Genomic DNA, 57,671 nt, shown 5'->3' on the forward strand with positions numbered 1-57,671 from the left:
CCCTGAGGTCGCCCTTTTTTCGCCCGGCGATTGCTTCAGCGTTCGAACACTGCGATTGATTCGACGTGTGAGGTATGCGGAAACATGTTGATCACGCCGGCCGCCGTGAGCCGGTATCCGTGTACGTTCACCAGCACCGCCGCGTCCCGTGCAAGCGTCGCCGGATTGCAAGACACGTAGACAATACGCGCCGGCGCCATTTCGCCCAGTGCCTTCACCAGCTCGATCGCGCCATCTCGCGGCGGATCGATGAGTATCCGGTCGAAAGGCGCCAGTTCCTTCCAGTCTTCCGCTGTGATCTTGAACAGATCCAGATCAAGGAAACGACACTGGTCTTCCAGGCCATTGAGGACGGCGTTCCCATACGCCCGCTGCACCAGACGCGAGTTGCCTTCGACACCGAGTACCTGCGCGCCGCGCCGGGCAATCGCCAGCGAGAAATTTCCCAGGCCACAGAAAAAATCGGCGATGCGCTCTCCCGGTTGCGGATCGAGCAGGGTAATCGCCCGCCGCACCAGCACCCGATTGATCTCGTGATTGACCTGGGTAAAATCCGTCGCGTTGAAGGGAAAGGTGAGGTCGAAGTCCGGGATGCGATATTGCAGCGGTATCACTTCCTGCGGAAATAAGGGATAGACCGAATCCGGGCCTTTCGGCTGCAGCAACAGTTGCACACGATGCCGCGCGGCAAACTGCCTGAGTTTCTCGAGGTCGGAATCGTCCGGCGGTTCGATCACGCGAAGAACCAGCACGTCGACTGCGTCGCCGATGGCCAATTCGATCTGTGGCAACCGCTCGCGGATGGATAACGAGGCAATCAACTCGCGCAACGGCATCAACAGCGCAGAAGTGCGCGCCGGTACAACTTCACACGTCTGCATGTCGACGACAAAACTGCTGCGCCGCTCGCGAAAACCAACCAGCGTGCCCTTCTTGGCAACATGGCGGGCCGAGAACCGTGCCCGATAGCGGTACTGCCAGGTTGGGCCATGGATTGGCGAAAGGATGGTCTCGGGCGTCACCTTGCCGATCCGGGCGAGATTGTCCTCCAGCACGCGCTGCTTTGCCGCCACCTGAGCACGCGGCTCGAGGTGCTGCATGCTGCAACCGCCGCATACGCCGAAATAGCGGCAACGGGGCTGTATCCTCGATATGGATGCCCGAATGATCCGTTTCGCTTCCGCGAGTTCATAACTCGGTTTGCGCTGGAAAACGACATACTCGACCGTCTCTCCGGTCAATGCGCCCTCGATGAAAATGACTTTGCCGTCGAGATGCGCGACTCCTCGCCCTTCCTGATCGAGCGATTCGACCCGCACTGCGGGGCTGACGGGTCCCAATTTCACGCTACGACTGCCAGCCGGCGAGAAATTCGCGCCAGTGATCCTCGCCGGTTTTCGACAGCGTGGCACGCACCAGTTCACATTCGCGGCGGTACTGTGCTTCATCGAGCACGCCACGCACCAGCTGGAAGCGTTGGTAGAGCAGATAGGTATTGGCGACGTCGGTTTCGCAGTAATTCCGGATAGCCGCGATGCGTCCCTGCTGGAACGCCTCCCATACTTTGGACCCGTCCATGCCGAGCTTTCCGGGCAGGCCGAGCAGTTGCGCCATTTGGTCGAGCGGTGCATTGCCCCTGCCCTGATACATTGCCAGGACATCCATAAGATCGAGGTGGCGGCTGTGATAGCGGCTGATGTAGTTATTCCATTTGAAATCGCGATCGTCCTCACCCATGTCCCAAAAGCGCGCGGCATGCACGCCGTAGATCAGCGCGCGGTAGTTCAGAACCGGCAAGTCGAATCCGCTGCCGTTCCACGACACGAGCTGCGGGGTGTATTTCTCGACGCCGTCGAAGAAACGCTTTACCAGATCTCGCTCCGGCTCCGCGGCCTCGCCCAGTGACCAGACACGAAAGCTGTCGCGATCGCGCAACGCGCAGGAAATGGCGACGACGCGATGCAGATGCAGCGGCAGGAAATCGCTGCCCGTCGCCTCGCGCCGCCGATCGAAAGCAAGTTGCGCCACTTCGGCATCGCTGATCTGCGCTCCCTGAGCGTTGATTTTCCGCAAACCGGCGACGTCTGGAACGGTTTCGATATCGAATACGAGAATGGGTGTCATGAATACAAGGCCTGGAATCGACATCCGCGATGCCCGACACGGGCAGTCTTTTTCCACAAGATATCAACGCGTGAGAATACCGGAAATGGCGCCGCATCCTCCAACTTTAGTCGCGCTTGTCAGGCATCGCGCAGTGCGAAAACGTCGCGATCATGCGGCGCAACAAGCGATCGGATCGAACGTGGCCATGGGCAGGATGTCCGATGATAGACTTTACAAAAAACAAGCGACACGATGAGGAGAATTGCTTGTGAGATCGCTCGTCAGCCTGAGCCCGGCAGCACAACCTGCCCTGGTACATCCGGAATTCGTCAAGAGCGCCCGGCTGCTTGAATGGATCTCGGAAATCGCCGGGCTCACCCAACCGGCGAGCATCCACTGGTGCGACGGATCGCAGGCCGAATACGAGGATCTGTGCTCCTGCCTGGTCGCGGGCGGTACCTTCCGCAGGCTCAATCCCGCAATACGCCCCGGCAGCTATCTCGCTTTCTCCGATCCTTCGGACGTGGCCAGGGTGGAGGATCGCACGTTCATCTGCAGCGCCCACAAGCAGGATGCCGGCCCCACCAACAATTGGCTCGATCCCCAGGAAATGAAGCGCACGCTGTTGCCGCTATTCGACGGCAGCATGCGCGGTCGCACGATGTATGTCGTGCCGTTTTCCATGGGGCCGATCGGGTCCCCTCTTGCGCAGGCCGGAGTGCAGATAACAGACTCCGCTTATGTCGTGGTCAGCATGCGCATCATGACGCGCATGGGTCGCCAGGTTCTCGATGTGCTCGGCCAGGACGGGAGTTTCGTTCCCTGCCTGCATTCCGTCGGCATGCCACTGATGCCCGGACAGAATGATGTGCCGTGGCCGTGCAACAAGGACCACAAGTACATCGTGCATTTTCCAGAGGAAAATTCCATCTGGTCTTTCGGCAGCGGCTATGGTGGCAATGCCTTGCTGGGCAAGAAATGTCTTGCGCTGCGCATCGCATCGAGCATGGGCCGCCGCCAGGGCTGGCTCGCCGAGCACATGCTGATCCTGGGGGTCGAGTCTCCGCAAGGTGAAAAGAGCTACGTTGCCGCGGCTTTTCCCAGCGCGTGCGGCAAAACCAATTTCGCGATGATGATTCCGCCACCCGCGTTCACAGGCTGGAAGATTACAACGATCGGCGATGACATCGCCTGGATCAAGCCCGATGCAGAGGGCCGGCTGCGCGCAATCAATCCGGAATACGGCTTCTTCGGCGTTGCCCCCGGCACTTCGGAGAAATCCAATCCGAACGCGATGGCGACGTTGCGCGCCAACTGCATTTTCACCAATGTTGCCCTCACCCCGGACGGCGACGTCTGGTGGGAAGGCCTGACGGACCAGCCGCCCGCACAACTCACCGACTGGCAGGGCCGTTCATGGACGCCGGATTGCGGCCGTCCGGCCGCGCATCCGAATGCGCGCTTCACCGTTCCCGCGGCGCAATGCCCTTGCATCGATCCTGACTGGGAAAATTCGAAAGGGGTGCCCATTTCGGCGTTCGTTTTCGGCGGCCGGCGCAGCACGACCGTGCCACTGGTGATCCAGAGCTTCAACTGGGCCGACGGCATCTACATGGCCGCCACGCTGGGTTCCGAAACTACGGCCGCCGCAACTGCGAAGGTTGGCGAAGTGCGCCGCGATCCGATGGCAATGTTGCCGTTTTGCGGTTATCACATCGGCGATTACTTCGACCACTGGCTGACGATGGGACGCAGGATCAAGGTCCCGCCGCGGATCTTCTGCGTCAACTGGTTCCGCAAGGACGCGAACGGAAAGTTCCTGTGGCCCGGTTACGGCGAGAACATGCGCGTGCTGAAATGGATCGTGGATCGCTGCCAGGAAAGCGCGGGCGCGATGGAAAGCCCGCTCGGCTGGATGCCGCGACATGACGATCTGGAGTGGAACGGGCTCGGCCTCACGCCGGACCGCTTTGCGGAATTGATGACGCTCGACCGAGAGGCCTGGTTGCGCGAACTCGCCTTGCATCAGGAGCTCTTCGCGAAACTCGACAATCACTTGCCGGAAGAATTTCTACTGAAGCACGAGTCCCTGCTCGACAGCCTGCGACGGACTCCCGGGCGCTGGACGACACACTGACTGCGCCGGCGCATCCGGCAACTATTCGGTGGGGAATACTCCGGTGGAAAGGTAACGGTCGCCGCGATCACAGACGATCGTGACGATGGTGGCGTTTTCGACTTCTGCGGATATCTGCAAGGCCGCCCACAGCGCTCCGCCTGAGGAGATGCCGGCGAAGATGCCCTCTTCGCGGGCCAGCCGCCGTGTCATGTCCTCAGCATCCTTTTGCGCAATCTCCACCACCCGATCCACGCGCTTGCGATCGAAGATCCGCGGCAGATAAGCTTCGGGCCATTTGCGTATGCCCGGAATCTGAGAGCCTTCGGTAGGCTGGCAGCCCACTATCGCGATCACGGGATTCATTTCCTTGAAATACCGCGCGCATCCCATGATGGTACCGGTGGTCCCCATGCTGCTGACAAAATGCGTGATCCGCCCCTGGGTATCGCGCCAGATCTCCGGTGCCGTTCCCTCGTAATGCGATAGCGGATTGTCGGGATTGGAGAACTGGTCGAGGATCAGACCTTCGCCGCTTGCCTGCATCTGCTCGGCAACGTCGCGTGCTTTTTCCATTCCGCCGTCTTTCGGCGTCAGCACGAATTTCGCACCGAATGCCGCCATGCTCTGACGGCGCTCGATCGAAAGGTGCTCCGGCATGACCAGTATCATGCGGTAGCCACGCAGCGCAGCGACCATTGCCAGGGCAATGCCGGTATTGCCGCTCGTCGCTTCTATCAGCGTATCGCCGGGCTTGATCTGCCCGCGTTCCTCCGCCCTGCGGATCATCGAAAGCGCGGGTCTGTCCTTCACCGATCCGGCGGGGTTGTTGCCTTCGAGCTTCGCGAGGATGACGTTGCTGGTCTCGCGTGGAATACGCTTCAGGCGCACCAACGGCGTATTGCCGACGAAGTCATCGAGGGTTTGGGTGTTACCGAGATTGCGATCCATGCCGGAGAATAATACTCGCCCGTGCGCGGATGGAAAAGAAAGGGCGTGCTAGCGGTTCGCCAGCAGCCATCCGACATAACGCCCGACGCCGGCCTGCACGTCGGAGAACGGCGCGGAATACTTCGCGCCATGCAGCTCATCGAGATCGGCCTCCGTGAAGCTCTGATATCTGTCCTTGAGGCCGGGAGGGAACGGTCCGTATTCGATCAATCCCTGTGCCTTCAGCTCCGAAAGCGTCAAAGCATCCTTTCCTTCCGCCGCCCGCAAGGCATTGATCGTCGCGACCGCCACTTCGTTGAAGGTCTGCGAAGCGCCGGTACCGCAGTTGAAAATTCCGGACTTTGCGGGATTGTCGAGGAAGTAGAGATTGACCCTCACCACGTCGTCTACCGAGATGAAATCGCGGCGCTGCTCGCCAGCGGCGTAGCCGCCGCTACCTTCGAACAGTTTTACCTTTCCGGTTTCTCGAAACTGATCGAAACAATGCAGGGCAACCGACGCCATCCTCCCCTTGTGCGCTTCGCGCGGCCCATAGACGTTGAAATAACGTAGTCCGACCACCTGTGCGCTGTTATCCTCCCAGCGCCTGCGTACTATCTGATCGAACAGGAATTTAGAGTAACCGTAGACGTTGAGCGGCTTCTGATTTTCAGATCTCTCCCTGAATACCGGTCCGGCACCGTACACCGACGCGGAAGAAGCGTAGATCAGCGGCACCGATTCCGATTGGCAATACGCCAGCAGGTCCGACGAATAACGGAAATTATTATCCATCATGTAGCGGCCATCGGTCTGCATGGTGTCCGAGCAGGCGCCCTGATGCAGGATGGCGGCGATCTCCCCATCGAACGAGCCCGCGTCCAGTGCCGTGCGGAAGTGTTCCTTGTCGAGATAGTCTGCAATTTCGCAGTCCGCCAGATTGCGGAATTTTTCACCGCGGCTCAGGTTGTCGACCGCAAGGATGTTGGTCTCGCCGCGTGCATTCAGCGCCCTGACCAGATTGGATCCGATAAACCCGGCAGCGCCGGTGACGACGATTTGCATATTGGACTCAGGAAAAGAGTTCTTCTGGATGAACCACCGCTGTGCCGAGCTTACCGACGACAATCCCTGCCGCCTTGTTTGCGAGCCGAAGCGCCTCGGCAAAGGTGGCGCCGGCTGCCAGCATGACGCCCAGGATGGCGATCACCGTGTCCCCGGCACCGCTGACATCGTATACCTCCCGGGCCACCGCCGGAACGTGCAGGCGCTCGCCCTGACGGTACAAGGTCATGCCCTCCTCGCTGCGGGTAACCAGCAGCGCATCCACGCCGAGTTCAGCGCGCAGCTTCTGCGCGCGCTCGGTCAAGTCTTCCTCGCTCTTCCAGCGCCCGGCTACTTCACGAAATTCGGATCGATTCGGCGTGATCAGCGTGGCACCTTTGTAGCGTGCATAGTCGTCGCCCTTCGGGTCGACCAGAACGGGCTTGCCGGCGGCGCGGGTCAATTCGATCATGCGTTCGATGTGCTTGAGTCCGCCCTTGCCATAGTCAGACAAAATCACCAAATCGGCATCTTTCAATCTGGCCTCGAAGTCGGCGAGCTTGGACATCAGTACTTCGTGAGCAGGCTCGGTTTCGAAGTCGATGCGCAGCAATTGTTGCTGCCGGCCGATGACACGCAGCTTGATCGTAGTGGCCAGTGCCGGATCGCGATGCAACTGCGCGTCGATGCCTTCGGCCTTCAGCAGCTCCTGAATGCAAGCGGCCGCTTCGTCCTCGCCGACGACGGATAACAGGCTGACCCCGGCTCCTATTGCGGTGATGTTGCGCGCCACATTGGCGGCGCCACCAAGGCGCTCTTCGGTTCGCCCCACTCTTACCACCGGCACCGGAGCCTCGGGTGAAATGCGGCTGACGTCGCCGAACCAATAGCGGTCGAGCATGACATCGCCGACCACCAGCAGTCTCGTTTTTTTCACCACCTCGCGTCCGATCACTGCGGCCTGCCCACCGAAAAATATTCGATACCGGAATCGCGCATCGTTACCGGATCGTAAAGGTTGCGGCCGTCGAAGACCACCGGCGACTTCAGGCGCTTCTTCATGTCATCGAAATCGGGACTGCGAAATTCTTTCCATTCCGTGACGATGATCAGCGCATCCGCACCATCCAGCGCGCCAACCGTGGACGATGCGAAGCGTATACCCGGCTCCTTGGCAAAGATCTTCTTTGCTTCTTCCATCGCGACCGGATCATAGGCGGTGATACGGGCTCCCCGCGCCAGCAGACCGTTGATCACCACGCGGCTGGGTGCTTCTCGCATGTCGTCGGTATTGGGCTTGAACGAAAGGCCCCAAACCGCGAAATGTCGCCCATCCAGATGCTCACCGAAACGACCGCGCACCTTTTCCAGGAGACGCTGCTTCTGCGTACGGTTGGCCTTCTCCACGGAATCGACGATGGTCAGTTGCACCCCATACTCACCAGCAGTGTGCTGCAACGCCTGAATGTCCTTGGGGAAACAAGAGCCACCATAACCCACACCCGCGTAGAGGAAGTGATAACCGATACGCTGATCGGAGCCAATCCCATTGCGGACCGACTCGATATTGGCGCCGAGTTTTTCTGCCAGGTTGGCCAGCTCATTCATGAAAGAGATGCGCGTCGCGAGCATCGCGTTGGCGGCGTATTTTGTGAGCTCTGCCGACCGCGGATCCATTACCAGAAGGCGATCGTGGTTGCGCAGGATGGGGGCGTAGAGCTGACGCATGATTTGCGTAGCGCGCTCGTCGGAACTGCCCACGACAATGCGATCCGGCCGCATGAAGTCGCCGACCGCTGCGCCTTCTTTGAGGAATTCGGGATTCGACACTACGCTAAAGGGCAGATCGAGGCCGCGGTTGCGGAGTTCTTCCGCTATTGCCGCGCGTACCCGTTCGGCAGTACCGACCGGAACCGTGGATTTATTTACGATGACGCGATATTCGGTCATGCTGCGTCCGATGTTGCGGGCGGCAGCAATGACGTACCGCATGTCGGCGGAGCCGTCCTGGTCCGATGGCGTTCCCACTGCGATGAATTGAACTGCGCCATGGGCCACGCCTTCCTCTACATCGGTGGTGAATCTCAATCGTCCGGCTGCAGCATTGTGGCTGACCAGTTGCTGCAACCCGGGTTCATAGATGGGAATGCTGCCACCACGGAGCTGCGCAATTTTTTTCTCGTCGACGTCCAGGCAGACGACGTCGTTGCCAAGATCGGCAAAGCAGGCGCCTGACACCAAGCCGACATAGCCAGTGCCGATGATAGTAGTTTTCACTTCTGACCCTCCGGAACCGCGATCTCGCGGTTGATACGCGCCAGTACCGCCAACGGATCGGGGGCGCGGGTGACCGACCTGCCTATGACCAAATAACTTGCCCCGGCAGCGATCGCCATCTGCGGCGTCATGACGCGCTTCTGGTCGCCCGCGCCATCTTCACGTAAGCGTATGCCCGGCGTTATGCGCAGAAAACGGCTGCCGAGCCGGTCGCAAATCGCGGCAGCTTCATGAGCCGAGCACACCACACCGTCAAGGCCGCATTCTGCGGCCAGCTCGGCAAGCCTCATTGCCTCCACAAGCGGGCTCGCGTCGATGCCGACCTCACGCAGGTCGGCCTCTGCCATGCTGGTCAGAACCGTCACTGCGATGAGTTTCGGTCTGCGCGGCGCGGATTCGACAGCTTCTCGCGCGGCATTCATCATCCCCCGGCCACCGAGAGCATGCACATTGATCATCCACACGCCTAGTTGCGCAGCAGCCTTGCAGGCCTGCGCCACGGTATTCGGGATATCGTGAAACTTGAGATCGAGAAAGAGATCGAAACCGCGTTCCGCGATAGTCGCAATGAACGCCGGTCCCGCAGCGGTGAACAATTCCTTGCCGACTTTCAATTTGCAGACCGACGGTTGCAGGCGATCAACCAGCACCATCGCGGATTTCGCATCAGCGTAATCCAGGGCAACGATCACGCGGGAACTCATCCGGCAAATTCCCTTTCCTCGGTACGCCGTGGCGGATACGTCTCCCACCCGTTGCAGGCGGGACAATGCCAATAGAACTGACGCGCCTTGAAACCGCAGCTCTCGCAGCGGTAGAGGGCCAGGCTACGGGTATGCTGATGCACCAGGTTCTTGATCAGCTGGAGTTCGTGGCGACGCTCGGCTGGTGCTTCCAGCAGTTGCGCTTCGAGCAGCTTGTCCAGCCCGAGCAATGTCGGATTACGCGTCAGCTCATCGCGTACCAGCCTGTAAGCGTGGTCGGCGCCACGATGGTCCAGTTCACCCTGAAAAATCACGTTCAGCAGGTCGAGGGAAGGATAGTTGGCGAGATAACCGCGCAGCAATTGTAATCCCTCGTCTTCCCACCCGAGGCTGCGATGGGCAGCGAGCATTTTTTCCGCCACCAGCGCGATATAGGCCGGATTCTGGCTCTCCAGGCTTTTCCAGTATTCGATTGCCGCCTGCGGCCGTCCCTGCCCCATCTCGGTATCGCCGAGGAGGATATTTGCTCGCGCACATTTGCGATTGACGCTCAAGGCCTCGCTCAGATAGTCGCGCGCTTGGTCCCATCGTGAATGTGTGATTTCGACGGCCGCGAGCTCGCAGTAGAAATTGGCGATGTCCTTCGCACTCGACTGGCCGGAGACCGAGTCCATCTTGCGAGATGTTTCGATGGCTTTCTGCCAGTCCTTTTCCTGCTCGTAGATTTCAAGGAGGAACTTGAATCCTTGCTGTTCGTATTGGGTTCCCTGAAGCTTGGCGAAGAATTCCTCCGCGCGGTCCAGCAGCCCGGCTTTGAGATAGTCCTGCGCAAGCTCGTACAGCGCGGTCATTTTCTGCTCGGGCGCCAAGTCAGCCCGATCCAGCAGATTTTCGTGCATCCGGATCGCGCGTTCCACCTCGCCGCGGCGACGGAACAAGCTGCCGAGTGCAAAGTGCAGTTCGACGGTCTGCGGATCGACCTTCACGACCTCGATAAAGGCTTCGATGGCCTTGTCGGGCTGTTCGTTGAGGAGAAAATTGAGTCCCTTGAAATAAGACAGCGGCAGCGAACGGGATTCGGAAAGCAGCTGCTTGATGTCGACGCGCGCCGCAAGCCAGCCGAAGGCGAAGAACAGAGGAAACCCCAGAAGCCACCAGAATTCGAATTCCATGTTTCAGGCCAGATCCTAAATCAGTACGGGCAATATCAGCATCGAATCAGGGTGCATCTTCCGGCGGGCCCGGCTTGGCGCGCAATTCTTTGCGCAATTGCAGGATCGCGCGCCGCTGCCGGTAAATGTAGGCGAAACACCCCATAACGCCCGCTGCAACGCCAACGGTGAAGAAGACCAGCACCACCAGCGCCAGCGACGCCTCCCAGTGCGCACCAAGATAGAAACGTACGTTTACCGGATCCGAATTCTTGAGCGCGAAGCCGAACAACAGAACGAACAACAGGATGCGAAAAGCCCAGGATAGGTAGCGCATCGGCATCATCATCCGCCTTGGAGCATCGGGGTCGGAAAATCAGGCAAAAAAAGGCGGCACGATCTTGCGATATGCCGCCCATCCTGTTCGCTGCTGCAACACTGCCGCCTGCTGCCTACTGGCTCTTGAAGTCCACGCGTTCGCGCAGTTCCTTGCCCGCCTTGAAATGCGGCACGTATTTCGCCGGAACGTGCACCTTGTCGCCGGATTTGGGATTGCGTCCCACGCGAGGCGGCCGGTAGTTCAGGCCGAAGCTTCCAAAGCCGCGGATTTCGATTCGATGTCCCTGAGCCAGGCTCTTGGCCATGGCATCCAGGATCATTTTCACCGCAAGCTCGGCATCGCTCGCGACCAGCTGTGGAAAATGCGCAGCCAGCTTGGCTATCAGCTCCGACTTGGTCATGGCGCGTCCTATTGCGCAGAGTTCTTGTTATCCAGCTTGGCTTTGAGCAAAGCACCCAGATTGGTCGTGCCGGCATTCGACGCACCGTCGACGGCATGCTTCTGCATTGCCTCGGACTCGTCGGCCGCATCCTTGGCCTTGATCGAAAGGTTGATGTTGCGGTTCTTGCGGTCAACATTGATGATCATCGCATTCACCTTGTCGCCTTCCTTGAGGTGAGTGCGGATGTCCTCGACTCGGTCACGCGCCAGCTCGGAAGCGCGCAGATATCCCTCGATGTCGCTGTCGAGCTGGATCACGGCCCCCTTGGGGTCGATCGACTTCACCACGCCCTCGACCATGCTGCCCTTGTCGTGGCCGGCGACGAAGTTCGTAAACGGATCGCCTTCGAGTTGTTTAATGCCAAGCGAAATACGCTCACGCTCGACGTCTATGGATACCACCATCGCCTCGACCTCGTCACCCTTCTTGTAGTTGCGCACAGCTTCTTCACCGGGCACGCTCCATGACAGATCCGACAAATGCACCAGCCCGTCGATGCCGCCTTGCAGTCCGATGAAAATACCGAAATCAGTGATCGACTTGATCTGGCCGCGAACCTTGTCGCCCTTCTTGGAATTGGAAGCAAACTCATCCCAAGGATTGGGCTTGCACTGCTTCATGCCCAGGGAAATACGGCGGCGATCTTCGTCGATCTCGAGGATCATCACTTCCACCTCGTCGCCCAGCTGAACTACGCGAGAGGGATGGACGTTTTTGTTGGTCCAATCCATTTCGGATACGTGCACCAGACCCTCGATGCCCTGCTCGATCTCCACAAACGCACCGTAGTCGGTGAGGTTGGAGACCTTGCCGAACAGGCGGGTACCCGTCGGGTAGCGACGCGACAAGCCCACCCACGGGTCTTCGCCGAGCTGCTTGAGGCCCAGCGAGACGCGATTCTTTTCCTGGTCGAACTTGAGGATCTTGGCGGTGACTTCGTCACCGACATTGAGCACTTCCGAAGGATGCTTGACGCGGCGCCAAGCCAGATCGGTAATGTGCAACAGACCATCGATGCCGCCGAGGTCCACGAACGCACCGTAGTCGGTGATGTTCTTGACGATGCCTTTGACCACCGCGCCTTCCTGCAGGCTGGCGAGCAGTGCTTCGCGCTCGGCACCCTGGGTCTGTTCAAGTACCGCACGGCGCGAAACCACCACGTTGTTGCGCTTGCGGTCGAGCTTGATGACCTTGAAATCAAGCTGCTTGCCTTCGTAGGGGTTGGTGTCCTTGACCGGACGGATATCGACCAGAGAGCCGGGCAGGAAGGCACGAATGCCGTTGACCATCACCGTAAGGCCACCCTTGACCTTGCCATTGACCAGACCCTGTACCAGCGTGCCTTCTTCCATTGCTTTCTCGAGGTCGTGCCACGCCGCGAGTCGCTTGGCTTTTTCGCGCGACAGCCGGGTTTCGCCGTAGCCGTCCTCGAGTGCCTCGATAGCAACCGTGACGTAATCTCCGACCTTGACCTCGACCTCGCCACGATCGTTTTTGAATTCGTCCGCCGAGATGAAACTTTCCGACTTCAAGCCGGCATTGACCACGACGAAGTTCTGATCTATGCGGATCACTTCAGCCGTGATGACTTCACCCGCTCGCATTTCCTGCCGCGAAAGGCTTTCTTCAAACAGCGCGGCAAAACTATTTTCGTTGATGGCGGAAGCGGGGGTCTGGGATTCAGTTTTCATGAGCAAAAGGTTGGAACTCGCGGAAAAACCGTTTCATTTAACGGGTTGGTTTATCTACCCATCAGCAGCGGAAAAATTCCCTCCGTGCGGCAGATGAAGCTGCCGGGATGCGGGTAATTCATTCAGCGGGATGGGACCTTGCGCGACGCCGATTCAAACCACTGGAGTATCCGGGCAACGACCTCTTGTATAGAAAGCCCAGTGGTATCAATAATTTGTGCGTCAACGCTCTTTCGCAGAGGCGCCACGCTACGCTCGCTGTCGCGAGCATCGCGTTGGCGAATGTCTTGCAAAAGGGTGGACAGAGTAGCATCGAAACCTTTTTCTATCAACTGTTTATAGCGGCGGAGAGCACGCTCCTCGGCCGACGCGGTGAGGAATACTTTGAGCACGGCGTCCGGGAATACGACTGAAGCCATATCGCGCCCTTCCGCTACCAAACCAGGATCCCGGCGAAACGCCTGCTGACGGCGCATAAGTCCCTGACGCACCGACGGAAAAGCGGCAACCTCGGAAGCGGCGCGGGAAACCGCTTCAGCGCGAATCGCATCCGTCACGTCTTCCCCATTCAGCAGAATCTTGCCTTCGCTGAACTGCGCGGGAAGCGTGCGTGCGATTTCGCCAAGCGAATCTGCGTCTTTCACATCGACCCTGTCGCGCAACGCCGCCAGCGCGACTAACCGGTAAAGCGATCCGCTGTCGAGATAACGAAATCCGAGATGCTCAGCCACTCGCTGCGCTACCACGCCTTTTCCGGAAGCCGACGGACCGTCGATGGCGATGACGGGGGCCGAGGACTTCGACGTCACTTCGGCGAACCGCTCGAAGTAATCCGGAAAGGTTTTCGCCACACACCCGGGTTCGTTGATGCGTACTTTCACGCCACCGAGTGCGGCCAGCGAAAAGCACATCGCGATCCGATGATCGTCATAGGTATCGATGGCGGCACCGTGCGCAAGACGCGAGCAGGACGGCGGGGTTACCGTGAGGAAATCCGGGCCCTCTTCCACACGCGCGCCAAGCTTGCGCAATTCGGTGGCCATCGCCGCAATACGGTCGGTTTCCTTCACACGCCAGCTGCCGATATTACGCAGCCGGCTGGTACCATCGGCGAACAATGCGGCCACCGCCAGCGTCATGGCCGCATCGGGAATCGAGTTCAAGTCTAGGTCGAAGGCGCGCAGTCTCCCGGTTGCGGGTGCAGCGGAGTCGATCCAGTTTTCGTGCATCTCGATCCGTGCTCCCATCTGGGCCAGCGCATCGGCAAACCCAACGTCGCCCTGGATGCTGCCGCGCCCCACTCCTTCGACGCGGACCGGACCTCCGCCGATTGCACCCGCAGCAAGAAAATACGAAGCGCCCGATGCATCGCCTTCCACGTAGACATCGCCCGGACTGGTCAGACGACTGTCAGCCGGGATCAAGAACGACGACCAGCCGTTTCTTTCGATCGTCACGCCGAAACGCGCCATCAAATCGAGCGTGATGTCGATGTAGGGCTTGGAGACCAATTCACCCGTCACCTCGATGGTAATCTGTCTGTCTGCGAGCGGTAGCGCCATCAACAATGCGGTGAGGAACTGGCTGGAAACGTCGCCGCGTATCCGGACCTTCGAGCCACTCCGCGGCGTCCCTGGCCTGATTTCCAGTGGCGGATAGCCTTCGTTGCCCAGGTAATGAATGTCGGCCCCCAGGCTGCGCAATGCATCGACTAGATCACCGATCGGGCGTTCATGCATCCTCGGCACGCCGGACAGCTTGTAATGTCCACCGCACATCGCAAGCACGGCCGTCAAAGGACGCAATGCAGTGCCGGCATTACCGAGGAACAAATCGGCTTGCTTGGCCGGGAAGCTTCCGTTACAGCCCTCGACCGCTACCACATCCTGCCGGCTTCTGGTTATTTTTACGCCCAGGAGGCTCAATGCTTCCAGCATGCGGTCGACATCGTCCGACGCCAGAAGGTTGTGAATTTGCGTACGGCCATCCGCCAGCGCCGCGAGGAGCAGAGTCCGATTGGAAATGCTTTTTGAACCCGGCAGGCGCACGGTGCCGGCCGCGCGATCGAGCGGACCGAGATCAAGATGGTCGGGATAGGCAGACATGCCTCAGAAATCCCGCGGCTTCATGAATCCTGTCGCAGCCAGGCATTGCGCGCATTGCGGGCGGTTTCGAAGATCTGCCCGACCTGCTCGGCGTCCGCGTTGCGAATCAGCTCGGCCAGTTGCCCGAGTTGTTGTTGATAGCTCGCAATATCCGCCAGCAGCGCCTCGCGATTCGCCCAAGCAATGTCGCGCCACATCTCCGGGGAACTGCCGGCTATGCGGGTGAAGTCGCGGAACCCCCCCGCGGCGAAACTGAACAGTTCCTGCGCATCGGATCGCGTTGCAATCATGTGCACCAGCGTGTACGCAAGCATGTGCGGAAGATGGCTGACCGCCGAAAACACCTGGTCATGATGTACACACGACATGCGGCTGACGCGCGCGCCACAGGCTTTCCACATGGACTCGATCCGGTCAATGGCGCCGGCATCGTTTTCAGGCAGCGGGGTCAACACTACATTCCTGTCAACGAACAGTCCCGAATTGGCGGCATCCACGCCGGTCAGTTCGGCACCGGCGATGGGATGTGCGGGAATTACGTGCGATAAATGCGATGGCAGCAGTCGCCGGACGGCCGCGACGAAATTCCTCTTGGTGCTGCCGGCGTCGGTAACCAGCGTTTCCGCAGGGATTGATGCCGCCAGTTGTGCAAGCACGCGATCGTTTTGCTGGACCGGCACGGCAAGCAATACGATGTCCGCGCCTTTAACGGCAACGGCGACGCCTTCGATCGCTTCGTCGATGACCCGCAATTCGAGCGCGCGCTCGATATTGGCACGGCCTCGCCCCACGCCGACAATGCGCCGCACTTTGCCGGCACGCCTGAGTGCCGCCGAGACAGAGCCGCCGATCAAACCGACCCCGATGACGACCAGCCTGTCGCAGTGGAAGTCGCTCAAGAAAGCGGCGGACCAAAGAAGGCTGCGGCGGCCATACTCATTTGAGTACGATTTCGAGCGCCGACAGGAAGCGTGCATTCTCGGCCTCGGTGCCGATCGTTACGCGCAAATATTCGGGCATGCCATAGGCCGCAATCGGCCGCACGATCACCCCGTGCTTGAGCAGTCGCCGAAAAATTTCCGCGCCCGGTCCCACTTTGAAACTGACGAAATTGCCGTGGGAAGGAATCCAAGAAAGCCCGAGGCGCCGGAACCCCTCGGTGAGGGTACTCATCCCCTGACTGTTGAGTCGCGTGCTTTGCTCCACGAATTCATCGTCGAACAGCGCAGCAACGGCTGCTGCCTGGGCGATATGGCTGACATTGAAGGGCTGGCGCACCCGGTTCATCAGGTCGGCAACCTGCGGATGCATAAAACCATATCCGACGCGCAATCCGGCGAGTCCATAGGCCTTCGAAAAAGTCCGGGAGACCACCAGATTCGGAAACTCCTCAACCCATCGCACCGCGTCGCCACGTAGATCAGGATCGAGATATTCGTTGTATGCCTCGTCCAGTATCACCAGCACGTCAGCCGGAACCATTTCCAGGAAACTCCGGACCCTCTTCGGGGTGATCCAGGTGCCGGTCGGATTGTTCGGATTGGCAACAAAAACGATGCGTGTATCGCCGCGTATCGCCTTCCACATCGCATCCAGGTTGTGACCGAATTCGCGCGCCGGCACCACGATACCGGCGGCGCCAGTTGCCTGGGTCACCAGCGGGTAGACGGCAAATGCATGCTCCGAATAGACCGCTGAACTTCCCGGCGCAAGGAAAGCCCGGGCTGCCATCTCGAGCACATCGTTGGAACCATTGCCGATCACGATTCGATCCGGGGATAGTCCATATCGACGGGAAAGCGCCTCCTTCAGAGCAAAACCATTGCCATCCGGATAGCGTCCCGTTTCACCAATGGAGGCTCGCATCGCTTCAACCGCCTTCGGGCTGGCACCGCGCGGATTCTCGTTCGAGGCGAGCTTGATGATGCTCGATTCCTGCAGACCCAGTTCGCGCGCCAGTTCCGATATCGGCTTGCCCGGCTGATAGGGCGCAATGCCGCGAATATAACCCGGTGAGCGTTCGCAGACGTCGATGATATCCGGCGCTGGCGCAGCGGTATTCATTGCACGGCGACCGGATAGGAACCGAGGATTTTCAGAAATGCGGCAAGCTCGCGCATTCCTTCCAGAGCGCGCGCCACGTTCTCGTCGCCTTGATGACCTTCCATGTCGAGGAAGAAGACGTACTCCCACAGGCCCGTGCGGGACGGTCTGGATTCGAGTCGAGTCATGCTCACGCCATTCTTCGCCAAGGGGGTCAGCAATTCATGAATAGCACCGGGTACATTACGGGTGGACATGACGAGCGAGGTCTTGTCATCGCCCGAAGGCGGAACGTCCTGGGGGGAGACCACGACGAAGCGCGTTGTGTTGTTCGGCTCGTCTTCGATGTTGCCAGCCACAACCGGCAGGCCGTAATAGTCGGCGGCCGAGCGTCCCGCGATGGCCGCCGATTCCGCATCCTCTTGCGCCATCCTTGCCGCCTCGGCATTGCTCGCAACCGGGATGCGCTCCGCACGCGGACAATTCTGTGCGAGCCACCGGTTGCACTGTGCCAGGCTTTGCGCATGCGAAAAAATGCGTTTGAGGGCGGAAATATCGCTTCCCTTCGACAGTAGGTTCTGATGCACCGGCAACAGCACTTCGCCGCAAATTTTCAAGGGTGTGGAGAGCAGTAGGTCGAGCGTGCGGCCCACCGCGCCCTCGGTCGAATTTTCCACCGGCACCACGCCGTAGCCGATATTGCCCGACTCCACCGACCGGAAAACTTCGTCGATGGAGGTACACAGCAAGACCGGAGCCTGCCCACCAAAATGCTTGACCGCCGCTTCTTCGCTGAATGTCCCTTTCGGGCCAAGAGTCGCAACCGAGAAGGCGTCCTCCAGAGCGCGGCAGGCGGAGATGACCTCGGTAAACAAGTGCGTCACCGCCTTTTCGGGCAGCGGTCCTGGGTTGCGCTCAGCAAGCCGCCGTAACACCTGTGCCTCGCGCTCGGGTCGATAAACCGTACCGTCACCCTTGAGCTTGCCGATGGCATGCGCTGCCGATGCGCGCTCGCTTACCAGCTTGAGGATCTCGATGTCCAGGGCGTCGATGCGCTCGCGCAGTTGTTTGAGGTTGTCCGGCATGGGCTACGAAGCTGCAGGAAGATAATGGACCGCAAGGACGCCTGCAATCGCCGCGATCTTGTCTATCACCTGGCGTGGCACCGCACTATCCACGTCGACTAGCGTGTAGGCCATATCTTTCCTGGACTTGTTCAGCATGTTGTGGATGTTCAATCCGGCCTGTGCCACCGCTGTAGAGATCTGTCCGACCATGTTCGGCACATTGGCGTTGGCGATGCCAAGCCGGTAAGGCGATTCCCTCAGCATGACCACGTCCGGAAAATTCACCGCATTGCGGATGTTGCCGTTCTCCAGATAATCGCGCACCTGATCGACCACCATGATGGCGCAGTTTTCCTCGGCTTCCAGCGTGGAAGCCCCCAAATGCGGCGTGGCCACCACGGCGGGGTGGCCCTTGAAACGACTGCCGGGGAAATCGCAAACGTAAGCCTTGAGCTTTTTTGCGTTCAGCGCATCGACCACTGCGTTATTGTCCACAATGCCGTCCCGCGAAAAATTGAGCAGCACCGCCTTAGGTTTCATAAGGCCGATACGCTTGGCATCGATCAGATTGCGCGTGCCGTCAAGCAAGGGTACGTGCAGGGTCACGAAATCGCTTTTCCGGAGCACCTCCTCGATGCTGTGCGCCTTCCTGACCTGTGACGGCAGGCTCCATGCGGCATCCACCGTGATCTCCGGGTCATACCCGAATACTTCCATGCCGAGTTTGATCGCCGCATCGGCGACCAGACTGCCGATGTTGCCAAGACCGATGATTCCAAGCATGTGCTGCGGAAGCTCCATGCCGGCAAAATGTTTCTTGCCGTCCTCGACCTTCCTGTCTATCTCTTCGTCGCCGCCGGACAATCCATCGGTGAAGCGGATGGCGGGAACGAGATTGCGTGCGGCGATCAGCATGCCAGCAAGCACCAGTTCCTTGACCGCATTCGCATTCGCACCCGGCGCATTGAATACCGGGACGCCGCGCTTGCTCATTTCTGCCACCGGAATGTTGTTGGTACCCGCACCCGCCCTGCCGATGGCCCGCACTGACGCAGCGATAGCCATGGCATTCATGTCGTGGGAGCGCACCAGGATTGCATGAGGTGCATCGACCTGCGCACCGACCGAATAACGCTCCGACGGCAAGCGCTGAAGGCCAGTCGATGAAATGGCATTCAGCGTGAGAATGCGTACCGACTCAGCCATGACTTTTCTCGAATTCCCGCAGATATCCGACCAATGCCTTCACGCCCTCGATCGGCATCGCGTTGTAGATGGAGGCACGCATGCCTCCGACGGAACGATGGCCCTTGAGCTGCAGCATACCAAGCTGCTGGGTGCCTTTCAGAAACATCTCGTCGAGCGATTCGTCCCGGAGCTTGAACGGCACATTCATGCGCGAGCGATCACGCTTTTCGATGGGACTGACGAAAAAGCTGCTTTGGTCCAGGTAGTCGTACAGCAGCCCGGCTTTGGCGATATTGCGTTTCTCGATCTCTGAAAGACCACCCTGCTGCTTCAGCCAATCGAACACCAAACCCGCGATGTAAACAGCGTAAGTGGGCGGCGTATTGAGCATGGAATCGCTTTCGGCCTGCTGCTTGTAGTCGAAAGCCGACGGCGTGATCGGCAAAGCTTGCCCGATCAAGTCGTCGCGCACAATGACGATCGTCAGACCCGCCGGCCCGATATTCTTCTGCGCTCCGGCGTAAATCAAACCATACCTGGAGACATCGACAGGACGGGACAATATATGGGAGGACATATCGGCCACGAGCGGAATTTCGCCGGTGTCCGGAACCCAGTGATATTCCACACCGCCGATGGTCTCGTTGGAGCAGATGTGAACATAACCGGCATCCTTGCTCAGTCGCCATGTTTCGCGTGGCGGGACATAAGAAAAATTTCGATCCTCGCTGGAAGCCGCCACGTTCACATTGCAATACTTCTTCGCCTCCTTGATCGATTTCTTCGACCACTCGCCGGTGTTGACGTAGTCGGCAACACTGCGGCCACGCAGAAGGTTCATTGGCACGATTGCGTTCTCCGCGATCGCCCCGCCTTGCAGGAACAGCACTTTGTAGTTCTGCGGAATCGCTAGCAGTTCGCGCAGACCGGCTTCTGCCTGCGCATGAATCGCGATGAATTCCTTGCCGCGGTGGCTCATCTCCATGACCGACATGCCGGAACCGTGCCAATCCAGCATTTCGTCGCGCGCTTTTTCGAGAACCTGCTGCGGCAGAACTGCGGGCCCCGCACTGAAGTTGAATACTCTCCCCACTTTCACTGCTCCGCTTTCTTCAAATGATTGTCCGGATCGGGTGCGTCAATTCAGGACTGCTCGTCGTGCCCGTCTTGATGGGCCTGTCCTTGCTCAGCTTCGTTTCCGTCAGCTTCGGCAGGATCTTCTTCGGTACCCGCATCCAGACCTTCGCCGCCGTCTTCGCTGTCCACGATTTTCTGCAATCCGGCCAGCTTTTCATCCGGCCCGAGATTGATCAAGGTGACGCCTTGCGTGACACGGCTCATCTCCCGAATTTCCGCGACCCGGGTGCGAATCAGCACCCCTCCGGTTGTGATCAGCATGATCTCGTCTTTATCCTCTACCAGGGTAGCCGCTACGACGTTGCCGTTACGGGCGCTGGTCTGGATTGCGATCATGCCTTGCGTACCCCGACCGTGGCGGGTGTATTCGGTGATCGGAGTGCGCTTGCCGAAGCCGTTTTCCGTGGCGGTCAGGACTGAGATGGATTCGTTTTCGGCCACCAGCAGCGATATGACCTTCTGGCCGACCGGCAATCTCATCCCGCGCACCCCCCGCGAGACGCGCCCCATCGGACGCACGTCCTGCTCGTCGAAGCGAACGGCCTTGCCTTCATCCGAGAACAGCATGATGTCGTGCCGGCCCTCCGTCAGCGCGACACCAATCAGATAGTCGCCCTCGTCGAGATCCACGGCGATGATGCCGGACGGCCGCGGGCGGGAGAAATCGGATAGCGGCGTCTTCTTCACGGTACCGTTGGCCGTGGCCATGAAAACATACTTGTTCTCGTCGAACTCGCGCACCGGCAAGATCGCCGTGATCTTTTCTCCGTCTGTCAATGGCAGTAGATTGACAATCGGCTTGCCGCGGCTCGCTCGGCCGCCCTGCGGCACGTTATAGACCTTGATCCAGTACAACTGCCCGCGGCTGGAAAAACACAGCACGTAGTCGTGCGTATTGGCGATGAACAGATTGTCGATAAAATCGTCTTCCTTGGTCGCTGTCGCCTGTTTGCCGCGCCCCCCCCGCTTCTGGGCCCGGTAATCGGCGAGCGGCTGCGCCTTGACGTAACCGCTGTGGGACAGCGTGACCACGACGTCCTCCGGAGCGATCAGATCCTCCATGCTGAGGTCTTCGGCATTGGCTACGATCTCGCTGCGACGTTCGTCACCGAACTCGTCCCTGGTCTCGGTCAGCTCCTCGGCAATGATTTTGGTGATGCGCTCAGACCTCGCCAAGATGTCGAGCAGGTCGGCAATGGTGTCCATTACTTCCCGATATTCGTTGACGATCTTTTCCTGTTCCAGACCGGTGAGTCGCTGCAGTTGCATCTCGAGAATTCGCTGCGCCTGAACTTCGGACAGGCGGTATCCGTCCGCCTGCAGTCCATACTCCGGAGACATCCCCTCCGGCCGCACCTCCCCGACATCGGCGCGTGCCAACATAGACTCGACGAGTTGCGAATGCCAGGTCCGCGACATCAGTTCCCGTTTGGCCTCGACAGGAGCGGCGGCTGCCTTGATCAGCGCGATGATCTCGTCGACATTGGACAGCGCGACTGCGAGGCCTTCGAGCACATGGCCCCGATCGCGCGCCTTTCTGAGTTCAAAGACAGTCCGCCGGGTAACTACCTCGCGCCGATGGCGCAGGAACGCGTCGAGGATTTCCTTAAGATTGAGCAGCCGAGGCTGGTTTTCGACCAGCGCCACCATATTCATGCCGAAGGTGTCCTGCATCTGCGTTTCTTTGTATAGATTGTTCAGGATGACTTCAGGTACCTCGCCCCGCTTAAGTTCCAGCACTACACGCATGCCGGACTTGTCGGACTCGTCCCGAATTTCGGAAAGGCCATCGAGCCGCTTTTCACGAACCAACTCGCCGATCTTCATCAGCAGCGATGATTTGTTGACCTGGTAGGGCAGTTCGTCGATCACGATGGCCTGGCGGTTGCCCTTCTCCAGCTCTTCCACATGGGTACGGGCACGGATTACGATACGCCCGCGCCCAGTGCGGTAGCCCTCTCTGACCCCGGCAGTACCGTAGACGATTCCGCGCGTAGGAAAGTCCGGACCAGGAACGAGTTCGATCAGTTCGTCCAGGCTGATGTCGGGCCGATCGAGGATGGCCAAGCAGGCATTTACGATTTCGCTGAGATTGTGCGGCGGCACGTTTGTTGCCATGCCCACCGCGATTCCGGAAGAACCATTGATTAGTAGATTCGGAATCCGGGTCGGCAGGACGCTCGGCTCCTGCTCTTTGCCGTCATAGTTGGGAACGAAATCGACAGTCTCCTTGTCGATATCGGCAAGGAGCTCGGCCGCGATCTTTTCCAGCCGGCACTCGGTATAGCGGTAGGCGGCTGCGGAGTCGCCGTCGACGGAGCCGAAATTGCCCTGCCCGTCGATGAGGGTGTAACGCATGGAGAAATCCTGGGCCATACGGACCAAGGCTTCGTAGGTTGCTGAATCCCCATGCGGATGGTATTTTCCGAGGACATCGCCGACTACGCGTGCGCACTTGACGTAGGGCCGGTTCCAGACGTTGTTGGCCTCGTGCATGGCGAACAGGATGCGGCGATGTACCGGTTTCAGGCCGTCGCGCACATCGGGGAGCGCGCGACCCACGATCACGCTCATCGCGTAATCGAGGTAAGAGCGGCGCATCTCCTCTTCGAGGCTAATTGGAAGGGTTTCTTTGGCGAATTGATCCATCAGGGCAAGTCGGTTCCTTGTTGCAAATTGTCATGAAATTACGCCGCTTAATCTCGTACAATGGACCGACAAAGCAGGCGTTCGCTCGGCCGCAAGCGCTGAGCAGCACCGACCGGCATAAGCGGCGCATTTTATCATGCCGACTCTTCCCGAGACATTGTTCAGCAAGGAAATTCCAGCTTCGAAGCAGTCTATTTCACTGACGAACTGGGCCACCGGCGTCGAATTGGCTTCTTGACTTATCGATTAGGAACTGCGGTGTAATCCGCTTTTAACCCGCCGGCGAATGGGCAATAATCGCGTTATTCATGACCAGCACGATCAGGAGAAAAGGCGATGCAACCAAAGACCAATCGGCTGTTAATGTTGCTAGTAGGTGCGGTAATTTCCGGCTGCGCCAGTCAAACCGATCGCAGCAGTTCCGGCGGCGGCGCTCAAACTCAGACTGAGACCAAGGCAGCTACCGAGGCTCCCGCGTCGCAACCGGCACCCGCTCCCCAACCCGCTCCAGCTTACGAGCCGGAAAGAGAATCGGTTCAGTACGTTGATCGTCCCCTTGAAGAAAGTCGACCGCCGAAGCCGGCTGTGGTGGCAGCTGCTCCCAAGGACGAAACGACACCTGATTTCCCGGTGACGAAATACGAGCTGCCGGAAGAGCAGGCAACAGACGAAGAAGTCGAGGATCTCGGCGCGCAGGAAGACGAATCCGTATCGGCGGAGCAGGCAGCGGCACCGGAAGAGGAAACCTCGGTCGGCGAGACCACTGAATACGCTGATGCAGAGGACATGGCGGATTCCGGCGAGGTCGAGGATCTCGGCACCCAGGAAGACGAATCCGAATCGGCGGATCAGGAGGCGGCACTGGCGGAGGAAAGCTCGGTTGGCGAGACCACCGAGTACGCCGATTCCGACGACGACGAAGTCGAGGATATCGGCACGCTGGAAGACGAGTCCGAATCGGCGGACCAGGAGGCCAGTGCGGCAGCAGAAAGCTCGGTTGGCGAGACCACCGAGTACGCCGATTCCGATCAAGAGGAGGAAGTCGCGGATCTCGGCACGCAACCCGACGAATCCGGCACAGTTAGTTACTCCGAGGAGAAGCGTGCTTCGGCCGACAATGTAGTCGGCGAGCCGAAGATTTATCCTGACGAGCCGGCACCGAAAGCCGCGCCTACGGCGCCGAAAAAAACCGCACCTGTGGCACCGAAGTTGGTCACCGTCAATTTCGAAGCAGAGCCCCTGTTTAATTTCGACAAGTCGGCGGTTCGCGCAGACCAGCGCGCAAAGTTGGACGAATTGATTTCCGGCCTTGGCGGGACGCGTTACGATTCGATTGCGATAGTGGGCCATGCAGATCGCATCGGCAAGGCCGTTTACAATCAAAAGCTGTCAGAACGCCGGGCAGCAGCGGTAAAAGCTTACCTGGTGAAAAAAGGGGTACCGTCCGATAAGATCCAGACTGAGGGCCGCGGCAAGTCGGAATCAGTGACCGGGGACGCCTGTAACAAAACCCGCGGCAAGGCCCTGATCTCCTGCCTGCAGCCGGACCGCAGGGTAGACGTCAGCGTTAGCGCAACCAAGCAATCGAATTGATTTCGTATCCCGTCGCACGTTCATCAAAGCCCTGCAGATGCGGGGCTTTTTTTTGAGGTCACCATGCAGGATTCGAATTCCGGATTTGCCGCCGATCTCGTAGTCGAGGCTTCCTGGGTCATTCCGGTCGAACCCCACGGCACCGTGCTCGAGAATCACGCGGTCGCGATCACCGACGGAAATATCGTGGCATTGCTGCCGAGCGACGAAATGAGCGTGCGCTGTTCTTCCGGAAAGACGTGTCGATTGAATTCGCATGTACTGATTCCCGGGTTGATCAATTTCCACAGCCACGCGGCAATGACGCTGATGCGCGGGCTTGCAGATGATCTGAAGCTGATGGACTGGCTTTCGAATCACATATGGCCGGCAGAAAGCAAGCACGCGTCAGCACAGTTCGTCTATGACGGAACGCTGCTCGCATGCGCCGAAATGCTACGTGGTGGAGTTACCTGCTTCAATGACATGTACTTCTTCCCTGAGATGACCGCCCGGGCGGCCCTGGACGCGGGCATGCGTGCCGCGCTGGGCATCATTTTGATCGAATTCCCCAGCGCGTATGCTAGCGACGCCCAAGACTATCTGCGCAAGGGCCTGGCAATGCGCGACGAATTGAAAAAGGAGTCGTTGCTGAGCTTCTGCATGGCGCCGCACGCGCCCTATACGGTCAGCGACAAGAGCTTCGAGCAGATACTCACTCTTTCGGAGCAGTTGCAGATCCCGATCAATACCCATATTCACGAAACGCACGATGAGATCAGCGAGAGTCTGGTCAAATTCGGCGTACGGCCGCTCGCCAGACTGGAGAGGCTTGGGATACTGGGACCGAATTTCATTGCGGTGCATGCCGTGCATCTCGAACCTGAGGAAATCGCACTCCTCGCCCGGCTGGGCTGTTCGGTCGCGCATTGTCCATCGTCGAATCTGAAGCTCGCGAGCGGCATCGCGCCTGTGGACAGGATGCTGTCCGCCGGAATCAACATCGGCATCGGAACGGACGGCGCGGCCAGCAATAACCGTTTGGATGTTTTCTGCGAAATGCGATTGGCAGCCCTTTTGGCCAAGGCGACCAGTAACAATGCGGAAGTTCTTCCCGCCCATACGGCTTTGCGCATGGCAACGCTCAATGCCGCTCAGGCGCTGGGGCTCGAACGCAGCGTCGGATCGATACGACCGGGTAAATGCGCCGACTTGTGCGCTGTGAACTTGGATTCGATCGCATTGTCTCCCTGTTATGATCCGGCGTCGCATCTGGTCTACGCGGCGGGTCGCGAGGATGTAAGCGATGTATGGGTCGCGGGCAAGCAGCTGGTCCGCTCCGGCCGGCTGCTACACCTCGATGAGGGCGGCATCATGCGCAAGGCAAGAGAATGGCAAGCGCGCATTACAGGTTCAATATAGAAAAGAATATCTGTTGGATAAGATGATCAACGTAGATCCAGTCGAACTGCAAAAATTCAGCGAGCTGGCCCATCGCTGGTGGGATCCGCACAGTGAATTCAAGCCGCTGCACGATATCAATCCGCTGCGGCTGGGTTACATCGATCAAATAGCAGGACTGAAAGGCAAACGCGTCCTTGATGTCGGCTGCGGCGGAGGCATTCTTTCCGAGGCCATGTCAGCCGCGGGGGCCAGGGTGACGGGCATCGATGTCGGCGACAAACCGCTGAAGGTGGCGCAGATGCACCTGCTGGAAAGTGGACTTGAGGTCGAGTATCGCAATATAACAGTCGAGGAGTTGGCCGATAAGCGACTAGGGGAATTCGACGTCATCACCTGCATGGAAATGCTGGAGCATGTGCCTGATCCCGCCAGCGCAATAAATGCGTGCGCGCGGCTGGTGAATCCTGGGGGCAGATGTTTTTTTTCCACCATCAACCGCAATCCGAAGTCATATCTTTTCGCGATACTGGGTGCTGAATATGTACTAAATCTGCTGCCGCGGGGAACGCACGACTATGCGAGGTTCATCACTCCCGCGGAACTTGCAAGTTACTGCCGCCGTGCGGAACTTCAAACCGAGCATCTGATCGGGATGAGTTATAACCCTTTTACCAAGATCTATTCCCTGGTAGCGGACACATCCGTCAATTATATTCTGAGCGCGCGGGCGATTTGAGCAGTATTGCGCAACCGCGGACCCGGGCATTTTGCCTTCTGTCGCCCCGTATAATTCAAGGAGATTTCGATGAATACGAGAATCTTGCTGGCCACCGCAGCGGTTGCGTTGGGCATAAGTACGCAGGGCTGCTCTTTGAAACCTCAGTACCTTCGAATCGATCCGGAAGTAAAAGTAAAGGAAGCGCAGATTGGCAATAGCAAAGCGGTGGGTCTTCGAGTCTCCGATTCCCGCTTGGACAAGAAACTGGGAGAGGTCGGAGATCCCGATCGAAAAATGGTCGATGTAAGGGTGGAAGAAGATCCGAGCCCCGCGATCTACGAACGAGTAAAACAGGCGCTGACCAGACTGGGTTTCTCGGTACAGCCGTACAGCGAAACAATGGATCGCACGCTGGACATTAAGATTCGCAATCTCGAATTGCAATCGGTCAAGAAGCCGCTGACTTTTGATACGGAACTTCGAGCGGAGGTGGCTGCCCACGTGGTCAATTCAACCGAATATTACGACCGGCAATTCAATGTCAGGACACGCAAGGATGGCGCCGCTCCGCCATTCGAGAAGGACAGCACGCTGCTCGTCAATACCGCCGTGTCTCAAGCGCTGGAAGACTTGCTCGCAGACGAACAATTGCTCGCCATGCTGGCGCGATGAATTCGGCCTATCGACGATCGGGGGGTGCAGCAATGCGCAGCGTATTGTTTGACCTCGACGGCACACTTGCCGATACTGCGCCCGATCTCGGTTTTGCGCTGAATCAGCAGCGCCTGGCTCGCGGGATGCCCGAGCTCTCGATAGACAAGCTTAGGGCCTATGCCTCCTCTGGTGCCCGCGGCTTGTTGCAAGCAGGTTTCGGAATTCGTCCCGAAGATTCCGGCTATTTGGAATTGCGCGACGAATTCTTGAACCTTTATGAGAGAAATCTCTCACGTGGCAGCGCCCTATTCCCCGGGGTGCCTTCCCTGTTAGATGAGATCGAGGATCGCGGCATGACCTGGGGTATCGTTACCAACAAGGCCGAACGCCTTACTTTTCCACTATTGCGTGCGCTTCGTTTGTCGGATCGCACCGCGTGCGTCATTTGCGGTGACTCTACGCCTTTTGCAAAGCCTCACCCCACGCCGTTAATCGAAGCAATGTCCAGAATCGGGACCACCGCCGCTCAGTGCATCTATGTCGGAGACGATGAGCGTGACGTGCAAGCAGGTCATGCCGCAGGGATGAGCGTCGTCGTGGTACGCTACGGCTACTTGGGAAACAGCCGTCCGCCTGAAGAATGGGGTGCGGACGTATTCGTCGATTCCCCTGCGGAGCTTGGTCCGATCCTTTTCGAAGGTTTGAATCTCTGATCTGATAGAATCTTGCCTGCTTCAATTGATTTTTCAGGGAATAGCACCATCTTGTTCTTATTGGGGGGCGACCTGGTCTCGACGTGGGTTGCGAAGCAGTGTAGTGCATGCCAAGGCCCAGTTACCTTGTTAATACAGCTGGAAAACGTATAGTCGCAAACGACGAACGTTACGCTCTAGCCGCTTAATACCGGCTGGACTCCACACCGGCTCTCTCATGGGCCGGGCTGGGCAACCAGCAGTGGAGCCATATACGTGAGATCGTGCTGTAGCGGGTTACTTGCTGCGGTATTAAATCCAAGGTAACTCGCCACTTCCCAGCCTGTCGGCCGGCGTGGAAGCGGTTAGATCAAATGACCTGACTAAGCATGTAGTACTGCCTGTAGAGGGCTTGCGGACGCGGGTTCGATTCCCGCCGCCTCCACCAAAAAAAGCCGCCCTTGCGGTGGCTTTTTTTGTTTTTCACAACTAGCCGCCTTGTTCGATTTCGGGAACAACAAATTATTATTCGAATATCAACTCGGCGGCATCTGCGACTGCATATAGTTCTGGATGCCGACCTTCTGAATCAGGTCGATCTGGGTTTCCAGCCAGTCGATATGATCTTCCTCACTTTCGAGAATATCCTCAAATAGCTCACGGCTGATGTAGTCGGCCGTAGTTTCGCAATAAGCGATGGCCTCCCGCAACACGGGATGCCCTGCCATTTCCAGACGCAAATCGCATTTCAGGCATTCCTGCACATTCTCTCCGATCAGGATCTTGCCGATATCCTGTACGTTGGGAAGGCCTTCGAGAAAAAGAATGCGCTCGATCAACTTGTCGGCATGCTTCATCTCATCGATGGACTCTTTGAACTCGCGCTCGTCCAGCTTCTTCAGGCCCCAGTTCTTGAACATGCGGGCATGAAGGAAGTACTGGTTGATCGCGGTGAGTTCGTTGGTGAGTACCTTGTTCAGGTGTGCAATGACCTTCTTGTCGCCTTTCATGCGTGCTCCTTCGATTGCAAGATCGAAACAGCAGGGATTATAGAGTTCCGGGCGGGACTACGAAAACCAAAAATTCCGGAAGGGACAATGAGAGGAATTACGCGGCGTTCAAATGTTCGCGAAATTCGCCAGTGGAAAGCGTTTCGCGCACCACCTGTTGCGCACAATCGGCGCACTTGCCACAGCAACTTGCCACACCCAGGCACTGCCGAAGTTCACGCAAGGAACGCGCGCCATCGCCTACGGCTTCGCGAATCTGGCCTTCGGTAATTCCATTGCAGAGGCAAACGTACATGGCGCACCTGAGAGTAATTGGAAGAATGCTAAATCACAATGAGAATGATTGTCAATATTTCAAGTAAGTATCCCCCGGCAAAGCCGGGGGGGTCTCCCTTGTGGACTAGTCGGCTTGCGCTTGGAATTTGGGACAAGCCTTGCATTGCCCCGCCAAGCCGAGATAGCGCTGAACCAACTCGGCTAGGCAGTTCGCAGAGCGCCTACATGCAATCACCGGAATACCCTGAATTTGGGCCTGATTCCGATAACTTTTCATGGCGTTATGGTTGAGAAAGTCGGTAAAGAGGATAAGAAGATCTGTGTCACGTGGAAGCGCCGGCATGGAACGCTGGTGAGCGGATGACCGTCCGGTAACATGCCGCTGAATCCGGATTCCAAATCCAGCCAATGAGTCAGGAATATTGCCCAGTCGATCTGCCCCCACCAAGACTGCATTCATTTTTGGCTCGCTTGTTCAGGTAAAGTAGTACGAATGATAATGATTATTATTTAATATATCAAGTGATTTGAGCTTAATGGCCTTTGAACACTCGCCTACTGTCGCGATACGGTCAGCTGCAAACGACCATGCAAAAAAAGAAAGCCCCCGACTGAGGGCCTTCTTTTATTAGACCTTTCGGTACTATTTTCCAGGCAACATGCGCTGGAAAACCTTATCGCGATCGATCAACAGATGCTTGAATACCGCCAGCACGTGGATGATGACAAGAACAATCAGGAGTGCTGCGGTTACCCCGTGTATCCCTTGCAACAAGTCGTAGACAACCTTGTTCTGCGATCCCATCGGAGGAATCTTGAAGAGACCAAAGTAATTCACGCCGTATTTCGTAAATTGAGTGGCGGCAAATCCTGATAGCGGCATCAAAATGACACACATGTAAAGCAAGGCGTGACTGATCTTTGACGCCTGAACCTCCCAGCCCGGCATCGACGACGGAAGGGATGGCGGCGGATTTTTCGCACGCCACCATAGCCTTACTATTACCAAGAGAGCCGTTGTGACACCGATTGACTTGTGCAGGTTGAAGTAGAACGCACGATCGGGTGATCCCTTCGGAACACCCGTCATATAAAGACCCAACCCGAGCATCGCGAGAACCAGGATCGCCACAACCCAGTGGAAAACGATGGCTGTCGTCGTGTAGCGCGAAACGCCACTGCTATTTATATTCAAGACCCCTCCTCCAAAAACGACTGCCCGCAAATTGTCGAGTCATAATTACGTAACCGCTAGCGGATCACAACCCCCCAAGGCCGTTTGCCCACTGGGATGTCTTTAGATCTTCGTATTAGTGGTTGTATCGATCACCGAGACCGTTCCATCCTTACCGTTCGAAACGAACACACGCGATCCGTCAGGATGCACAGTGACCCCGTTGGAGAATTGGCCGCCCGGAATGACTGCCGAGACCACCTGTTTGGCAACGTCGATTGCGTAGATGGTGCTGACAAATTCGGACACGGCGTAGGCAGTTTTACTGTCCAGTGTAAATCCGATGCCGCGCGGCCGTTTTCCGACCTCGATCTGATTGACCTGTTTCCTCTGTGCTACATCGATCAGGTCGATCTGATGTGCTTCTTCCGCGCTTGAGAAAACCCATTTTCCGTCCGGACCGAACACGGCGTGTTCGGGATTCTCGCCGCGCACCTCGACCAGAAATTCCTTCTTGTTGGTTTCCGTGTTGATGAACGCAATCGAATTGCTGACTTCGACCGCAGCGACGATCCATTTTCCTTCGGGAGAGATGCCGACGCCTTCAGGAGATTCCCCTATAAAAATGCTTTCAACCGGTTCGAGTTTTTCCAGGTCGATGATTACGAGGGAATTGTGGGGCTGATCGCTGACATATAGTTTCTTCCCGTCCCCGGAAACAGCCAGGCCGCGCGGCTTGTCTCCTGCCTTGATTTCCTTTACGACCTGATCGGTACTGGTATCGATCACGGATATGGTTCCGCTTTCCTCGTTCGAGACATAAGCTAAAGGGTGCAGCCATCGTCGAAAGGACTAGCGCACCCAATACAGTGCTTGCGAGCGTCATACAGGCTTTTTTCATCTTGTTCTCTCTATAGGTCGAAATTGCAGCTAAAAACCCACGGCCACTGCCGTCGCCAGTTGGAACTACCAGGGTAGGGAAAGCTCGATCGCTCCGTCTATGGCGGATCGACGATGCCGCAAAGTATTTCTACGCGCGGCATTAGTGCGAGTACAACGAGCAACAACGTGGTCGTCAGAACTGATAGCGTACCGACACACCTGCGGTGTAGTTCGTCCCGGGCGCGGATTGGTAATATTGTCCATTTGATGCGTTTACGATTGCCGACCCCAGATACTGTTCGTCAAAAATATTGTCAACGCGGGCAAATTCCCGGATCGATTGAGTTCCCACCCGCCGAGTTTCTGCTCGAAGCCGAATCGCAAGTTGACCAATGCATAAGCGTCGGCCGATTCGTCATTCAAATCGTTGGTAAATACCTTGTCGATCCAGCGCGCTTCCACTGCCGTCGAGAATCCCAACGGGTTGTAAGACCAACCGAGTTCTCCGTATACGGAGTTGGCAGGTACACCAAGTATTTTGTTCCCCGCCGCAACATTGAGATTCGGCGCCACACAAGCAGCGCTGATTCCGCACGCCAGGAACGCATTCTCAAACTTGGCGCCGAAACAGGTGTAGGACAGCAGTCCGGTAAATCCGTTTCCGAACTTAGTATCGACTGCGAGTTCGAAGCCCTTTCGACTGGTGCTGTCGACGTTCTGGAAAACGGACCTCCCGGTACTGTTGATGAGAACGACGATCTCGTTCTTGGTGTCGGTCTTGAAAACCGCTGCGTTCAACCGGGTCTTGGATCTCAGGTAGGTCTTCGCGCCGATTTCATAATTGTTACTTTCGGCGTGCTTGAGCGCGAAATTGAAGCCGGTGCTCGTTGCCGAAACGGACTTGTGTGCCAGTTCCACAAGAGTTGGCGTCTCGAATCCCTTGCCAGCGTTGGCATAGCGGTTGAACACCGGAATGACCTTGAACACGATGTCGCTGACCGGTGTCGTATCGCTGAAATAGATGCTACCGCTGTCGTCGCCGAATGAAGTGATCCTCGCTCTTGAACTTTACGACGCTGTGACGTACGCCGCCGCTTACGCTCCAACGGTCAGTCACGTCCCACTGCGCCTGCAGGAATTAGTCGAAATCGAAGACGGTATTGTTTTCGTCGCGTCCCAGCGGGCCGATCTGGCCAGCGACATTCTAAAGCCCTTTCGGGTCTCGTTCATGGTGTCGTATTTGATTTTATCTTCTGTCACGAGAATGCCGATAGGCGCACTCAAAAATAAAAAGGGCTGCTCGAAAGCAGCCCTTTGGGTCGCGCTGTGCTATTCAGCGATTGAACACGTACATCGTGACTTCAAAGCCAAAGCGCATTTCGGTGTATTCGGGTTTGGTCCACATGGCAAAGCTCCTTATTAAGAGAGTTAATCCACTTCATCGGGCATCGAGGCCGTTCATCACGACCATGGAATGTATTCTGGGTCAACCCGCTCCCCATCCCCACAAGAAAACCCTGAAATCCGACTCATGATTTTCATTAGATTTTGCTAATCCCGAAAAATCTAATATATCATTTATAATCAAAGATCTACGAGACCAGCCCGGATGGCAATGATAGCCAGTTCAGCCGAATTCGACGCTCCGAGCTTTTGCTTGATGTTGTACAGGTGAGTGCCGATGGTACGCGGGCTGAGCGACATGACTTCGGCGATATCGGCGACCGATTGGCCCTTCGCCAGGGCGAGGAAGACCTTGAATTCCTTTTCGCTCAGCATATCGAGCGGATTGCGCTCGCCATTGAGTTGCTGCATGGCAAGTTGCTGCGCAATCTCCGGTTCCAGAAAAGTTTTGCCTTGATGCACCTGCCGGATTGCCTGCATCAAGGCCTCCGCCGCGCTACGCTTGGTGAGATAGCCGGCGGCACCGGCCTTCAGCACTCTGCGCGCGTGCATCGCATCCTCGTGGGCGGAAAGTACCAGAATGCGTGCTGCAGGCTCGCGCGCCAGAATACGGTCGATCGCTTCGAGGCCACCGATTCCAGGCATGGATATATCCATGACCACCACGTCCGGCCTGACTTCCGGATATTTGCGACAGGCATCTTCCCCGCTTTCCGACTCGGCGACTACCCTGATATCGGAAGAGCCCTCGAGAAGCAAGCGAAAGCCCATGCGTACCACGGCGTGATCGTCGACAAGCATCACGCTGATGTTCCCGATTGCCAATTTATTCTCCACTGTGGGCCCTTCCGCTATGCCGCCTCGGTATCGCGAGAGCCAAACGGCGGTGTCTTAACTGGTATGACGGCCGTTACCATCACGCCCTCTCCAGGGGTGCTGTCGATGCGGAATTCACCGTCAAGCGCTTGAACGCGTTCGCGCATCCCTATCAGACCGAAGCGCGTCGCTTCGCTTTCGGCGCGCTGTACAACTCCTTTTCCGTTGTCGCGCACTACTACCCGGACGACATCTCCACGCGGATGATCGCCGCATCGCGCCACGAGGATGTCCGAACGTGTCGCGACAGCATGGCGAATGACGTTGGTCAGGCATTCCTGAACGATACGATACACGGTGATGTTGATGGTTTCGCCCAACCCCTCGAGCGTGCCTTCGAGACGCAGATCACACGCAATGTCCGGGTGCCTTTCGCGCCATGCCGAGACGGTATCCCTCAGCGTTTCGCTCAATCCCAGGTGATCGAGCGCGGTAGGCCGGAGCTGGCGAATAATGCCGTGTACAACATCGTAGATGTGCGAGGCGACCGATACGATGGTTTGCGCATTTTCGTGAGTATCCGGCGCAGTTTCGCGGGCACGATTGGATATCGCAGTGCCTATGGTCTTGATGGCCGTCACGCATTGCCCGAGTTCGTCATGCAGTTCCCGCGCAATGCTGCGGCGCTCTTCCTCGAGACGACTTTGTATTGCACGCGTCAACTGGCGATTCTGTTCCAGTTCTCGTTCGGCCTGCTGCACCATCTTGTGCTCGGTGATATCGCGCATGCTGCAGATTTCGCCGATGACCTCATCGTTCAGGGGGTCGATCAGCGGCGCCGCAGAGAGCGCAACGTCGACTATCCGTCCATCTTTGGTCAGGCGTTGGGTTTCAATCATCTCGATCAGGGCACGTCGCTTCACGGTATCGAGATTTTCCTGAATTTCTCCATGTCGTTCCGGTGTGGTTAAAAGTGTGGCGGAGCGTCCGACGATCTCCTCCATCCGGAAGCCGAACATCCGTTCGGCCGCGGGGTTCCAGAAGGAAATCCGCCCCTCCAGATCGTGAATGATGATCGCATCGCTGGACTGCTTCGCCACCAGCGCCAGTCTTCTATTTTCGGCGAGACTCTCTTCGAGGTTTTGTGCCATACGGTTGAAGACGTGACCGATCGAATCGAATTCAGGCGAACCGAAGAACGGCAGGCGTGTTTCGAATCTTCCCTTTTCCATCAGCGACAATCCGCCGAGAATTTTTCCGACCGGTCGCAACGAGCGCCCCAGCAGCCAGAACACGACGACGTTGACCAGAACGAAGAATCCGAGCATAAGCCAGAAAAACTGTTTGAGGTCGTCCCATGCATCGAGCACGGCGCGGGACGGGTCCGGCGTTATTACCACGCTTCCATTCAGAAGATTCAACCGGAAATCGCTTAATTTGGGTTTGACAAGATCGGTAAACCACTGCGGTGCCCAGCGTCCGCGCTTGTAGACTGGCGGTGGTGAAGTATAGAGAAGGTTGTCATTGCCGTCGTAGAGCCTAATCTCGTTTGCCCTCACTCTGCCCACGCGCTGCAGGAAGGACAACAGAATCTGGTTGTGGGATGTGTCCTGAATGCTTGGACGCGTGTTCGCTATCACCGTTTCCAGCAACTGCGCGGTAACCCGGGTTCCCGCCTCCATTTCCTCTCGGATCGAGCGACGAGTTTCTTCGATCAGTAGATTCCCGGTCGCAATGGTAAACGCGACGATCACCAGAGTAATGACCAGGTTGATTCGAACACGCAAGCTCATATTGCGCATCGATTCAGGGCTGGATACGAGCACGCATGCGCCGGGTCGCAGCGCATAACGCCGCCGCAATTTCCGGCTGCAGCGCTGAATGGCCGCCGGTGGCGACTATGCGCAGTTCGGAGCCCTCAATGCCCTGCGCTACAGCGGCCGCAGCCACGGGGCGACAGACCATATCCAATCTCCCTTGCACGATGGTCACAGGCTTGGTTCCTATCCGCCAAAGATTATCGGGCAATTCATTCGGTTGCAGGAAGAAGTCGTTGGCAAGGAAATGCAGTTGAACCCTTACGCGCGCCAGGATTTCCTGCTGCGATGCCGCGCCTGCAGATGCGGATGGATTTGCGGGTTCCATGACTCTCGCTTCATAGTCGCACCAGCGTTTCGCCGCTGCCAGCGCGACTTCTTGCTCAGGACTATCTGTCTGGCGTCGATAGTGTTCGACGAGAGACCCAACTGCGTCGCGGGCAAACTCCACCCAGGCCTCAGGAACGAAGCCCCGGACGCCGGACAGAAACCAGTCCACCTCCGCACGACTGCCTAAGAATACGCCGCGCAATATCATTCCAGCGACTTGATCAGCATGCGACAGCGCATAAGCAAGACTCAGCGTGCTGCCCCATGAACCGCCGAACAACAACCAGCGCTCGACCTTCAGATGCCGCCGCAACCTATCCATGTCGGCTATCAGATGCGGCGTTGTGTTTTCGGAGAGTGAACCAAGCGGTGTGCTTTGGCCGCAACCGCGCTGATCGAACAGTATGATGCGATAGAAATCGGGATCGAAGAATCTGCGATGCGCGGGACGCGACTGGCTACCCGGACCGCCATGAACAAAAATCACCGGAATCCCGTGCGGATTTCCGCTTTCCTCGAAATAGACTCGATGACCGCCGCCGACATCGAGCAGATCGCGACGGTAAGGCTCGATCGGCGGGTAAAAAGCTTCACCGACGGCCTGATTCTGGTCTACGACCATGGCCAGGTTGTTAGAGAGATCAGGAGTCCAATCTGAACTTGATCGGCACGACGACCCAGACCGGGACCGGCTGTTCACCCCTCTTGACAGGCACGAATTTCCAGTTCTGCACCGCAGCCTGCGCGGCCTTGTCCAGTCTCGGAAAACCGGAACTTTGTTTGAGTTCGACAGTGACCGCATCGCCCGTTATGGTGACAAATACCCGCAACAGCACGGTGCCCTGCTCGCTCAGGTGGCGCGACATGTTTGGATACGACGGCTTGGGATTGCGCAGATAGATTGCCGCCAGCATTTGGGAGGTCATGGTGACCTCCTCTGGCTCATCCGCTGACTGTCGGGGCGCCACGGTAATCGGCTTTGGTTCGGGGACAGTAACGATCGCCGTCGCCGGCGGGCTGGGGGGCGCCTGCGGACTCGGCGGTACCGGCACTTCGGCAATGGCACGCGGCGGTGGCTCTGGTCGGGGCTCGATTTTCGGTTCGGGCTTGATCTCCACTCTGGGCTCGGCCTTGGGTTCCGGACGCAGTTCTGGCTTCGGCACCACAAACTCCGGCTTCGGTTCAGCACGCGGTGCCCGAATGATCTCTGCGAGAGGAACCGCGGGTGCCTCGGGTTGCGGTTGTCGCAACAGCGGTTCGGGCGTTGGCCCGGGTAGCGGTTGTCGCACTATCGGCTCGGGAATAGATTCAACCTTCGGCTCTACGGTTTTCGGTGGAACGACCGGCTTTTCCTGAATACGTGGAATCGGGGGTGCTGCCTCCGGGACGATCTCCACCTCCAATACCCGCGGCGTCTCAATCGGGATGGAGCGGAAACCGGGTACAAATGCGATCAAGGCCGCGTGGATCACCACCGAGACGGCAAACGCCACCTTGAAGGGGCGCTCGCGGTACCAGTCGGTCATTGGCGAGGGGAAATAAGTACCTCTGTCGAGAGCGGCGTCAGACATGTTCGAAGGGTAGAGAAGCCGTTGAGGTAAGTAAAGTTGAGCCGCCAAACTAATGAAAATCATGATGCCGAATTGGTGATTTTCGTAGGGGCCAGAAGCTCGGACTTTCCGGAGAATGGCATTGACTCACCGGACAATGTACCCGCTGCCAGTCTGGCAGCAGACTTGGTCTGGTGATTCGGCAGCTTCGGGAAACATCCCGCTGATTCTACAATTTAAACTTCTGGAGAAAACTATGTGGAGCAAGCCTGAGTACACCGAAATGCGTTTCGGCTTCGAAGTCACGATGTACATCGCCAACCGCTAAGTTAACAGCGTTGGGCTTGGCCAAAAGCCCCATCACGGGGCTTTTGTCTTTCTTGCGGGGCCTTTCAGCGAACCAATGGCGATGAGAATAAGGGTATTGGGCGCATCGGCAGGCGGCGGGTTTCCGCAGTGGAACTGCAATTGCCGCAACTGCGACGGCGTGCGCAAGGGCAATCTGCGTGCCACGCCGCGCACGCAATCTTCAATCGCGGTCAGCGCCGACAACATCAACTGGATCCTGTTCAACGCTTCTCCCGATCTGCTCGCGCAATACAAAGGTTTTGCTGAGCTGCAACCCGGCCGGGCGATTCGCGATACGGCAATCCGCTCCGTCGTACTGATGGACGCGCAAATAGACCACACCACCGGCCTGCTGATGCTGCGCGAAGGACGCCCACTGGAAATCTATTGCACGGACATGGCGCGCGAAGACCTCAGCACCGGCAATCCCCTGTTCAAGATTCTGGGGCACTATTGCGGCGTAAACTGGCACAAGGTCCCAACCGGACGCGGCAACAGCTTTCCGGTGATCGGCGCCGAGGAACTCACCTTTACTGCGGTACCGTTGAAGAGCAATGCGCCCCCTTATTCGCCGCACCGCGACAACCCGCATGAGGGCGACAATATCGGCATGCGCATCGCCGACCCGCGCTCTGGGAAAGTATTGTTCTATGCACCCGGACTCGGAGAGATCGAACCCCACCTCGAACCATTCCTCGAAGAAGCGGATGTCCTGATGGTGGATGGTACATTCTGGACGGACGACGAAATGATCAGACTTGGCCTCTCCAAAAAACACGCCCGCGACATCGGTCACCTGCCGCAATCGGGAGCCGGCGGCATGATCGAAGTGCTTAAGCCGTTGAAAGCGTCGCGCAAGATCCTCATCCACATCAACAACACCAACCCCATCCTCGACGAGGACTCGGACGAACGCAGGCAGCTCGCCAGCGCGGGCATCGAAGTCGCGTATGACGGCATGGACGTGAAGCTCTGAGCTGGAGAAGAACATGGGTGCCGCCGACAATCTGCCGTGGAACAAGCAGGAATTCGAAGCCGAACTGCGCGCCAAGGGCAAGCGCTATCACATCCATCACCCGTTCCACATCGCCATGAACAGCGGCAAGTGCACTCGGGAACAGGTGCAGGGCTGGGTTTATAACCGCTTCTACTATCAGATCAGCATCCCGATCAAGGACGCGGCCGTTCTCGCCAACATGCCCGATCGCGATCAGCGCCGAAAATGGATTCAGCGCATTATCGATCACGACGGCATAGAGGGGCAGGAAGGCGGCATCGAAGCCTGGTTGCGGCTCGCCGAGGCCTGCGGTCTCAGGCGCGAAGATGTCACCTCGCTCAAATACGTGCTGCCGGGGGTGCGTTTCGCCGTGGATGCCTATGTCAACTTCGCGCGACGCGCCCCGTGGCAGGAAGCAGCCTGCTCCTCGTTAACCGAATTGTTCGCGCCGGAAATCCACAAGAGGCGGCTGGAGAACTGGCCGCAACACTATCCGTGGATAGAGCCGGAAGGCTATGCCTACTTCCGCAAGCGCCTGTCGGAAGCCCGCCGCGATGTCGAACACGGTCTGCAGATCACGCTCGAGTATTTTAAAACGCGCGCGGAGCAGGAACGTGCACTGGGCATCCTGCAGTTCAAGCTCGACGTGCTGTGGAGCATGCTCGATGCAATGCAGATCAACTACGGCATCGGTGACACCCGGCATGTCTGAAACCGCGCCATTCACGGACGACACGGTATTCGAACTGCAGCGCCACTTCCGCTTTCAGTGGGAACCGGCACAACAGGGTTTCGTACTGCTTTACCCGGAGGGCATGGTGAAACTGCCCGGCAGCTCCGGCGAAATCATGAAGCGGATCGACGGCAAATTAACCGTGCGCGGTATCGTCGAAGATTTGCAAACCACATTTCCCGGTACGGACCTGCGAGGGGACGTCATCGGATTCCTGGAGCATGTACATGGAAAAGGCTGGATCCGTCCCAAGCAAGCCGGGTAATCCGCTGTGGTTGCTGGCTGAAGTCACGTACAAGTGCCCTTTGCACTGCGTGTTCTGCTACAACCCGGTGGACTACACGCGTTACGGCGAAGAGTTGTCAACCGGCGACTGGCTGCGGGTGTTGCGGCAGGGGCGCGAACTCGGCGCCACGCAGCTCGGGTTTTCGGGGGGCGAGCCGCTGGTACGCGACGATCTCGAAATCATGGTTTCCGAGGCGCGCAAGCTCGGCTATTACTCGAACCTGATCACCTCGGGGGTCGGCCTCAACGAGAAGCGCATTGCCGCTTTCAAGGAGGGCGGGCTCGATCACATCCAGCTTTCGTTCCAGGATTCGACCCGGGAAATGAACGATTTCCTGTCGAGCACCAAGACCTTCGATCTGAAGCAGAAAGTGGCGAAGCTGATCAAGCAGTACGACTACCCTATGGTGCTCAATTGCGTTCTGCACCGCCACAACATCGATCACGTGCAGCAGATACTGGAAATGGCCGAAGCCATGGATGCCGAGTACGTGGAGCTGGCCAACACCCAGTATTACGGCTGGGCGTACGTCAACCGGGATCAGCTGCTGCCGACGCGCGACCAACTCAAGCGCGCCGAGGAGGTGACCAACAAGTTCCGCGAACGTGTGGGCAACAAAATGCGGATCTTCTTCGTGGTCCCCGATTATTACGAAGAACGCCCGAAGGCATGCATGAACGGCTGGGGGGCGCTGTTCCTCACCATAACCGCCGACGGCCTGGCACTTCCCTGTCATGAGGCGCGCATGCTGCCGGGGCTCGCCTTTCCGAACGTGCGCGAACACGACCTAGACTGGATTTGGTACGACTCTCCCGGCTTCAATGCCTATCGCGGCGATTCCTGGATGAAGGAGCCCTGCCGTTCCTGTCCGGAAAAAGTGAAGGACTTCGGCGGCTGCCGCTGCCAGGCCTACATGCTGACCGGCGATGCGACCAACACCGATCCCGTATGCGGATTGTCGCCCCTGCATCATCTGGTCACCGACGTGGTCGACAAGGCCCAAACGCCTGCGCTGAAAGTCGACGTTAAACCAATCCTGTTCCGCGACGACAAGAATTCCCGCGCCTTGAGCAAGACGCCGGTCTAGTCCACACTCTCGCGCCATGAACCCGGCGCCACCTACCCTGTTGGCCGTAAATGCCAGCGGCCTCGTCAAGCGTTACGGCGATGTACTCGCCGTCAACGGCCTCGATCTCGAAATCCCGGCAGGGCAATTCTTCGGGCTGCTCGGGCCGAACGGCTCCGGCAAGACTTCCACGATCCACATGCTTGCCACACTTATTCGCCCAACCGGTGGCAACGCAACCGTATTCGGGAACGATGTTGTAAGCGATGCCGTGGCAACTCGTGCTTCGATCGGCCTCGTGTTCCAGGAATCAGCGCTCGACCGCACTTTGTCCATCGCGGAAAACCTGCGCTTCGCCGGTCTGCTCTACAACCTGCCTTCCAAGGTCATCGAAGAACGCGCCGCGGAACTCCTCGAACTGTTCGGGCTGGCGGACAAACGCAACCGGCCGGTCGGATCGCTGTCGGGCGGCATGCGCCGCGCGCTGGATATCGTGCGCGGTGTCATTCACCATCCGAAAATTCTCTTCCTCGACGAGCCGACCATCGGACTCGATCTGCCGAACCGCCGCAAGATATGGCGTTTCATCGAAAATCTGCGTGCACAGACCGGGATGACCGTCCTGCTCACCACCCACTACCTTGAGGAAGCCGACAGTTGCGACCGGGTCGCTTTCCTCAAAAGCGGCAAACTCGTGAGAAGCGGATCCCCGGCCCAGATGGTTGCAAGCCTCGGACGGTACATCGTCGAAATCGAAAGCCCCGATGTCGAAACGCTCGCGCAACGGCTCGCGCCGGCGTTCGGGACCTGCCTGCGCGATGGCGATGTCGCCTGTTTCCGTTACGCGGACGACGACGTCACACGCCTGGCCGGCCTGCAATCCGAACCCGGCATTCAGGTCCGCGCGTTGCGCTGGCGGCAGCCGAATCTCAACGACGTATTCCTGTGGGTCGCGGAAGGGAAGGCGTGATGGCGCACTGGCGGCCGGTCTATGCGGTGCTCGAGCGCGAGGTGGTGCGCATGTTCCGCCAGCGCACCCGGCTGGTATCCGCGATGGTGCGCCCATTGATCTGGCTGTTCGTGATCGGTGCGGGTTTCGGTACGGTACTGCAACAGTCCGGTGGCGTCAGCTACCAGCAATTCCTCGTGCCGGGGGTTTTGGGGATGACGATGCTGTTCGGTGCCATGCTCGCGGCGCTGACGATGATATACGATAAGGAATCCGGCGTGATGCGCATGCTGATCGTGGCGCCCTTCCCTCACTATTGGATCGTCGTCGCCAAGATGCTGGCGGCCGCGCTCGCCGCCATTCTGCAGGCATTGTTGCTGTTGATTTTGCTCGCCGCGCTGGGTTATCTGGATTCGCAAATCCGCTTCGGCCCGCTGGCGTTAGGACTGCTGGCGACCTCGGCAGCTTGTGCAGGCATCGGCATGCTGGTGGCTGCGTTCACGCGCACGCTGGATAATTTCGCGGCCATCATGAATTTCGTCATCTTCCCGGTGTTTTTCCTCTCCGGGTCCTTGTATCCGGTAAGCCACCTGCCCACTGCGCTCAAGATTGTGGCCCTGCTCAATCCCTACACCTACGGGGTGGACCTGCTCAAGCATGCCGTGCTCGGCGTGCTTCCTTCCGGAATGGGAGCGGATTTTGCGATATCGACCAACATCGCAGTGCTGGCCGGATTTACTGCAGCCGCATTGGTTGTTGCAAGCTGGCGATTCTCCCGCGAGAGTGCCTACGAGCCGATGATCCACATCCTCACCGGGAAACGCGACGGTTGAAACAAGAAACGCCGCCGGCGTGGCGATCAATGGTGATGTCCTTCCGGACCGTGCACGTGGCCATGATGGAGTTCTTCGCGAGTGGCGGCACGCACTTCGGTCACGGTGCCGGAAAACACCAGCGTCTGTCCGGCCAGCGGATGGTTGCCATCGACGACGACCATGTCATCCGCGATTTCCGTCACCGTGTAAAGGGTGTAATCGTTGGAGCCCTCGATCGCGCCTTCGAATTGCATGCCGACCGAAATGTTTTCCGGAAACAGATTTTTCGGCTCGGTGCGCACCATGTTCGCTTCGTATTCCCCGAAGGCGTCGTCCGGCTCAAGCGTCACCTTGCAGTTATCGCCGACACTTTTGCCCTGGAGCGCGCTTTCGACTAATGGAAAGATGCCGTCATACGCGCCATGGAGATAGGTGATGGGTGCCTTGGTTTTTTCGATCACCTTGCCACTGGCATCCGACAACTCATAGTTCAGAGACACAACCGTATCCTTGCCGATCTGCATGCTCACTTCAACTCCTTGACCAGGTTTAAAACATCTGACGCATGTCCGCGCGCACTGACTCGATAAAGAATATGCCGCACCGCGCCGTTCTTGTCGATGACGAAAGTCGAGCGTACGATGCAACGCTTCTTTACCTTCCCGTCCACTTCCTTTTCCTGTAGCACGCCATACTGCTCGCAGACCTCGCCTTCCGCATCCGCCAGCAGCTGCACTGCAAGGCCGTGCTTGTCACGGAAGGCGCCGTGGCTCATGCAATCGTCCATGCTCACGCCCAGCACTACAGTGTCGAGATCGAGAAATTCATCCTGGAGATCGCTGAAATCGATGGCTTCCAGCGTGCAGCCCGGCGTGTCATCTTTCGGATAAAAATACAGCACTACATTGTTGACGCCGCGATAGCCACTCAGACTCACTACATTCATATCGCCATCGGGCAGCTCGAAGGTGGGCGCGGATTGACCTACTTTCAGCATGAACAACTCCGATCACGTTCAGGGTGGATTCTAACCGATTTCAAAAGCGCGAATATCGCGCCTTCGCGCTGACTCGCGGCGATAAAATGACGAACGTGGACAAACAACTTCTCGGCGGCCTCTCCGCCACGACATTCCTGCGGCGCCACTGGCAAAAGCAACCGCTGCTCGTGCGCGGCGCGATTCCCGGTTTTAACGGCGTACTCGATTTCGGCGACATGGTCGAATTGGCCTGTCGCGACGATTGCGAATCGCGGCTGGTCGTAAGCCACGCCGACCGCTGGGTGGTCGAACATGGCCCCTTCGACCGCAAGAGGTTTTCCAGGCTGCCGCGGCGCAACTGGACGTTGCTGTTGCAGGGCCTCGATCAGAGGCTGCCTGCGGCCCGACAACTGTTGTCGCATTTCGACTTCATCCCGTATAGCCGGCTCGATGATCTGATGGTCAGTTACGCCCCGACAGGGGGCGGCGTGGGTGCGCACTTCGATTCCTACGACGTGTTCTTGTTGCAAGGTCCGGGCCAGCGGCGGTGGCAGGTGAGCCGTCCGCATGATCTGGCGCTGGTGGAAGATGCGCCGCTGAAAATCCTCAAGCGCTTTTCACCCGATGGACAATGCCTGTTGTCTGCGGGCGACATGCTCTATCTGCCGCCGGAGTTTGCCCACGACGGCGTTGCAGTGGATACCTGTCATACGTACTCGATCGGCTTCCGTGCACCTTCGCATCGCGAACTCATGTCCCAGTTCCTGATCTTCCTGGAAGAGAGGCTGGACGGCGTCGGTCGCTACAACGACCCGGATTTATCCGTGCAGACGCACCCGGCGCGGCTGGGCGCAGGCATGATCGGGAAAGTCGAGCGCATTCTGGGCGACATTAGCTGGACGCGACGCGACGTAGCTAATTTTCTTGGCAGCTATCTGACCGAACCCAAGCCGCACGTCCTGTTCGCGCCGCCGCGCAAACCGCTTTCGGCAATCGCCTTTTCACGCGCCTTGCGCCGTGATGGCGCGGAACTGGCTCTTGCATCCCTGATGCTCTACGGGAAGGCGAATCTTTTCATCAACGGCGAGCAATACAAAATGAACAAGGTTCTGGCAACGCCGATGCGCCGGCTTGCCGATGCGCGCCGGTTACCGGGGCACCGGATTCCATTGAAAGGCCCGGTCACCGATATGCTTTACCGCTGGTATCGCGCCGGTTATATTTGTTTGTCCAAATCAGGCCCCGCAGACTGACTCCGATGGCAGACGAGCCAAACCCGCAACACTCGCCGATCTTCGGCAATGCCGAATACGAAGCGGCAATCGACACGATCCTGCAGAAAGCCTCTGGCAGAATCCGCATTTTCGATCACACGCTGGGAAACGAGTACAACTCCTCCCGCCGCCTCGAACTGCTGAGGCACTTTCTGCTCGCAAGCCGGCGCAACAGCCTGCAGATCGTGCTGCACGATACCCGGACCATGGATCGCAACTGTCCGCGTATATTGCATCTGCTGCGCACTTACGGACACTTGATCAGCATTCACGAGACCCATCCGACGGCCAAGTCGGTCTACGATCCTTTCGTCATCGTCGATGACCGCTGCTTCGTGCATCGCTTCCACTTCGACGAGATGAGAGGGCTGCTCGCCCTGGAAGACCCGATCGGCACGCATACCTTCATCGAACGTTTCGCGGAAATATGGGAAGCCTCCTCGCCGGCTGTATCCGCCACGACGCTGGGCCTTTGAGCGCATGCTTTGATCCAAATGAATCGCACGCTTCTCGTTTCTGCCCTCCTCGCTGTCGCACTGACCGCTTGCGGCAAGAAAGAACAAGCACCTGCCCCGGCTGCAACAACTCCCGCACCCGCCGCCGATGCGGCCAAGCCGGCCGATGCCGCCGCTCCGGCCGCTGGCGCACCTGCAACAGGTGCTGCCTCGACCGCCGCTCCCGCTGTCTCCGCAAAACCGGAGCAGAAACCCGCGGACAAGAAACCCGAACAAAAGAATTAGTCCCGCAGCAAGCACAAAAAGCCGGTCTTCGACCGGCTTTTTTTATTTCCAGACTAGTATTGGCGATCAGACGATTTGCCGCCAGGCGAGCCCATCGTCCTGATCGGCGATCGCGATCCATTCCGGTTCGCAATTCATCACTGCCGCCAGCGCGGCGCGCGCCAGATCGGGACGATTGTTTTCCTGGCTGAGGTGCGCCGCAACCAGATGCTTGAGTCTGCCGTTTTCGAGGCGCCTCAGAAGCTCGGCGGCCGCGCCGTTGTCGAGGTGGCCGAAACGGCCTGCGATGCGCTCGCGCAATCTTTGCGGATAGCTGCTCATTCGCAGCATCTCGACATCGTGATTGCATTCCAGAACCAGCGCATCGCAACCGCTCAGCACGGCCTCGATATGCCGGGTGGAACAACCGACGTCGGTGAGTACGCCCAGCCGGCGCGCACCGTCGCCGAATACGTACTGGGCGGGTTCGCGCGCATCGTGCGGCACCGGAAAGGGTTGTACATGCAAGTCGCCGACAGTGAAGGCTTCGTAGTTATGAACCATCCTCACTTCGGCTACTTCAGCGAACAAAGCTTCGAAACCAGTGAGCGTTCCCGGCGTAAGCCATACCGGAATGCTGTGACGGCGAGCGAGACGGGCTACGCCGCCGATGTGATCATCGTGCTCATGGGTCACGATGATGCCGGAGATATCTGCGGGGGCAAGCCCGAGTCGACCGAGGCGGTTGACGGTATCGGCAAGGCCAAATCCGCAATCGAGCAGCAACCGGGTTGCGCCGGCCTCGACCACAAGCGAATTGCCCTGACTGCCACTGCCTAGAGAGGCAAACCGCATTCAGGATCCCGGCATGGTCGGCATCAATTCGATCGTTACTTCAGTTCCTGCTGCAGCAGTGCAAGAATTCGCCCGGCCGTGGGTGAACTCGATTTCGACCCTTGCGCATCGAGCACCTTGACCTCGCTACCCTGCGTCGACCCGGCCACGCTGATCCGGTATTGTTCGTCCTTCTTCGGTCCGCTGTCGCCGCGCCAGAACGCCATCTTGGACCAGAAACCCTCCGACTTCCCCTTGTCTGACGCGTCGACATCGACATAACGCACGTAATACAACCCCTTGGACCGGTCGCGATCCTCGACGGTGAAGCCGACGCGATCCAGCGCAAGACCGACGCGTCGCCAGGCACGATCGAAGCTGTCCACCAGCAGCAGCGCTTCGGGAAGCTCGCCATTTTTTGAGATGGTTGCCTTCGGTTGTTCCGGTGCTTTCACCTGAGCCGCGATCTGTTCATCCCGCGCTCCTAGGCGCAACGCCAGACGGGAGAGCATTTCCGCCTCGAGGTCCGGATCGACCGGCCGGGCCTGCCAGACGGTTTTCTCGGTGTAGCGGTCCTTGGAGATATTGATCTGCGCCATGCCACGGTGGCTGATGTAAATTTCCGTCGCACCGGGTTTCTGACCATGTTCCAGTCGCGTGCGGAACCTGTCGCGCTCGGGATAGGAATAAGCGCTGTCCAGTACCTTGCCGATCAGCTTGCGTATCACGCTGTCTGGAATCTTGGCGCGGTTCTCGGCCCAGTCGGTTTCCATGATCCCGGTCTGCTGCGATTCGGTGTCGATCAGAAAACCGCTGTCCTGCCAGAATTCCTTGATCACCGGCCACAATGCGTCCGGCTCGGCATCCACCACCAGCCAGCGCTGGCTGCCGGCGCGCTCGACGCGGACCTTTTCCTGCGGCGGCAGCACCGGTGCGGGGCCGGCCGCTGCGCGGGTGCCCTGGCCTTCGGTATATTCCGAAGCCGTTGCCGATCCCGCACTCGATTCCGGGACGTTGTAGCGATCGCTGGTAGGCGGCGCTGACAGGTCTGCGGGAACATCGAGCGGTTTGACGTTGCCCGCCGATTTGTAATCGATTTTCTTGCCTTCGATCAGGCTGCCCGAGCAGCCCGCAAGAGCGAGCACCACCGTCATGGCGGCGAGAGATTGCGATGAATTCATGCGTGGGAATCTTTCAATTCAGGACTACGACCACCGCGGCCGCAACGGGTTCACTTTGCCATCGCGGGCATCGCAACGGCGGCCCTGATGTCGGCCTGCTCCATCGCGCCGCGCAGCAAATCGTGGAAGGAAGACGAAAGCGACGTCAGAGGCAGCCGAATGCCCCCTTCCATCTGACCCATCTGTTGCAGCACCCACTTTACCGGGATCGGGTTGGCTTCGACGAAGAGATGGCGATGCAGCCCGAGCAGCTTGTTGTTGTGCGATCTTGCCTTGGCAAAATCTCCGGCAAAAACCGCGGCACACAGTTCCTGCATCAGCCGCGGCGCGACGTTGGCGGTCACCGAAATCACCCCATGGGCGCCAAGCATCAGCAGTGCCAGCCCGGTTCCATCGTCGCCGCTGTAGACAGCGAAATTCCTCGGCGCGCGGCGCAACAACTCTGCACCCCGCTCCATGTTGCCCGTGGCATCCTTGAGTCCGGCGATGTTGGGGACTTGCGCGAGCCGCAACGCCGTATCGTTCTGCATGTCGGCAACCGTGCGACCCGGAACGTTGTACAGGATCTGCGGCAAGTCCACGGCCTCTGCAATTGCGCGGAAATGGCGGTACAGCCCTTCCTGGGTCGGCTTGTTGTAATACGGTACGACCGACAGGCTCATGTCGGCCCCGGCCTGCTTGGCGTAAGCGGACAACTCGATCGCCTCGCGGGTGGAATTTGCGCCGGTGCCGGCGATGACGGGCACGCGCCCGGCTGCATGTTCGACTGCGGTGCGGATCAGCAGGCAATGTTCTTCGAAATCCACAGTCGGCGATTCGCCGGTGGTACCGACGATTACGATGCCCTTGGTGCCTTCGCGGATATGGAAGTCGATCAGAGCGCGCAGTCGTTGCAGATCCAGACTGCCGTCCTCGAACATGGGTGTGACGATGGCAACGAGGCTGCCCTTGAGCATGGCGGCTTTCCTCAACAAGAAAGCCGGATTTTAACCGATTCCTCCTGCCGCCGGAGCATCACACTTCGCGGGATAGGCCGGACGCACAGATGCGCTGAATTCTCGCCGGCTTTGGCATCGCAACTTCGAGATCTTCGTATGCGACTACGTGCAAGCGCCCACGGACGACATCAAGCAGTTCACCCGGCCGCAGCAGAAAGTCCGGATTCGACGGCTTGCCGAAGCGTTCGTTACCCGCGGCGAAGGTTTCATAAACGAGCAAGCCCGTCGGCGCAAGGGCATCGAGAATGCGGGGGAATAGCGGCCGGTGCAGATAGTTGGTAACGATCACGCCATCGAACTGCAGGTCCGCCAACGGCCAGGGACCGTTTTCCAGGTCGACTTGCCGAACCGTGACGCCCGTAATATCGGTCAGAGTGCCGAGCGCCTGCGGATCGCGGTCGACGGAGCAAACCCGGAATCCCAGCGAAGCCAGAAAGCGGGTATGACGGCCGCTGCCGCAAGCGAGATCCAGAACCTCGCCATCCGGCACGATCGTGCGCGCCCAGCGAGCAACCCACTCCGAAGGCCGGTCGAGGTCGTAGGCTTGAATGTGCATCGATGTGAAAGTGACCTGTTTGTCCCGCAAATTATCCTGCAGCGTCGTCTCGTAAAGCGGGTTGACTACGGATTTTACGGCAGCGCGCCGCGTGTGTTCCGCGGGATTGGCAACCCCGCCGCATGGGAGTGATTTGACACCTCGGGAAGCGAGTGCTAAAAAACGCACTGTTTTCGGCGCACCAGGCCAATGCAACGCTCGGGAGAATGCAATGAAATCCGTCTGGATTTTGATCTGTGGCTGTGTGCTGCTGGCAGCTTGCAGCGGCGGCAACAACATCTTCAGCAAGAAACAGTCCGCCACTGCGGTCCTCGCCCCGACCAAGGGCAATTCGGTCAGCGGCACCGTCAACTTTACCCAGAAGGGCGACGTGGTACTGGTTGAAGCCAAGGTAAACGGCCTCAAGCCCAATGGGTCCAACGGCATTCACATCCATGAGAAGGGCAATTGCAGCGCGGCTGACGCCTCAAGCGCCGGCGGCCATTTCAATCCGTCCTCCTCCCAGCACGGCGGCCCCGCCGGGGCAACACGTCATGGCGGCGATCTGGGCAATCTGAAGGCCGACGCGAACGGGTATGCGCAGATGTCGATCCAAGTCAGCGGCATTTCGCTGGGCACCGACCCCAACAGCATCACCGGCCGCGCCGTGATCGTGCATGCCGGCGCGGACGACTTCAAGACCCAGCCGACCGGCAACTCCGGGGCCCGCGTGGCCTGTGGGCTGATCAGCAAGAATCCGGATAAGTTCTTCTGAACTTCGTCAGTGCCTGCCGGCGATCGATCGACCGTTGATCCCCTGGCTCGGTCCGGACAGCCGTTTCCCGCCGGTCGAGCAAGCGACGACGGACCCCAACGGATTGCTTGCGGCGGGCGGCGACCTGTCGGTGGCGCGGCTGATCGAAGCCTACGGCAATGGCATCTTTCCGTGGTTCAACGAGGACCAGCCGATACTCTGGTGGAGTCCCGATCCGAGAATGGTCCTCTTCCCCGCGGAGTTGAAAGTCTCCCGATCGCTGGCCAAGACCCTGCGCAATTCCAGCTTCGAAGTACGCGCCGATACGGCTTTTCGCGATGTCATCCAGCGCTGCCGCGTGCCGCGGCGTGATCAGGCCGGCACGTGGATCACCGCGCCGATGGTCGAGGCTTACTGCGAATTGCACCAGTCTGGCATCGCGCACAGCGTGGAAACATGGCTGGACGGAGAACTGGTCGGCGGCCTGTACGGCATCGCGCTGGGTCGCGCGTTCTTCGGCGAATCCATGTTCATGCGCGCCACCGACGCTTCCAAGGTCGCGCTGGTCACGCTGGTGCGCCAGCTCGAACGCTGGAGCTTCGGATTGGTCGATTGCCAGATGAACACGGCCCACCTGGCGTCTTTCGGGGCGCGTGAAATACCGCGCGCCGATTTCACGCGCCGGCTGCGGGAATTGATACACTATCCACCGGTCCCGGCACCGTGGCGGTTGGCGCCACTGCGATGACACAGCTCAACGACCTGCCCTTCTCGGTATTGCAGTTCTATGCGACTGCGCCCTACCCGTGCAGCTACCTGCCCGACAAGCTGGCGCGCTCCCAGGTCGCTACGCCCAGCCACGCCATCGACAGCCAGGTCTACAGCGAGCTCGTCAAAGTCGGATTTCGCCGTAGCGGCGCCTTCACCTATCGCCCCTACTGCGATCATTGCCGCGCCTGTGTGCCGGTGCGAATTGTCGCCGAGGACTTCGTCGCCAGCCGTTCGCAGCGCCGCGCTCACGCGCGCCACGACCGGCTGGAGGCGCGCATGCTCGAACTCAAATACCATCCCGAGCACTACGCGTTGTACCTGCGTTACCAATCGCACCGCCACAGCGGCGGCGGCATGGATCACGACAGCCGCGAGCAATACCGTCACTTCCTCCTGCAGAGCAACGTGCGCTCGAGCCTGGTCGAGTTCCGCGAGGAAGGCAGGCTGCGCATGGTCAGCATCGTCGACCGCCTGGAAGACGGCCTGTCGTCCGTCTATACGTTTTTCGAGCCGGAGGTCGCCGGCGCCAGCCTCGGCACCTTCAACGTCGTCTGGCAGGTCGGCCTGTGCCGGCAGCTTGGACTGCCCTATCTCTATCTCGGTTACTGGATCGCGCAGAGCCGCAAGATGGCCTACAAGATCAACTTCCAGCCGTTGGAAGGATTGATCGACGGCCAGTGGCGGCGGTTGCCCCGCGACGCTTCGCCTCCCGAGGCGGTTTGACGTTCCGCACCGCGTTCGCCGCCAGGGCGTGCCTTCGCGCGCGCCCCTGATCCATGCTTTATAGCCTCGCCCGGCCATTCCTGTTTCAGCTCGACCCGGAACGCGCGCACCGCAGCACAATGCGCGCACTCGACATCGCCCACCGCTTCGGATTGACCGGCCTGATCGCCGGCCGGTCACCTTCCTCCCCACGCAACGTCATGGGCCTGCAATTTCCCAACCCGGTGGGACTCGCCGCCGGTCTGGACAAGAATGGCGAACACATCGATGCGCTCGGCGCGCTTGGCTTCGGCTTCATCGAGATCGGCACGGTCACGCCGCGGCCACAGCCCGGCAATCCGACGCCGCGCATGTTCCGCATCGCGCAGGCACGCGCGATCATCAACCGCATGGGCTTCAACAACGACGGCGTCGAACGCCTGCTGATGAATGTCTCGCGCGCACGCTATCGCGGCATACTCGGCATCAACATCGGCAAGAATTTCGACACTCCGCTCGAACGCGCCGCGGAGGACTACCTGTATTGCATGCGCAAGGTCTATACGGCGGCGAGCTACATAACAGTCAACATTTCATCGCCCAATACTGAAAATCTGCGCCAACTGCAGCAGTCCGGAGAACTCGATAGTTTGCTGGGCGCGTTGACCAGAGAACGCCGCAAACTCGCCGACCGATACGGCAAACGCGTTCCACTCGCCGTCAAGATCGCGCCCGATCTGACGCAAGCCGATATTGCCGGCATGGCTGCGCTGTTCATCGAGCATGGCATCGACGCGGTGATCGCGACCAACACCACGATCTCACGCGAAAGCGTCGGCGGACTGCCGGATGCAGACCAGGCCGGCGGGCTGAGCGGAGCACCGCTGACCGTGCGCTCCACGGAAATCGTCCGACAGCTTGCCGCCGCCCTTGCCGGGCGGGTTCCGATCATCGCCGCCGGCGGCATCCTGTCGGGGGCGGACGCACGCGAAAAACTCGCTGCCGGCGCAAGCCTGGTCCAGCTCTACAGCGGCCTGGTTTACGAAGGGCCCGCGCTGGTCGGAAAAGTCGCCCAAGCGCTTGCGCGAAACGGCGAAAATAGCTGAGTCCGTTATTTCCTTAGTGCCAGCTCGCATAAGATCTCCAGCCTGCGGCGTTATAATTCGCGGCTTTATTTAAGCCTTTCCCATGAAACCTGCTGCATGAATATCAGTGTCGACCTGCCCAGCACGCCGCAATTGAGGCTCCAATTCGCCCTGCGATTCGAGGATTTCTATCGCCGGGAAGGCCTGTTGCGGGTGGACGCGGCCTTTGTGGATTTCCTGGGTCAGGCGGAGCCGGCGCTACGTGAACGCCTGGAGTCCTTGCGCGGAAATCACCCACCGCTGCCGCCAAAGCAGGAATCGGAATTTCTGATCGCGGTAGCCGGCCATCTCGATGATTTCATCGCGCGCCTGTTCGGCATCGAAGACGAAGCAGGCGCACTGTCGGCACGTCATTTCGAACTTGCGCCGCTGTATTCCTGCAAGCGGCTGTTCGTGCAACGCAAGGCCGTCAACACTTACAAGGCTGAGGCTGCTGCCGGTTTCGACGGTACCCGACTCGAAGCGCAGCTCGCTGCGTGGTTCGACGCCGACTTCAGCGAACTGGTGTTTGCGCGTCACGTTACCGCCTGGTTGAAAGATGAATCCGCCAACGCGGACAAGCTCGATGCTGCGTTGCGCTATGCAGCCTGGGCGGTGCATACGCACGAGGGACAGCACAAGCATCATGCGGGCGTGCTCTTCAAGATGCCGAAGAAGCTCGACTTCCAGCGCCTGGTGCCGGCGGAAACGCACAACGAGAACGGCGTTACCGTCCACACGCTCTCCCACATCCGCCGGCGCCAAGGCTTCGCGCTCACGGATTCCGGCACCGACCTGGTCGGCGCCCTGAACGAGACCAACTACTGCATCTGGTGCCATGAGCAGGAAAAGGATTCCTGCTCGCACGGATTGAAGGAGAAGCCCTCGTCCGCGGAGGCCAGGCCGGCATTCAAAAAAACCGTGTTCGGCGTGCCGCTTGCCGGTTGCCCGTTGGAAGAACGCATCTCCGAATTCCAGAAACTCAAGACCGAAGGCGTGGCCGTCGGCGCGTTGGCGATGATCGCGCTGGACAATCCGATGGTCGCGGCGACAGGCCATCGCATCTGCAATGACTGCATGAAATCCTGCATCTACCAGAAGCAGGAACCGGTCAACATCCCGCAGGCCGAGACGCGCACGCTCAAGGATGTGCTGGAGCTGCCTTGGGGCTTCGAGATCTACTCGTTGCTCACGCGCTGGAATCCACTCGACCTGAAGCGGCCGTTCCCGCGTGCGGCGAGCGGCCGTCGCGTATTGATCGCCGGACTGGGTCCCGCGGGGTTCACCGTCGCCCATTACCTGATGAACGACGGCCACACCGTGGTGGGCGTGGATGGACTGAAAATCGAACCGCTGCCGGCCCAGTTCTCCGGAATCGATGCCTTTGGGACACGCGTGGCCTTCGAGCCCATCCACGACGTCGAGTCTCTGTACGAATCCCTTGACGACCGCATCATGGCCGGCTTTGGCGGCGTCGCCGAGTACGGCATCACGGTGCGCTGGGACAAGAATTTCCTCAAGCTGATCCGCCTGCTGTTGCAGCGCCGTGAGGAGTTCGCCTTGTTCGGCGGCGTGCGCTTCGGCGGCACGCTGGAGGTCGACGACGCTTTTTCCCTTGGCTTCGATCATGTCGTGCTGGCCGCCGGCGCCGGCCGTCCGACCGTGCTCGACATTCCCAACGGCCTGGCGCCCGGTGTGCGCACCGCATCCGATTTCCTGATGGCGCTGCAACTGACCGGCGCGGCGAAGAACGATTCGATCGCCAACATGCAACTGCGGCTGCCCGTCGTCGTAATCGGCGGCGGCCTGACCGCCGTCGACACCGCCACCGAGTCGCTGGCCTATTACCCGTTGCAGGTCGAAAAATTCCTCCGCCGCTACGAAACACTGTGCGCGGAGGGCGGCAAAGACAAAGTGCGCGCCTCGTGGAATGCGTCCGAGAGGAACATCGCCGAAGAGTGGCTGATCCACGCGCGGTTGCTGCGTGCTGAGCGCGCCAAGGCGGCCGAGGAAGGTCGGGAACCGCATCTCCTCGAACTGCTGCAGTCCTGGGGCGGAGTCACCATCGCCTATCGCAAGCGCCTGATCGACAGTCCTTCGTACACTCTCAACCACGAGGAAATCGAAAAAGCGCTGGAAGAAGGCGTCCGCTTTGCCGAGAACCTGACTCCCGCCGCTGTTGAAGTGGACGAGTTCGGTTATGCCAGCGGCCTGACCGTCACGAGCAAGACGACACGAGCGGACTGCACCACCGAGACCATCACCACTACGTTGCCGGCGCGGGCCGTGCTGGTTGCCGCCGGCACGCAGCCCAACACGGTGCTGGCACGCGAGGACGCGCACAACTTTCATCTCGACGGCCGCTATTTTCAGGCTTGCGACGAAAACGGCGATCAGATCAAGCCGGAGAAAAGCGCCAAGCCGGCTACGCCACAAGTGTTGCTATCCCGTCGCCCGGATGGGCGCTTCGTCAGCTTCTTCGGCGACCTGCATCCTTCTTTCTTCGGCAACGTGGTCAAGGCCATGGGCGGTGCCAAGCAGGGTTATCCGTCGGTGAGCCGCGTGCTCGCCAAAACACAACCCGCCTATCCAGGTAACGATGCCGACTTCTTTGCCCGGCTCAACGACGAACTGCGCGCCACCGTGCATGAAGTCATCCGCCTTACCCCAACCATCGTCGAAGTCGTGGTGCGGGCGCCGCAGGCCGCCAGGAAATTCCGGCCCGGACAGTTCTACCGGCTGCAGAACTTCGAATCGCTGGCCAAGACAGCGGACGGTACACGGCTGGCGATGGAAGGCCTGGCGCTGACCGGCGCCTGGGTGGACCGGGACAAGGGACTGGTCTCCACGATCGTGCTGGAAATGGGCGGGTCTTCGGATCTGTGCGCATTGCTCAAGCCCGGCGAACCCGTGATCCTCATGGGCCCAACCGGTTCCCCGACCGAGATCCTCGCGAACGAGACCGTGACGCTGGTCGGCGGTGGTTTGGGCAATGCGGTGCTGTTTTCGATCGGGCAGGCTTTGCGCGCCGCCGGCTCGCGCGTGCTGTACTTCGCCGGCTACAAGAAAATCATCGACCGCTACAAGGTCGCGGAAATCGAAGCTGCGGCCGACGTCGTCATATGGTGCTGCGACGAGGCGCCCGGATTTGCACCGGCCCGCCCCGGCGACCGCAGCTTCGTCGGCAATATCGTGCAGGCAATGGCGGCTTATGCCGCCGGCAAGCTGGGCGAGCAGCCCATCGCATTCAGTGCCGCGGATCGCATCATTGCGATCGGTTCAGACCGCATGATGGCGGCAGTGGCCAAGGCGCGCCATGGCGTACTGGCGGCTCACCTGAAGCCGCATCATTTTGCGATTGGCTCGATCAACTCGCCGATGCAATGCATGATGAAGGAGATCTGCGCACAGTGCCTGCAGCCGCAGGTGGATCCGGTCTCCGGCGAACGCTCTTACGTGTTCTCCTGCTTCAACCAGGATCAGCCGCTCGATCGCGTTGATTTCGCCGGTCTCGCCGCGCGGCTCGCGCAGAACTCGGTACAGGAAAAGCTGACCGCGCAATGGATCGACCGTTGCCTAACCCACGCCGGCCACCGGCCGCCTACCTAAAACAATTCTTCACCGCGAAGGCGCGAAGGCGCAAAGGGAACGCAAAGGACTGCGAAATTGAAGAGTATGCGGGAGCGGTTTGTGGCCGGTTCGAAAATTGACCACGTTGGTTGCTACCGATAAGCAACCGCATCCAGTTCCTCCCTTGGCCAACCGATCAACCTCTTGATCCCCGTTTAGCTTGCTTTCCTTTGCGTCCTCTTTGCGCCTTCGCGCCTTTGCGGTTCATTGCAGTAGTGGTTTAATCCTGCCGTGAAGCCCGAACTCATCGACGTTATCGACGCGCTGCTGCCGCAAACCCAGTGCACGAAATGCGGATATCAGGGCTGTCGTCCGTACGCGGAGGCCCTTGCCCACGGCGATGCCGACATCAATCAGTGCCCGCCGGGTGGTGCCGCGGGAATTCGCAAACTCGCGCGTCTGCTCGGCCGCCCGGAAAAACCACTCAACCCGTCGAACGGCTCGGAGACAGCACGCGCTGCCGCATTGATCGACGAGTCGCGCTGCATCGGCTGCATGCTGTGCATCGAGGCCTGCCCGGTCGATGCCATTGTCGGCACCGCGAAACGCATGCACACGGTGCTCACCGAGTCCTGTACCGGCTGCGAACTGTGTCTTCCGCCCTGTCCAGTGGATTGCATCGATATGATCGATCTGGATACGCTGGCGCAACGCGGCAATCGTCATGCCGTGTTGCTGGCGGCACAATCGGTCGAGGACATGGCAGCGAACGCGAGGGAGCGATTCGGTTTTCATGAGTTTCGCCTCGCGCGCGCGATCGAGGAGCGCGATCAGCGGCTGTCAGAGAAAGCGCTCGACAAGCGCTTGCACCTGGAGCCGCCGCCGGGCAGTCACGATCCCGATCGTAAGAAGGCCGCCGTGCAAGCCGCGATCGAGCGCGCCCGCGCGCGCCGCGCCGGGTAAACCTAAGGCGAGATATTTTGCCGCCAAGGCGCAAAGAACGCCAAGAAGGCCGAATACTCAAACTGAACCAGCATTGGGACACGTTGAGCGGCAAACCACAACTTCAATCGCGTGAGTGTCTTCTCCACGCACCTTGTGATTTTTGTTATCAAGTTTTTCTTGGCGCTCTTGGCGTCTTGGCGGTTAAGTTGCGGATTTTGAGATGAACTCGACGAAAAGAACAGAAATCTTCCGCAGGCTGCGAGAGGCCAATCCAGCGCCGACCACCGAACTCATCTATCAGACGCCGTTCGAGCTGCTGATCTCGGTCATCCTGTCGGCGCAAGCAACCGACAAGAGCGTCAACCTGGCCACCGCGCAGCTGTTTCCACTGGCCAGCACCCCGCAAAAAATCCTCGCGCTCGGCGAATCCGGACTAACGCCTTACATCCAGCGCATCGGACTGTATCGCACGAAGGCAAAGAACGTCATCGCGACTTGCGCCCTCCTGGTGAGAAAGTTCGGTGGCGACGTGCCGTCGAATCGCGAGGACCTCGAAAGCCTGCCGGGCGTCGGCAGAAAGACCGCGAACGTCGTCTTGAATACCGCTTTCGGCCAGCCGACGATCGCGGTAGATACCCATATCTTCCGCGTCGCCAATCGCACCGGCATCGCGCCGGGCAAGAACGTCGTCGAGGTGGAGAATCGCCTGCTGAAATTCGTGCCCGAGGAATTTCGACGCGATGCACACCATTGGCTGATCCTGCACGGGCGCTACGTCTGCAAGGCACGGCGGCCGGAATGT

General features: G+C 58.9%; 57 protein-coding genes and 1 other RNA gene (1 of these 58 only partly in view). 23 read left to right on the forward strand and 35 right to left on the reverse strand.

The features are described from left to right. Positions 1-35: 35 nt before the first annotated feature. A complete protein-coding gene (gene rlmD, locus HY067_00685) occupies positions 36-1,448 on the reverse strand; it encodes a 23S rRNA (uracil(1939)-C(5))-methyltransferase RlmD (protein ID MBI3526466.1) in 1,413 nt (470 codons plus the stop codon). Then, positions 1,348-2,124: a 3'-5' exonuclease gene (locus tag HY067_00690; GenBank protein MBI3526467.1), complete on the reverse strand. Its 777-nt coding sequence runs from the start codon at positions 2,122-2,124 to the stop codon at positions 1,348-1,350. The genes rlmD and HY067_00690 overlap by 101 nt, the downstream gene beginning before the upstream one ends. A 292-nt stretch (positions 2,125-2,416) precedes the next feature. Here HY067_00690 and HY067_00695 point away from each other — a divergent pair, with 292 nt between their 5' ends. After that, complete coding sequence (locus HY067_00695; GenBank protein MBI3526468.1) at positions 2,417-4,243, forward strand: phosphoenolpyruvate carboxykinase (GTP); 1,827 nt, start codon at positions 2,417-2,419, stop codon at positions 4,241-4,243. A 21-nt stretch (positions 4,244-4,264) separates the two neighbouring features. Here the strand turns inward: HY067_00695 and cysM are convergent, their stop codons facing one another. From cysM to gyrA, 16 genes are all read right to left on the reverse strand, one after another. Continuing rightward, positions 4,265-5,173, reverse strand: coding sequence for a cysteine synthase CysM (gene cysM, locus HY067_00700; protein MBI3526469.1), 909 nt, complete (start codon positions 5,171-5,173; stop codon positions 4,265-4,267). Positions 5,174-5,221: 48 nt separating this feature from the next. Beyond that, complete coding sequence (gene rfaD / locus HY067_00705) at positions 5,222-6,217, reverse strand: ADP-glyceromanno-heptose 6-epimerase (protein ID MBI3526470.1); 996 nt, start codon at positions 6,215-6,217, stop codon at positions 5,222-5,224. A gap of 7 nt (positions 6,218-6,224) precedes the next feature. Continuing rightward, positions 6,225-7,097, reverse strand: coding sequence for a D-glycero-beta-D-manno-heptose-7-phosphate kinase (gene rfaE1, locus HY067_00710; GenBank protein MBI3526471.1), 873 nt, complete (start codon positions 7,095-7,097; stop codon positions 6,225-6,227). Between the two features lie 50 nt (positions 7,098-7,147). After that, positions 7,148-8,473: a UDP-glucose/GDP-mannose dehydrogenase family protein gene (locus HY067_00715; protein MBI3526472.1), complete on the reverse strand. Its 1,326-nt coding sequence runs from the start codon at positions 8,471-8,473 to the stop codon at positions 7,148-7,150. Beyond that, the gene (gene pyrF / locus HY067_00720) at positions 8,470-9,177 is read right to left on the reverse strand and encodes an orotidine-5'-phosphate decarboxylase (GenBank protein MBI3526473.1); all 708 of its coding nucleotides are present in this window, start codon (positions 9,175-9,177) and stop codon (positions 8,470-8,472) included. Before pyrF ends, HY067_00715 begins: the two co-directional genes overlap by 4 nt. After that, positions 9,174-10,349, reverse strand: a complete 1,176-nt coding sequence (gene lapB, locus HY067_00725; GenBank protein MBI3526474.1) for a lipopolysaccharide assembly protein LapB — start codon at positions 10,347-10,349, stop codon at positions 9,174-9,176. The genes pyrF and lapB overlap by 4 nt, the downstream gene beginning before the upstream one ends. 46 nt (positions 10,350-10,395) lie before the next feature. Continuing rightward, the gene (locus HY067_00730; GenBank protein ID MBI3526475.1) at positions 10,396-10,665 is read right to left on the reverse strand and encodes a LapA family protein; all 270 of its coding nucleotides are present in this window, start codon (positions 10,663-10,665) and stop codon (positions 10,396-10,398) included. Positions 10,666-10,780: 115 nt separating this feature from the next. After that, positions 10,781-11,068 carry an integration host factor subunit beta gene (locus HY067_00735; protein ID MBI3526476.1) on the reverse strand — a complete coding sequence of 96 codons (288 nt, stop codon included), beginning with the start codon at positions 11,066-11,068 and terminating at the stop codon, positions 10,781-10,783. Between the two features lie 8 nt (positions 11,069-11,076). Beyond that, positions 11,077-12,801 carry a 30S ribosomal protein S1 gene (gene rpsA / locus HY067_00740; protein MBI3526477.1) on the reverse strand — a complete coding sequence of 575 codons (1,725 nt, stop codon included), beginning with the start codon at positions 12,799-12,801 and terminating at the stop codon, positions 11,077-11,079. 122 nt (positions 12,802-12,923) lie between these two features. Then, the gene (locus HY067_00745; protein MBI3526478.1) at positions 12,924-14,906 is read right to left on the reverse strand and encodes a bifunctional 3-phosphoshikimate 1-carboxyvinyltransferase/cytidylate kinase; all 1,983 of its coding nucleotides are present in this window, start codon (positions 14,904-14,906) and stop codon (positions 12,924-12,926) included. A gap of 20 nt (positions 14,907-14,926) precedes the next feature. Continuing rightward, positions 14,927-15,883: a prephenate dehydrogenase/arogenate dehydrogenase family protein gene (locus HY067_00750; protein MBI3526479.1), complete on the reverse strand. Its 957-nt coding sequence runs from the start codon at positions 15,881-15,883 to the stop codon at positions 14,927-14,929. Beyond that, entirely contained in the window at positions 15,843-16,970 is a 1,128-nt protein-coding gene (locus HY067_00755) for a histidinol-phosphate transaminase (protein ID MBI3526480.1), read from the reverse strand. The genes HY067_00750 and HY067_00755 overlap by 41 nt, the downstream gene beginning before the upstream one ends. Next, entirely contained in the window at positions 16,967-18,034 is a 1,068-nt protein-coding gene (gene pheA / locus HY067_00760; protein ID MBI3526481.1) for a prephenate dehydratase, read from the reverse strand. Before pheA ends, HY067_00755 begins: the two co-directional genes overlap by 4 nt. Positions 18,035-18,037: 3 nt before the next feature. After that, positions 18,038-19,222, reverse strand: a complete 1,185-nt coding sequence (locus tag HY067_00765) for a 3-phosphoglycerate dehydrogenase (GenBank protein MBI3526482.1) — start codon at positions 19,220-19,222, stop codon at positions 18,038-18,040. Further along, positions 19,215-20,297, reverse strand: coding sequence for a 3-phosphoserine/phosphohydroxythreonine transaminase (gene serC, locus HY067_00770; GenBank protein MBI3526483.1), 1,083 nt, complete (start codon positions 20,295-20,297; stop codon positions 19,215-19,217). The genes HY067_00765 and serC overlap by 8 nt, the downstream gene beginning before the upstream one ends. Before the next feature lie 50 nt (positions 20,298-20,347). After that, the gene (gyrA, locus tag HY067_00775) at positions 20,348-22,990 is read right to left on the reverse strand and encodes a DNA gyrase subunit A (protein ID MBI3526484.1); all 2,643 of its coding nucleotides are present in this window, start codon (positions 22,988-22,990) and stop codon (positions 20,348-20,350) included. A 588-nt stretch (positions 22,991-23,578) separates the two neighbouring features. Here gyrA and HY067_00780 point away from each other — a divergent pair. The 6 genes from HY067_00780 (at position 23,579) to ssrA (ending at position 28,478) form a co-directional block, all read left to right on the forward strand. Then, positions 23,579-24,583 (forward strand): OmpA family protein, encoded by a 1,005-nt coding sequence (locus tag HY067_00780; protein ID MBI3526485.1) that lies wholly within the window; start codon positions 23,579-23,581, stop codon positions 24,581-24,583. Between the two features lie 63 nt (positions 24,584-24,646). Next, entirely contained in the window at positions 24,647-25,984 is a 1,338-nt protein-coding gene (locus HY067_00785) for a TRZ/ATZ family hydrolase (GenBank protein ID MBI3526486.1), read from the forward strand. A 22-nt stretch (positions 25,985-26,006) separates the two neighbouring features. Next, positions 26,007-26,702: a bifunctional 2-polyprenyl-6-hydroxyphenol methylase/3-demethylubiquinol 3-O-methyltransferase UbiG gene (gene ubiG / locus HY067_00790; protein MBI3526487.1), complete on the forward strand. Its 696-nt coding sequence runs from the start codon at positions 26,007-26,009 to the stop codon at positions 26,700-26,702. A gap of 69 nt (positions 26,703-26,771) precedes the next feature. Further along, the gene (locus HY067_00795) at positions 26,772-27,356 is read left to right on the forward strand and encodes a hypothetical protein (protein ID MBI3526488.1); all 585 of its coding nucleotides are present in this window, start codon (positions 26,772-26,774) and stop codon (positions 27,354-27,356) included. After that, positions 27,353-28,051, forward strand: coding sequence for an HAD-IA family hydrolase (locus tag HY067_00800; protein ID MBI3526489.1), 699 nt, complete (start codon positions 27,353-27,355; stop codon positions 28,049-28,051). Before HY067_00795 ends, HY067_00800 begins: the two co-directional genes overlap by 4 nt. 63 nt (positions 28,052-28,114) lie before the next feature. Further along, positions 28,115-28,478, forward strand: a transfer-messenger RNA (tmRNA) gene (ssrA, locus tag HY067_00805). An 88-nt stretch (positions 28,479-28,566) separates the two neighbouring features. On the opposite strand, the gene bfr is transcribed toward ssrA, so the two are convergent. From bfr to HY067_00860, 11 genes are all read right to left on the reverse strand, one after another. Continuing rightward, a complete protein-coding gene (bfr, locus tag HY067_00810; GenBank protein ID MBI3526490.1) occupies positions 28,567-29,040 on the reverse strand; it encodes a bacterioferritin in 474 nt (157 codons plus the stop codon). Positions 29,041-29,137: 97 nt separating this feature from the next. Then, positions 29,138-29,335 (reverse strand): bacterioferritin-associated ferredoxin, encoded by a 198-nt coding sequence (locus tag HY067_00815; GenBank protein ID MBI3526491.1) that lies wholly within the window; start codon positions 29,333-29,335, stop codon positions 29,138-29,140. A 105-nt stretch (positions 29,336-29,440) separates the two neighbouring features. Then, entirely contained in the window at positions 29,441-29,776 is a 336-nt protein-coding gene (locus tag HY067_00820; GenBank protein MBI3526492.1) for a DUF2325 domain-containing protein, read from the reverse strand. A gap of 183 nt (positions 29,777-29,959) precedes the next feature. Then, on the reverse strand, positions 29,960-30,511 hold the full coding sequence (locus tag HY067_00825; GenBank protein ID MBI3526493.1) for a cytochrome b: 552 nt from the start codon (positions 30,509-30,511) through the stop codon (positions 29,960-29,962). Between the two features lie 102 nt (positions 30,512-30,613). Further along, a complete protein-coding gene (locus tag HY067_00830; GenBank protein MBI3526494.1) occupies positions 30,614-31,279 on the reverse strand; it encodes a beta-propeller fold lactonase family protein in 666 nt (221 codons plus the stop codon). Positions 31,280-31,645: 366 nt separating this feature from the next. Next, positions 31,646-32,359: a TonB-dependent receptor gene (locus HY067_00835; GenBank protein ID MBI3526495.1), complete on the reverse strand. Its 714-nt coding sequence runs from the start codon at positions 32,357-32,359 to the stop codon at positions 31,646-31,648. A gap of 346 nt (positions 32,360-32,705) precedes the next feature. Next, positions 32,706-32,777 (reverse strand): pyrroloquinoline quinone precursor peptide PqqA, encoded by a 72-nt coding sequence (gene pqqA, locus HY067_00840; protein ID MBI3526496.1) that lies wholly within the window; start codon positions 32,775-32,777, stop codon positions 32,706-32,708. A gap of 179 nt (positions 32,778-32,956) precedes the next feature. Continuing rightward, positions 32,957-33,577 (reverse strand): response regulator transcription factor, encoded by a 621-nt coding sequence (locus HY067_00845; GenBank protein MBI3526497.1) that lies wholly within the window; start codon positions 33,575-33,577, stop codon positions 32,957-32,959. Between the two features lie 50 nt (positions 33,578-33,627). Further along, a complete protein-coding gene (locus HY067_00850; GenBank protein MBI3526498.1) occupies positions 33,628-35,394 on the reverse strand; it encodes a PAS domain S-box protein in 1,767 nt (588 codons plus the stop codon). A 4-nt stretch (positions 35,395-35,398) separates the two neighbouring features. Beyond that, positions 35,399-36,361, reverse strand: coding sequence for a prolyl aminopeptidase (gene pip / locus HY067_00855; GenBank protein MBI3526499.1), 963 nt, complete (start codon positions 36,359-36,361; stop codon positions 35,399-35,401). A 19-nt stretch (positions 36,362-36,380) separates the two neighbouring features. Then, positions 36,381-37,310, reverse strand: coding sequence for a TonB family protein (locus tag HY067_00860; protein MBI3526500.1), 930 nt, complete (start codon positions 37,308-37,310; stop codon positions 36,381-36,383). A gap of 235 nt (positions 37,311-37,545) precedes the next feature. On the opposite strand from HY067_00860, the gene pqqA (HY067_00865) reads away from it, so the two are divergent. The 7 genes from pqqA (HY067_00865) to HY067_00895 all read left to right on the forward strand — a co-directional run bounded on the left by pqqA (HY067_00865) (position 37,546) and on the right by HY067_00895 (position 42,501). After that, entirely contained in the window at positions 37,546-37,617 is a 72-nt protein-coding gene (gene pqqA / locus HY067_00865; protein ID MBI3526501.1) for a pyrroloquinoline quinone precursor peptide PqqA, read from the forward strand. Between the two features lie 81 nt (positions 37,618-37,698). Beyond that, on the forward strand, positions 37,699-38,613 hold the full coding sequence (pqqB, locus tag HY067_00870) for a pyrroloquinoline quinone biosynthesis protein PqqB (GenBank protein MBI3526502.1): 915 nt from the start codon (positions 37,699-37,701) through the stop codon (positions 38,611-38,613). 13 nt (positions 38,614-38,626) lie between these two features. After that, complete coding sequence (gene pqqC, locus HY067_00875; GenBank protein MBI3526503.1) at positions 38,627-39,346, forward strand: pyrroloquinoline-quinone synthase PqqC; 720 nt, start codon at positions 38,627-38,629, stop codon at positions 39,344-39,346. Further along, positions 39,339-39,632, forward strand: coding sequence for a pyrroloquinoline quinone biosynthesis peptide chaperone PqqD (gene pqqD / locus HY067_00880; protein ID MBI3526504.1), 294 nt, complete (start codon positions 39,339-39,341; stop codon positions 39,630-39,632). The genes pqqC and pqqD overlap by 8 nt, the downstream gene beginning before the upstream one ends. Then, a complete protein-coding gene (gene pqqE, locus HY067_00885; protein ID MBI3526505.1) occupies positions 39,589-40,740 on the forward strand; it encodes a pyrroloquinoline quinone biosynthesis protein PqqE in 1,152 nt (383 codons plus the stop codon). The genes pqqD and pqqE overlap by 44 nt, the downstream gene beginning before the upstream one ends. 16 nt (positions 40,741-40,756) lie before the next feature. Beyond that, positions 40,757-41,689, forward strand: a complete 933-nt coding sequence (locus tag HY067_00890; GenBank protein ID MBI3526506.1) for an ATP-binding cassette domain-containing protein — start codon at positions 40,757-40,759, stop codon at positions 41,687-41,689. After that, positions 41,689-42,501: an ABC transporter permease gene (locus HY067_00895; GenBank protein ID MBI3526507.1), complete on the forward strand. Its 813-nt coding sequence runs from the start codon at positions 41,689-41,691 to the stop codon at positions 42,499-42,501. The genes HY067_00890 and HY067_00895 overlap by 1 nt, the downstream gene beginning before the upstream one ends. 26 nt (positions 42,502-42,527) lie before the next feature. On the opposite strand, the gene HY067_00900 is transcribed toward HY067_00895, so the two are convergent. Beyond that, the gene (locus tag HY067_00900; GenBank protein ID MBI3526508.1) at positions 42,528-43,007 is read right to left on the reverse strand and encodes a peptidylprolyl isomerase; all 480 of its coding nucleotides are present in this window, start codon (positions 43,005-43,007) and stop codon (positions 42,528-42,530) included. A gap of 2 nt (positions 43,008-43,009) precedes the next feature. Beyond that, positions 43,010-43,480, reverse strand: coding sequence for a peroxiredoxin (locus HY067_00905; protein MBI3526509.1), 471 nt, complete (start codon positions 43,478-43,480; stop codon positions 43,010-43,012). 95 nt (positions 43,481-43,575) lie between these two features. Between HY067_00905 and HY067_00910 the strand changes: the two genes are divergently transcribed. Both HY067_00910 and HY067_00915 read left to right on the forward strand, forming a co-directional pair. Then, complete coding sequence (locus tag HY067_00910; GenBank protein MBI3526510.1) at positions 43,576-44,715, forward strand: cupin domain-containing protein; 1,140 nt, start codon at positions 43,576-43,578, stop codon at positions 44,713-44,715. 5 nt (positions 44,716-44,720) lie between these two features. Beyond that, the gene (locus tag HY067_00915; protein ID MBI3526511.1) at positions 44,721-45,212 is read left to right on the forward strand and encodes a hypothetical protein; all 492 of its coding nucleotides are present in this window, start codon (positions 44,721-44,723) and stop codon (positions 45,210-45,212) included. Positions 45,213-45,542: 330 nt separating this feature from the next. Here HY067_00915 and HY067_00920 read toward each other — a convergent pair whose 3' ends face one another. The 4 genes from HY067_00920 to HY067_00935 are packed head-to-tail and all read right to left on the reverse strand — an operon-like array spanning position 45,543 to position 49,024. After that, on the reverse strand, positions 45,543-46,310 hold the full coding sequence (locus tag HY067_00920; protein ID MBI3526512.1) for an MBL fold metallo-hydrolase: 768 nt from the start codon (positions 46,308-46,310) through the stop codon (positions 45,543-45,545). Between the two features lie 35 nt (positions 46,311-46,345). Then, the gene (gene bamC, locus HY067_00925) at positions 46,346-47,470 is read right to left on the reverse strand and encodes an outer membrane protein assembly factor BamC (GenBank protein MBI3526513.1); all 1,125 of its coding nucleotides are present in this window, start codon (positions 47,468-47,470) and stop codon (positions 46,346-46,348) included. Positions 47,471-47,520: 50 nt separating this feature from the next. Next, entirely contained in the window at positions 47,521-48,426 is a 906-nt protein-coding gene (locus HY067_00930; protein ID MBI3526514.1) for a 4-hydroxy-tetrahydrodipicolinate synthase, read from the reverse strand. Between the two features lie 58 nt (positions 48,427-48,484). After that, on the reverse strand, positions 48,485-49,024 hold the full coding sequence (locus tag HY067_00935; GenBank protein MBI3526515.1) for a methyltransferase domain-containing protein: 540 nt from the start codon (positions 49,022-49,024) through the stop codon (positions 48,485-48,487). Between the two features lie 211 nt (positions 49,025-49,235). Between HY067_00935 and HY067_00940 the strand changes: the two genes are divergently transcribed. The 7 genes from HY067_00940 to nth all read left to right on the forward strand — a co-directional run. Then, entirely contained in the window at positions 49,236-49,778 is a 543-nt protein-coding gene (locus HY067_00940; protein ID MBI3526516.1) for a superoxide dismutase family protein, read from the forward strand. A gap of 34 nt (positions 49,779-49,812) precedes the next feature. Next, positions 49,813-50,505, forward strand: coding sequence for a leucyl/phenylalanyl-tRNA--protein transferase (locus HY067_00945; GenBank protein MBI3526517.1), 693 nt, complete (start codon positions 49,813-49,815; stop codon positions 50,503-50,505). Further along, positions 50,502-51,251 carry an arginyltransferase gene (locus HY067_00950; GenBank protein ID MBI3526518.1) on the forward strand — a complete coding sequence of 250 codons (750 nt, stop codon included), beginning with the start codon at positions 50,502-50,504 and terminating at the stop codon, positions 51,249-51,251. The genes HY067_00945 and HY067_00950 overlap by 4 nt, the downstream gene beginning before the upstream one ends. A 53-nt stretch (positions 51,252-51,304) precedes the next feature. Beyond that, positions 51,305-52,336, forward strand: a complete 1,032-nt coding sequence (locus HY067_00955) for a quinone-dependent dihydroorotate dehydrogenase (GenBank protein ID MBI3526519.1) — start codon at positions 51,305-51,307, stop codon at positions 52,334-52,336. A gap of 96 nt (positions 52,337-52,432) precedes the next feature. Further along, positions 52,433-55,963, forward strand: a complete 3,531-nt coding sequence (locus HY067_00960; GenBank protein ID MBI3526520.1) for an FAD-dependent oxidoreductase — start codon at positions 52,433-52,435, stop codon at positions 55,961-55,963. Between the two features lie 252 nt (positions 55,964-56,215). Then, positions 56,216-56,887 (forward strand): electron transport complex subunit RsxB, encoded by a 672-nt coding sequence (rsxB, locus tag HY067_00965; GenBank protein MBI3526521.1) that lies wholly within the window; start codon positions 56,216-56,218, stop codon positions 56,885-56,887. Between the two features lie 202 nt (positions 56,888-57,089). Next, on the forward strand, positions 57,090-57,671 hold the 5' portion of the coding sequence (gene nth, locus HY067_00970; GenBank protein ID MBI3526522.1) for an endonuclease III. Its footprint extends 75 nt past the window's final position; only the first 582 of its 657 coding nucleotides appear in the window; the start codon lies at positions 57,090-57,092; its stop codon lies beyond the right edge, outside the window.

It is taken from the genome of Betaproteobacteria bacterium, from assembly GCA_016194905.1.
Taxonomy (GTDB): domain Bacteria; phylum Pseudomonadota; class Gammaproteobacteria; order Burkholderiales; family JACQAP01; genus JACQAP01.

Bases quoted from the DNA above. Each gene is read 5' to 3' on its own strand.
- ubiG (MBI3526487.1), top strand. From the start codon at position 26,007: ATGATCAACGTAGATCCAGTCGAACTGCAAAAATTCAGCGAGCTGGCC.
- bamC (MBI3526513.1), bottom strand. From the start codon at position 47,470: ATGAATTCATCGCAATCTCTCGCCGCCATGACGGTGGTGCTCGCTCTT.
- HY067_00800 (MBI3526489.1), top strand. From the start codon at position 27,353: ATGAATTCGGCCTATCGACGATCGGGGGGTGCAGCAATGCGCAGCGTA.
- HY067_00950 (MBI3526518.1), top strand. From the start codon at position 50,502: ATGACACAGCTCAACGACCTGCCCTTCTCGGTATTGCAGTTCTATGCG.
- gyrA (MBI3526484.1), bottom strand. From the start codon at position 22,990: ATGGATCAATTCGCCAAAGAAACCCTTCCAATTAGCCTCGAAGAGGAG.
- HY067_00890 (MBI3526506.1), top strand. From the start codon at position 40,757: ATGAACCCGGCGCCACCTACCCTGTTGGCCGTAAATGCCAGCGGCCTC.
- HY067_00730 (MBI3526475.1), bottom strand. From the start codon at position 10,665: ATGCGCTACCTATCCTGGGCTTTTCGCATCCTGTTGTTCGTTCTGTTG.
- HY067_00820 (MBI3526492.1), bottom strand. From the start codon at position 29,776: ATGAATGCAGTCTTGGTGGGGGCAGATCGACTGGGCAATATTCCTGAC.
- lapB (MBI3526474.1), bottom strand. From the start codon at position 10,349: ATGGAATTCGAATTCTGGTGGCTTCTGGGGTTTCCTCTGTTCTTCGCC.
- HY067_00930 (MBI3526514.1), bottom strand. From the start codon at position 48,426: ATGCTCAAGGGCAGCCTCGTTGCCATCGTCACACCCATGTTCGAGGAC.
- HY067_00765 (MBI3526482.1), bottom strand. From the start codon at position 19,222: ATGGCTGAGTCGGTACGCATTCTCACGCTGAATGCCATTTCATCGACT.
- HY067_00860 (MBI3526500.1), bottom strand. From the start codon at position 37,310: ATGTCTGACGCCGCTCTCGACAGAGGTACTTATTTCCCCTCGCCAATG.
- HY067_00735 (MBI3526476.1), bottom strand. From the start codon at position 11,068: ATGACCAAGTCGGAGCTGATAGCCAAGCTGGCTGCGCATTTTCCACAG.
- pqqB (MBI3526502.1), top strand. From the start codon at position 37,699: ATGAGAATAAGGGTATTGGGCGCATCGGCAGGCGGCGGGTTTCCGCAG.
- HY067_00895 (MBI3526507.1), top strand. From the start codon at position 41,689: ATGGCGCACTGGCGGCCGGTCTATGCGGTGCTCGAGCGCGAGGTGGTG.
- HY067_00795 (MBI3526488.1), top strand. From the start codon at position 26,772: ATGAATACGAGAATCTTGCTGGCCACCGCAGCGGTTGCGTTGGGCATA.
- rfaE1 (MBI3526471.1), bottom strand. From the start codon at position 7,097: ATGCTCGACCGCTATTGGTTCGGCGACGTCAGCCGCATTTCACCCGAG.
- HY067_00905 (MBI3526509.1), bottom strand. From the start codon at position 43,480: ATGCTGAAAGTAGGTCAATCCGCGCCCACCTTCGAGCTGCCCGATGGC.
- cysM (MBI3526469.1), bottom strand. From the start codon at position 5,173: ATGGATCGCAATCTCGGTAACACCCAAACCCTCGATGACTTCGTCGGC.
- HY067_00920 (MBI3526512.1), bottom strand. From the start codon at position 46,310: ATGCGGTTTGCCTCTCTAGGCAGTGGCAGTCAGGGCAATTCGCTTGTG.
- rlmD (MBI3526466.1), bottom strand. From the start codon at position 1,448: ATGAAGCACAGTACCGCCGCGAATGTGAACTGGTGCGTGCCACGCTGT.
- HY067_00690 (MBI3526467.1), bottom strand. From the start codon at position 2,124: ATGACACCCATTCTCGTATTCGATATCGAAACCGTTCCAGACGTCGCC.
- pip (MBI3526499.1), bottom strand. From the start codon at position 36,361: ATGGTCGTAGACCAGAATCAGGCCGTCGGTGAAGCTTTTTACCCGCCG.
- HY067_00750 (MBI3526479.1), bottom strand. From the start codon at position 15,883: ATGCACGCTTCCTGTCGGCGCTCGAAATCGTACTCAAATGAGTATGGC.
- HY067_00900 (MBI3526508.1), bottom strand. From the start codon at position 43,007: ATGCAGATCGGCAAGGATACGGTTGTGTCTCTGAACTATGAGTTGTCG.
- HY067_00745 (MBI3526478.1), bottom strand. From the start codon at position 14,906: ATGTCTGCCTATCCCGACCATCTTGATCTCGGTCCGCTCGATCGCGCG.
- HY067_00785 (MBI3526486.1), top strand. From the start codon at position 24,647: ATGCAGGATTCGAATTCCGGATTTGCCGCCGATCTCGTAGTCGAGGCT.
- rpsA (MBI3526477.1), bottom strand. From the start codon at position 12,801: ATGAAAACTGAATCCCAGACCCCCGCTTCCGCCATCAACGAAAATAGT.
- HY067_00915 (MBI3526511.1), top strand. From the start codon at position 44,721: ATGGCAGACGAGCCAAACCCGCAACACTCGCCGATCTTCGGCAATGCC.
- HY067_00940 (MBI3526516.1), top strand. From the start codon at position 49,236: ATGAAATCCGTCTGGATTTTGATCTGTGGCTGTGTGCTGCTGGCAGCT.
- pyrF (MBI3526473.1), bottom strand. From the start codon at position 9,177: ATGAGTTCCCGCGTGATCGTTGCCCTGGATTACGCTGATGCGAAATCC.
- HY067_00845 (MBI3526497.1), bottom strand. From the start codon at position 33,577: ATGCTTGTCGACGATCACGCCGTGGTACGCATGGGCTTTCGCTTGCTT.
- HY067_00960 (MBI3526520.1), top strand. From the start codon at position 52,433: ATGAATATCAGTGTCGACCTGCCCAGCACGCCGCAATTGAGGCTCCAA.
- pqqE (MBI3526505.1), top strand. From the start codon at position 39,589: ATGTACATGGAAAAGGCTGGATCCGTCCCAAGCAAGCCGGGTAATCCG.
- HY067_00955 (MBI3526519.1), top strand. From the start codon at position 51,305: ATGCTTTATAGCCTCGCCCGGCCATTCCTGTTTCAGCTCGACCCGGAA.
- rfaD (MBI3526470.1), bottom strand. From the start codon at position 6,217: ATGCAAATCGTCGTCACCGGCGCTGCCGGGTTTATCGGATCCAATCTG.
- bfr (MBI3526490.1), bottom strand. From the start codon at position 29,040: ATGAAAGGCGACAAGAAGGTCATTGCACACCTGAACAAGGTACTCACC.
- HY067_00850 (MBI3526498.1), bottom strand. From the start codon at position 35,394: ATGCGCAATATGAGCTTGCGTGTTCGAATCAACCTGGTCATTACTCTG.
- pqqC (MBI3526503.1), top strand. From the start codon at position 38,627: ATGGGTGCCGCCGACAATCTGCCGTGGAACAAGCAGGAATTCGAAGCC.
- HY067_00935 (MBI3526515.1), bottom strand. From the start codon at position 49,024: ATGCACATTCAAGCCTACGACCTCGACCGGCCTTCGGAGTGGGTTGCT.
- HY067_00815 (MBI3526491.1), bottom strand. From the start codon at position 29,335: ATGTACGTTTGCCTCTGCAATGGAATTACCGAAGGCCAGATTCGCGAA.
- HY067_00755 (MBI3526480.1), bottom strand. From the start codon at position 16,970: ATGAATACCGCTGCGCCAGCGCCGGATATCATCGACGTCTGCGAACGC.
- pheA (MBI3526481.1), bottom strand. From the start codon at position 18,034: ATGCCGGACAACCTCAAACAACTGCGCGAGCGCATCGACGCCCTGGAC.
- pqqD (MBI3526504.1), top strand. From the start codon at position 39,339: ATGTCTGAAACCGCGCCATTCACGGACGACACGGTATTCGAACTGCAG.